We start from the raw sequence: 57671 nt of genomic DNA on the forward strand, positions 1-57671 counted from the left end.
TAGGAAAGCTCAAGCGCTTCAAACGGGTGGCTCTGCGCTGCGAGAAAACCAAACGCAACTTTTCAGCCATCGTGTCAATCGCTGCAGCATTCAACCTCATCAAATCCGTCCACACAGCCTAGGTGAGCGAATGCAATAACATCGCATGATCCGCAGTTTTTATCTGACTTACGTAAAGATCTCAAAGGTTTGAACCAACTGAGTGGAATTTTGTGTCGGACCGGCTTTCTGCCAGCTGAAATTAGCACCACGGCTTCTCCTGGCGGTTAGATATCCAGCGGTAACAAGATAGCGGGCCATCCACAGCCAGCAAAAAATCTGCGGCCGAACGTTCACAGTGTGTCGGCCTCATACCCAACACTGAAGCACTTCGAATGTCCGTTGTCCCGCTTTCGCGGTTGTGAATCTGCCGTGTCGGATGTTCAACATTGCGGACATTACGATCGCCTCAAGCGAGCCTCTGCTTTCAGATGGGCACCGTCAGCCGGGACTGGACGCCAGACGCAGACCACCGTTGCCAACCTTAAAGTGCGGGATCTTAATGGCTGCGGCTTCTATAATCGCCAGGGCCAACCCGCCATCCCAGTGATCCAGCATTGAGGTGCGTATATTTATTTCGCCAACTTTGACGGTACTTTATCGGAGCGTCAGATTCGACGTTTGCCATCGATGTCTCGTCGCGAGATGGCCGATAGGTGCCGATAGTTCACAAATTTTTGTCGACCCTGAAATTCGCCAAAAACATAATAAAAACAAAAGAATAACTTTTTGACGGCCTACGCCTCGGCGTTGAGCGCGAAAACAAAGGTTTTCCACAATAAAATTAATTTCTTGCGGTTGTAAAAATCTTAGAGTGGGTCGGCCGGGAGGCCAGCTGGCGGCCATATTTTTTTGGAGGTTTTGCGCGCCGCTGTTGTCATTTCCGATGTTAAGATCCTTCTCCACGTCGGCGCTCAACCCCTCCGCAGGTCGAGGCAGCCGTGTACGGGGCGGCGTATAAGGTTCAACAAATGTGGTTGAACGTCTCCCTAATCGGGCGTCGCTCTCTTCCATTAACGTTTAATAAATATAAAGTCATCTCTCGGTAGTATCGACGCAAATCAGCTCGGGGCAGTGAAAGTCGCAATAATATGGCATCGGCACAGCAATTGATCGGACTCGTCAAGAGTCACGCCGAAGGTGACGAAGAACGCTTCTTCGATCTCGCCATGCAGCTTGCTGCCGCCGAAGACCAGAAAGGGCATACAAGGCTTGCCGAGCAACTGCGGCAATGGGCGGAGGTCCGTCGAACGCCGCCCGAGCCTGCCGCGGCAAAGCCGACGCCGCTGGCGACACCACGCGGTGATCTCGCCGGTTTCCTTGATGCGAGCTATCCCTCTACACGGCTCAGTGATGTCATTTTGCCGTTCCATCTCGAGGACGAGCTCAGTCACATTGTCACCGAAACCCGCATGCGGGAGCGGTTGGAGGAAAAGGGGTTGCGGCCGCGCCGGCGGCTCCTGTTCGCCGGCCCGCCCGGGACCGGGAAGACCTTGAGTGCGGCGGCCTTGGCTGGTGAATTGAGGTTTCCTCTTTTTACCGTGCTGCTGCATGGGCTGATCACAAAATTCATGGGCGAGACCGCTCAGAAGCTACGCATGATTTTCGATGCGGTTCGCACGACGCGAGGCGTGTACCTGTTCGACGAGATCGACGCGCTTGCTGCAGCGCGGGGCTCTGAAAATGATATTGGAGAGGCGCGCCGCATCCTCAATTCGTTCCTGCAATTCCTCGACGAGGATACAGGTCCGTCGATCATCGTAGCTACTACCAATCTTCCGGAAATTCTGGATCGGGCAGTGCTGCGTCGCTTCGATCTGGTGTTGCCCTACGAAATGCCGAAGGGTGCAGCGATTGAAAAGGCATTGCGCCGCCGGTTGATCGGTTTCGATGCCAACAATGTCGATTGGGCGAATGTGGCGCACCATGCAGAGGGATTGTCGACCGCCGATGTTGTCGCCGCTGCGGAGGACGCCGCAAGACGAGCAGTATTGGCTAATCAGGAGAGCGTCGAGACAACATCACTCGTCGCGTCCTTGGATCGCCGCCGCTCACTGCATGGAATAGGGGGAATGGGCGGGGATGCCGAGGAATCGCAAACACTTCATTCTGCAAGGCTTAGGAAAAGCCCAGCTCTTCAAAGCCAAAGGCGGCGGATCGTCAAAAAGGCCAAGTGATGTCGCCAACCGCGCCGCCCATGCTCAGGCACTTCTCCAAGCGCTCGATCATCTCCCGAACCCAGCTGCCGAAAATCGGCCCGGCCTCTACCTTGACGTCGAGGGGCGGCCGGGAGAGGTGATGGTGACGTCCGGCCTCGATGCCAGTGGCCTGACACTCCTGAAGGTGCAGCCGGCAGCAGGTGAGCAGCAACCGGCACGCGCGACCGTGTTTGCCTCGGGAAACGGCATCGACAAACTTCGGCAGAAAGTCACCAACTTCGGCGAGAAGAACCGAACCAAGAAGGACGGAACGGGAGGTCGGCCCTACAACGCCGATCTTGTCCAGAGCATCGGAGCGATTGTCGAAGCGGGTTTGCGAGCGCTGTGGCGTAGCCCCAATCAGAAGTTTCCCGACGGCAATGATTCGCGGCCCTGGGAAATCTGGCTCGACAAGGAAGCCGCAGCCGGTTTCATTGCCGGCGCTCCCGACTACGGCGTTGCCTTCAGCGCCGATCGCCTAGAATTTCCAGAAGACATCGTCGTCATCGGCACGGCTACCAGCGATGCTCTGGCCTTGGCGGTGCGCCGGTTGGCAGGCGTTCGTGCGCTGGCGGCTCCTACCGTTACGGCGGACTATTTCGATGCGCTCGAAATCGAGGAGCAGGTTGAATGGGTGGATGACGTCGTCGGTAGGGCGACGTTCGACGGAGGCGGCGATCCCAATTACATCACCTTGCTCGACCGCGGCGTCAGCAGGGCGCATCCGCTGATCGCTCCTGCGCTGGCCGTCGGGGATCGCCATGCAGCAGAGCCAGCATGGGGGCTAGAAGATGCGGTTGGCCATGGTACTCAGCTCGCCGGCCTCGCTCTCTTCGGCGACCTCACCACGGCATTGCAGACGATGAATCCCATCCAGGTTCGGCACCGGCTGGAGTCGGCCAAGATCATTCCGGACGCCGGACACAATCCCCATCACCTTCTTGGCGCAGTAACTCGCAAAGGCATCAACGCCGCCGAGGCCACCGGGAACCGCCGGCGCACCTTTACGTTGGCAACGACCACAGAGGACGATACCCCGCACGATGGAGCGCCTACGTCATGGTCGAGCGAGGTCGACCAGCTGGCCTCCGGCGTGTCCGGCGACAAGAAGATCAAGCGCCTGGTCCTCGTGTCTGCCGGCAACACCAACCAGAACCAGTTCGACAACAACGATTACCTGTCGGTTTGCGATCTTCCCGACAACGAGGTGGAATCGCCCGCTCACGCTTGGAACGCGATCTGCGTCGGAGCCTATACCGAGAAGAATGTGCTCCCAGCCGGAGAGGTCGGTTTGCCGCTGGCGCCAGTTGGCGACCTTGCCCCATCCTCGCGGACGGCCAGTTGGTCATCGCACTGGCCGCTGAAGCCCGACGTCGTCTTCGAAGGCGGGAACTGGCTGGTGGACGGTGCTCCTCCACCGATGAAGCATCCAGCGCTTTCGCTTCTCACTACCGATCATCAGTACCCGCAGCGCGCCTTCACGACCACAGGCGAAACGAGCGGTGCCACTGCGCTGGCAGCACGGGCGGTGACAGAGATCTGGTCGGACTACCCCGACCTTTGGCCGGAAACCATTCGCGCCCTGTTCGTTTCCTCTGCTCGCTGGACTCCTCAGATGAGGAGCCACCTGCCGGCCAACCCCGCCAAAGGGGATTATGCGCCGTTGTTCAAGCGCTATGGCTATGGCGTTCCCGATCTTGATCGAGCGCGCCGAAGTGCTTCAAATGCCCTGACCCTCATCGTGCAGGATACAATCAGGCCGTACCGAAAGGCAGAAAAGCCATCGGCGCAGCATGTCCACAATGAGATGAAGGTGTTCCAGTTGCCGTGGCCGGTCGAGGAATTGAGGAAACTCGTTCAAAGCCCTGTGAAGCTGCGCGTTGCGCTCAGCACTTTTATCGACCCGAACCCGTCCGAGCCGGCGCGAGGTTCCAAATTCCGATATGCCTCGCACAAACTGCGCTTCAAGCTGAACCGGCCCAACGAGAACCAGGTCGCGTTCCTGGCCCGCATCAGCGATGTTGCCGAGCAGCTGGAAGGTCCGGCTGTCGAGGAAGACGACAACTGGACCTTTGGCCGCAATCGCCGCGATGTCGGATCACTGCACATCGATGAACTGGTCTGCCCGGCATCCGATCTGGCTCGCCGCAATCTGATCGCGGTACATCCTGTTGCAGGCTGGTGGAAGACCAAGACCGTTCCCGATCCGCAGGATCTCATTGCCCGCTTTTCGCTGATCGTCGAAATCGATGCCGGCGAGAGTAATGCTGAACTCTATGCCGAGGTCCAGGCAGCCATTGAGATCCTCAATGTCGTTGAGAACGTCGTGTGAGGCGTCGGCGGGCCGCACACGTCGCTCGCGGTGACGTCGCCGGCCATCATGTTCCCGCGCCGCGTCCTCCAGCGGTAAAGATCATGGTTATCCGCCCCATCGGACAACCCCGGTCCGTATGGAAGAAGGCCACATTTGACGGCTCGCTGAGGAAAATGGCTGGCCAAAACAAGAGATGTCGAAAGAAATGCAGATGCTGGATCATTCGAGCAAGAACAGTATGGTTGGATCACCGTCAGAGCATATCCGGGCTGAAACGCTTCGCCGTATCCAGCATTTTCTGTCGGATCCCGCATTGTCCGTCTATCCGGACCTGAAGGGCATGTGCGAGCGGGTCTCAGACAGCTATCGCGACCGCGTCATTATCGAACTCCTCCAGAATGCTCACGACGCCCATCCTAGCGCATCAAGCGATGGACGGATAAAGTTCATTCTGGACATGAGCGAGGGGCCGCACGGCACCCTGTACGTGGCCAATGATGGCGCCGGCTTCACGCGCGACAACTTCGATGCACTGTGCAGCCCCACTCGAACCACCAAGGACGTGAACGAGGCCATCGGAAACAAAGGAGTCGGCTTTCTCAGCGTCTTCCAAGTGTGCGCCCATCCGGAAATCTTCTCAAGACTGACCCCTGAATCACGCTATTTTGATGGTTTCTGCTTTCAGTTCGCGGATGATCCCACGCTCACACGGTTCCTTGAGGCCCAGCAGCTTGGCGACACCGCCGCGCTCGTCATCGCGAGCATGCCGCGCGTGTACCTCGGGTGCCCCGCCAATGCCTCGAACGTTACGGTCGAGGAGCTGGCGAAAGACGGCTATGCTACCGTCGTGCGGCTGCCTTTGAAAAGCGCTGAAGCCGCGGAATCCGTTGCCGCGCAGCTCGGCAGTCTTGCGGAGGAAAGTCCTCCAGTTCAGCTCTTTCTCACGCGCGTCACGACGTTGTCGGTCGAACGACGCGGCTGCGATCCCGTGTTCAACACGCTGACACGGACGTCACAGGTTATCCACGACGAGCATGATCTCCGCCTCATGATCGTCTCCTGCGGGAATCGAAGCTATACGGTAGTTGAACGAACCGTTCCATACGCTGCGGTCATCGACGTCATACAGCGAGATGTCATGGCCGAGAAGATGCCTGAAGCTTGGCTAAACTGGACCGGTGACGCGGTCGTCTCGGTGGCCGTTGCTGTCGACGGACCTCCATTGGACGGGCGGCTCTATAATTTTCTCCCCATGGGGGCCGATGTGGGCGGTCCCTTCCCCGGATATCTCGACGCGCCGTTCCTCGCCAGCCTCAACCGGCTGACACTCCAGAGCGGCGTCGAGCTGAATCACATGTTTCTTGCCGTCGCTCGAGACGCAGCCCTCGCCGGGGCGCGACTTGCGAAGGTGAAACTTGCGCACGAACAAGCGCGGCAGGTCGTGCTGGATCTCCTGATGTGGAATGGATCGGAACGAGACGAGATCCGCAAGAAAATATTCGCGTCTCGTGATGCGCTTTTACCTTCGGTACCTGGCACTCGGGCACCAGAAGGTTGGGCATCTTTCGCTGATGCGAAGGCATGGCCCACCGACCAGTTCATCACTCCTGCCTTGGCGGCGAGAACGTCGCCATTTCCCCTGCTGGACCCTTCCATCGACTTGGGTCGACTTAGGTTGCTCGAGCAATTCTTGGCTGGGAAACGACTGCTTAGCTGCACAAACGAGGAACGGGCGGAAGTCGTGGAGGGAGTCGCGTCTGATCTTGCGAAGCGGAAGGCGTCGATCGAGCGGTGGAACCGGTTCTACGCCTCCGTCCGGGTGCTCTTCAAGGATGCAGGTGAGGCGTTGCATGGCCGTAAATTGCTGCTTACCGCGCGGCGCGAGCTCGACCTCACGGATGCACCAGTGCTCGCCCGCGGCAAGCGGCGCCGTCTGAGCGCGGTCTTCCTGCCGCCCTTGCGCAATGTCGACAGTGCCGAGGCCTTGAAGAGCCTGCCCCGAAATGTGCAACGCCGCATCGCCTATTTGCATCCAGACCTGGAGCTTTCCCGAGACGGAACCAGCTTGGCGCGCCGGTTCTTCGTGGGCAATGGGCTCTTGCGCGAGTATGAAAGTCGCGAAATTCTTCGATTGTTGGCGAATGCAATTTCGGTGCCCGGGGAGACGCAGGATCCCGATGGTCTGCGGTGGCAGGCCCTCACCGCAATGATGCGGATCGTGATCGGGGAGGATACCGCGGACGCCATCGTGGCCGAGCTCAACGTGCATGTTCCGACGCGCCAAGGATGGTCGCGTGCAAATATTGCCTATCTCGGCGACAGTTGGGCACGAAAGGGCGGCGGCGGGCTCGAGCGGCTCTTCGAGCGGGCAGCCGGCATTTCTACCGAGCTGGATAACCATGCAGAACGGGCCCTTCGCCGCTATGCCGATTGGCCGGTCGCATCGGGAGACCGGGAGAACTGGGAAGCATTCCTGCGCAAGGCTGGCGTGTCCGACACGCTTCGGCCGATTCCAGCACTGCCAGGAAGTGCCCCACGCGCATGGCCGAACGCGCTGGCCTCGACGCTGGCTGTTCGTGCGGGACTGCCCAAAGATCAGACCGATTGCTGGAAAGCTCTGATGGGGCCGGGGAACAACTTGGCCAATCCGCAGACGATCTACACCGCGAGCGGCGCGATGCGCGCTCCAGGACAACTGGATTTTGACGCCCTGGCCCCGGTCGCTGGTCCGGACTATGCGAGGGAGATCATTCGCATGATCGAGCGGTCACCGGAAGTGCTCCGTATGACCGTGTTCAAACCAGATCATCCGCACGCACCAGATCGCAGGCAATGGCCGTCGCCGCTGGCTGCCTTTGTCCGAGGCGTGGCATGGGTCCCTCTGTCGCAGGGGAGCCTTGAGCGGCTGCAAGCGGCATGGTTGCCCGGCACCGAGACAAGAACGCCGCCGCCGTTCTTGCCAATTGTCTCACCCGACCTTCGCGATGTCTTGTCCCGGTCTGAACTCGCGGCCGCCGAGCTTCGAGGCGCCGGACTGTCGGAATATGGCAATCGTACCTCCGCATGGCGTTTTCTATCCATGGCTGGTGATCTCGTCGACCGCGCCACTCATCAGGTCGACAAGGAGCGAATCTATTCCGCTAGTCAGGACGCTTGGCAGCAGGCGGACCTCCAGCAACTTCCACCTCCACAGCTTCGATTGCTGGGGCGTGTAAACGGCGAAGTGACAGTTGCATCGCCTGATCTCCCCGACGCGCCAGCTGTTGTCGTTTCAGATGGAGATGACCGACAGCTCTTTGCCGCGACGGCACAATCGGGCGCCGGAACACTCGTTATCGAGCCGCCACCGAATCGCGCTGGCGAGGTGGGCGCCTATTTGGCGACGCGCTTTCCAGATAGGGTCCGTCGGGCCTCGGCGATCCAGGCAAGCTTCGAGTCTGGCGGCGAACCAATCCGCTTCAACTCTGGCGAACCCTTGATCGAAGACATGCTGGGAGATGTGATCCGAGAGATCGTTGTTCTCACGCAGCGTTATCGCAACAGCCTTTATCGAGGACCGATCGAACAGGTTCTCGAACGACTTTCTCAACTGCGAATCCGCTTCCTGGACGACCTTTCGATCCGGGCAGGGACGGTTGTGGACCCCGTCCCGATGTTCGCCACACGCGCCGTGCTTCACAAAGACGATTACGGGCAGACGGTGCTTTGTCATAGCGAGCTCAAAGAAAGCGGCCGGCTGCTTGTCGCGATCGCCGAGCCCCTCGGAGAGGCGCTCGGTAGTCGCCGCTTCATTGGCGAGCCTATTCTCGCCTTCGCTGCGCAGTTGGGACCAGATGCGCTCGCCTCAAACCATGAGGACTATGCTGCGATCCTGAATATGCCGGTCGAGGTGGTCGGCCGTGTCCTCGGTGCTTCTCGCGCGTCGATCGGCAATCTGCTCAGGACGCTACGGCCATTCGTCGCGCTGTTTGCCGGGCAGGACGCTGCTGCCGATTTTGTAACCGGTCGTGGACTCCACAGCGAAGACGATGTGAGAGCCTCCCTTGTGGCACTGGCGCACCTGTTACCGGTGGAGCCAGACAGCTTGGTCAAGCGATGCCGTGAGGCGGGGGAGATTGAACCCGTTGCGATCGCGCTTGGGGTGGATCTCGCCCGGCTCAACGCGGCGCTAGAAAGCCTAGGACCGCCCTACACACGGCTCGATCTCACGGATCGGCATCAAGCGACGCTGTCGGCTTTCTTGACGCGAAAAGACAGGTTCATCCGTGAAAGCGTGCGCGCGTCGTTCAGAGTGATGTTCGCTTCCGGCGCCGACCTCAGCAAGTATGTGCAAACCCGCGACGCGGCGCTTCCGACCCTTCCTGAGGACTTCGGTCGGACAGCTATCAGTCTCGACCAAGATGTGATGCAGGGCTGGCTCGATCGCTGGATGGCAGTAAACGGTGTCGTTTCGGTCGCCGACCTCCCCGAGGGCCGCGAAGCGATAGATGCTGTTCGCGACCACAATCAGCGCCAGCTCCGGTCTTGGGCTTCGCGCCTTCGCGAGGCCGTGCTGATCCGGTTAGAACAGGAGAGCCCGCTGCGCCAGCAATGGCTTTCACTCGCCGAGGTCGAAGGCAATCTTGTTAAGGCTGCCTCGTCGGGAGGGTGGATGGACTTTGACAGGCTGACAGAAGGTGCCGCTCTTGGTTGGATGTCGCGCAGCGGAATGTGGCCGAAGGATTGGCCGCTATCGCTCGATGCCATTGGCTTATCTGAGGCGGAACGCTCCAAATTCGCACGTGACGAACAGGCGGCCCGCAAGGCAGCGGCAACACGCCGCCGAACTATCGAGCACAGTGGTGGTGTCTTCACAATTGGTGCCGATACGCTCAGCATGCTCGTAAACCAAATCGCGAGCGGGGTTGCGCGGAACGCGGCACTCTTAGCGACGTCAACGCGCACGGTGCGCGGCACCCCAATCGCCATCCGGACGTCGAGAGGTGGCGGCGGGGGTGGTGTTGGCGGCGGCGGGGGTGGAGCGCCGAGGCTTTCCGACGACGAACGCGAAGTCATTGGGTTCTTCGGCGAAGCCATCGCCTTCAACTGGCTGAAGCAGCGCTTTGGCGCCAAACGCGTCGTCGACGAAAGTGCTTGGAAATCGGGCTATCGGCAGCACATCTGCGGAGAAAAGGGTAATGACGGACTGGGGTACGACTTCGAAGTGGCCAATGGTGGAACACGTTGGTTTTTCGAGGTTAAAGCAACGAAGTTGGTCGAGCCCCAAGCTAGGCAGACTATAGAACTTGGTTCGAGCGAAATCGCGCATGCCGAGTCATGCAAGGCGGACAAGCGGTTTCGATATCGCATTCTTTACGTCATGAATGCGCTGCAGCCCGAACGAGCATCGATATTTCCACTGCCTAACCCCCGCAGTCGGGCCGGTCTTGCCTTTTTTGCCGAGCAGCAAAGCACCGGCGTGCGATTGCTCTTTCCCCTGGCGCGCTAGTGACGGACAGCCCCTTCTAAGCGTCCTTTGTGATCGCGTCTCACGGGCATTGGCGAGTATAAGCTCGCAAGTTTTGGCACCTTCAGCAAAATCAGGAATATCGGAAACGAGCTGACCTAACCGGCTGCCGGTCGCAAGATACCGACCGAGATTGAACAATCTACCGGTCACCCTCTCAACCTCTGTCGTCCATGCAATGTGCTCGGTTCGAACCGGCCATCCCGGCGATCCAGGATCGAGGTGGGTATATTGATTTTGCCGGTTTTGACGGTACTTTATCGGGGCGCTAGATTCGACGTTTGTCGTCTACGTCTCAACGCGAAACGGCCGATAGTTCACAGAATTTTTCTGTCGTGAAATTCCAAAAAAATATAGCAAAATCAAGAGGCTAACTTTTTGACGGGTCTGGTCACGGCGCGGGGAGCCGAAAAGGAAATTTTCTGTAAGAAAATCAATTCCTTAGGACATGAAAAATATTAGAGTGGGAATGGTTCAGGCCCATCCGAACGCTGCTGATTGCGCACTGAGACGCGGCTTAACATACTGTAAACAAAAATAAATTCCTTCAATGCCTATCGATATCTATCGGTGGGCATAGATCGCGTTTGGTAGCCTCGCTGACGGGCCTCGCCCCCCATTGATCAACCGGATATCCGATCAGATTGGCTCGCTCTTCCTCGAAGACGTCCCAGACCGTGCGCTGTGGCTGTTCGACCTGTTTGTGGGCAGGGGCGCAACTGATGCGTTTTTCCAGCAGCCACCGCCGCGCAGAACCTTCCGAACCACTTTACGCGAAATACCCAATTCCCGGCAGCTCGCTTTGTTCGGCATGCCTTTCATCAGCGCAAGCCGGCGTATCTTTGCAATTGTTTCCACAACAAGCATCCAAATACAAAGCCTCCAAGATAAACCGGAGGTTGTTGTAACCCCTGTGCCAGAAGGGTTCCTGTTGGAAGCCGATCACCCCTCTAACGGGGTCCTTAGTCCACGCCTAAACACATCCAATTGGTCGACATCCCATGAAACGGACAAAGCTAAGCCGGGGAGCCCATTTCTTCAAACTGCGGCAATCCGTCCACACCGCCCAGCGCTTAAGAGAGATCAGAAGTATCGAAGGGCTTGGCAAGCGCTGGCCCCATGAAGCCTTTTGGTCGATAGCGCCCGATCAGTGCCTAAGTCGATCTTTGATCGGTACATCTTTACGGCTTGTCTTATGCTCTTTCCGGCTTCTGTCGGAAGCAAAAACCTGAGGACATCCGGTGCGCGATTTGTCCTGTTTGCCTTAGTGCGCGTTGAATACGGGTTTACGTTTTTCCGTGAAAGCCGCTGCAGCTTCCCGGTGGTTGGCACTCGCTGCGCAATGGATGTGATTCCGGGCTTCGAGATCGAGACACTCTGCGAGCGTGGAGCCCGCTTCCGCTTTCGCGATATTTTCCTTCATTCGCCCAAGCGCGTCTGTTGGGCCTTTTGCGAGTGTGGCGGCGAACTGCCGTGCTGCGCCCTGCAGGTCTGCGGCGGGCAGGGCCCGTGTCGCCAAGCCGATTCGAGCGGCTTCGGCACCGGTGAGAATTGGCGAGGTGAGGTAGAGTTCGCGCGCCTTCGCACCTCCGAGTAGCTGCGTCAAAAACCAGGAACCGCCGAAATCTCCCGAGAGCGCGATCTTGGCGAATGCCGTCGTGATCTTCGCGTCTTCGGCGCAAAGCCGCAGGTCGCAGGCGAGGGCCAAGGACAATCCGGCGCCGGCGCAAGATCCCTCAATGGCAGCGATGGTCGGTTTCGGCATGTCGTGGAGTTGGCGTACGGTGTCCATGCGTTCGCGAAGACCGGCCAGGCGTTCTTTCGCTGCGCTCGCCTCGGAACTGGCCATTTCGGCCACATCGCCGCCGACACAGAAATGACCCTGTGTGCCGGTGAGAAGAACGGCACGAACCGAAGGGTCGTTCGCGGCAGCCTCCGTCGCGTCCCGCAACGCCCGCGCGAGAGTTAGATTGAGTGCGTTACGCTTTTCGGGGCGGCTAAGCGTGAGGATCAACAGGCCATCCGCAAGCTCGGATTTCAAAACCTCGGGCATGCTTGCTTTCCTTTTTGCTCGACGCTTTCGGGTAGACGTGACTCAGGTTGCACTAGTCGGAACTGACAAATGTCAGGATGTCGTTTCACCGCGTATTGGTCAAGGAATTTCGGCTGTCCTGCCGGCGTCCGCGCAGGTGCTTCGATTGCCAGCCCGTTCGGTCTTGGCTAGGGTTGCGCATCAGAGTTGATGGTTGGAGTGGAGCCTTTTGTCCATAAGTCAGGAAAAGAAGAACCGAATAGGCGCGATCCGCGAAAAGCTGCTGGAAGAGGCGGAGATACACAGCGTTCAGAACCAGACGCTGGTGCAGAAACGGCGTGAACAGATTTGCGATGCTGCGCTTGATCTCTTTCTGGAGAAAGGCTTCGCCTCGACGACGATCCGCGATATCTGCGGGCGTTCCAGGGTTAACCAGGCAAGCATATACGACTACATCGCTAACAAGAACGATATCCTGCGCCGGCTTATGAACCAGGTCTGGTTCCGCCAGGACGTCCCGACACTGGCGGAACTGCTGGGTGATCCGGATCTGACGCTGGAGGATGCCTTCGCCCGCTATTTTCGCGACACATTGCAGCTTCGGCGCAAGGGCACGGTGCTGATTTACCGGTCTGTACCGCACATGCTCGATGACGACCGCCGGCTTATGCACGCGCGTGAAATCGCGTTGATCAAAGACGTGGCCGACGAATTGCGGACGCGCACGGCCCACCCCGTGGATGAGCGGAGACTGGAGGTCCTCGCCAACCTGCTGATTTTCCTTGCCGGTTTCGGGCCGTTGCGTGACTGGCTCAACAAGGACGCATCGCAAGAGACGATTGTGGACGTTGCAGCGGCCGGAGCAGCGGCAATGGTTCGGGCCGTGACCGGCTAGGCTAAAGGGGCAACGCCTGACGCCTGGCGAGGCATTTTCCCGGGTTGTGACGTGCCGTCACAAGGAGGTGCTTTACATCGAGCGGGCGATCCGGGCGCCTGCTTCAGCGACGCGTCTGGCACGAGTGCCGTCCTTTTCCGGGTCGGCGCTGGCGCTGCTGGCGGTTCCACGCGCTGCACGCGCTGCCACGCCCTGGCTGATCGCTGCTGAACGGAAGCAGGAAAAGGCAAGAAAGACCGGCCAGTCCGGGATATCGTCGCGCCCCGTCGCCGTGCGGTAGCGCGCGAGGATGTCTTTCTCCGGCGGCAAGCCGGCGGCCAGCAGGTCCTGAACGCCGGGCAGATCCAGGGGCAAGCGGTAATGCAGGCACAGATAGGCCAGGTCGGCCAACGGGTGGCCGATGGTGGAGAGTTCCCAGTCGAGTACGCCGATCACCCGCGGTTCGCGGGGGTGGACCACGACGTTGCCTAGCCGGTAATCGCCATGGACGATGGTGCTCTCGTCGGACACCTGGCTGTGCTTGAGCAGCCAGTCTCTCAGCCAATCCATCTGGCTGTAGTCGAAGTTCTTCGGCAGGTCGGATTTGGCAGCTTCGTACTGGGCCGACCATCGTGCCGTCTGCCGCGCCAGATAACCTTCCGGCCGGCCGAAACCTTCCAGTCCTGCTGTACGCCAGTCCACCTTGTGCAACGCCGCCAGCGTGTCGACGAGAGACCAGGCCAGTTCGACGCGCTCGGTTCTCGGCAACGGGTCCATCGCCACCGAACGGATGATCCGTCCCTCCATGTGCTCCATCACGAAGAATTCCGCCCCGATCACGCCAGGATCGTCGCAATAGGCGATCATCCGCGGCACCGGCACGCCGCTGTCCTCCAGCGCGCGCATGACCCGGTATTCCCGGTCAATGGCATGAGCCTTGGGGAGCAACTTGCCCGGGGGCTTCTTGCGCAGCACGTAACGCCGCCCTGACGGGAGGGTTAGAAGGAAGGTCGGGTTCGACATTCCTCCTTGATATTGCTCGACCCTCAGACCGTCCCGGGTGTCCGGAAGGCTGTCCGAAAGCCAGCGCGCCAGCGCTGCCTCGTCGAAGCGATGATTGGGCAGCGGCGGAATCGTCACTGCCGAGGAATTGGCGTTTCGGGTGCTCATCGGCGTCGCTTTCCGCTGTAGGGCGGCCTTTCGTCGTGTTTCCTGACAAATGTCAGGATTACCACTTAGCGACTTCCGCTCATCGGGTCAATTACCGTTATCGCGTCGCGGGAAGCGTCCGGCTTGGCTTGCCGGCAGGGGTTGACGGGCGGGTGGAAGTCACCTATCAGTCGATCCTGACAAATGTCAGGAAACTTTATCGGCTAACAATTTTCATCGTCGTCAGCACCGTTGATGGCGATGGCGACCGCAGCTTTGCGACGAGAAGGAATGTTCGATGAGCGACGTCTCCGTCCCGGAGGTCGAGGCCTATATCGCCGAGGCAACGCGTTCTGCCTGGGAGGTTCCCGGCGTGTTGCGCGACACGCCGCGGCGTCCGGTGGCTGGGGTCGGCATCATCGGCGCCGGCACCATGGGGGGCGGGATCGCGATGAACTTCGCGGCCGCCGGCATTCCGGTGACGCTTGTGGAAACCAGCCAGGACGCGCTCGATCGCGGATTCGGCAGAATCCGGGCCAACTATCAGCGAAGCGCCGACAAGGGCCGCTTCTCGCACGAAGAAGTTGAAGCCCGCATAGCGAGGCTCTCCGGCACTCTCGATTTTAATGCGCTCGCGGGAAACGATCTGGTCATTGAGGCCGTCTTCGAGGACATGCGTGTGAAGAAGGATATCTTCGCCCGGCTCGAGACCCTGATGCAGCCCGGCGCGATCTTAGCGACCAATACGTCCGCGCTGGATATTGACGAGATCGCCGCCGTCACGGCGCGACCCGGTGATGTGATTGGGCTGCACTTCTTCTCTCCAGCCAACGTGATGAAGCTCGTCGAGGTGGTGCGGGGCGAACGGACGTCTGATGATGTCGTGGTCACGACGATGGAGCTGGCGCGGCGGATCGGCAAGGTCGCCGTGCTGGTCGGTGTCTGTCCCGGTTTTGTAGGGAACCGGATACTGCGCCGTCGTCAGGAACAGGCGAACCGGCTGCTTGCGGCAGGCGTCATGCCTTGGACGATCGACACGGCGATCACCGGTTTCGGTTTTCGCATGGGTCCCTTTCAGATGACCGATCTGGCCGGCCTGGATATCGGCTGGTCGAGGGGCGGGAGCACGGGCAATCCGGTGCGTGACGCGCTTTGCGAGATGGGACGGCGGGGTCAGAAGACCAATGCCGGGTTCTACGACTACGACGAGGATCGCCGGCCCGCCCCCTCCGAAGTGACTGAGCGTTTGGTTCGGGAGTTTTCCGGCGGACAGGCTGCGGCGATGGGTGATGACGAGATCGTCGAAACCTGCATCTTTCCGATGATCAACGAGGCGGTGAAGGTCCTCGAGGATAACAAGGCACAGCGCGCCTCGGATATCGATGTGATTTGGCTCAACGGCTATGGCTGGCCGCGAGAAAAAGGCGGGCTTATGTATTTCGCCGATATGGTCGGGGCGCCGGCAGTGCTGGCGCGCATGGAACGGCTCGGCGCGGAAGATCCCTCCTGTACGCCGGCAAGGGCGCTGCGGACGCTGGCGGCCGGAGGGGGGCGCTTCACCGAACTCGATTTCGGCGGTCTCAAGACCGGGCGCGAACGATAGGAGCGACCGGTGTCCTACGAATTCATCACCACCGAGAAACGCGGCAAAGTGCTGGTACTCACCATGAACCGACCGGAGCTCTACAATGCCGTCCATGCGCCAATGCATGATGAGATGCATGCCGCGTGGAACGCGTTCGCTGCCGATCCCGATCTCTGGGTCGCTGTGCTCACCGGGGCGGGCGAGAAGGCCTTCTCTGCCGGCAACGATCTGAAATATACTGCCAATGGCGGCAAGGGCGCATCGCAGCCGACTGGCTTCGGCGGCATCGTCGCGCGCTTCGATCTGGACAAGCCGGTGATCGCGGCCGTGAACGGTTTCGCCGTGGGTGGCGGTTTCGAGATGGCCCTGTCGTGCGACATCATCCTTGCCGCCGACAACGCGACATTCGCCCTGCCGGAAGTGAAGGTGGGGTTCTTCCCCGCAGCCTCCGGAATCCAGAGACTGATCCGCGAGACAAGCCGCAAGAAAGCGCTGGAACTGATCCTTACCGGACGCCGTGTCGGTGCGGTGGAGGGCGCCGCAATGGGCTTCGTAAACGAGGTCGTGCCGCAGGCCGAACTGATGGCGCGAGCGATGAGGATGGCCGACGAGTTGGCCGCGGTCTCGCCCTCGGCGCTGCGCGCGACCAAGCGGGTTCTCAACTACATGGACGCGATCGCGCGCCTTGAAGAGAGCCTGCTTTTCAACCGCGAGGTGCTGGCCGAGTTGCGCCGGACGGAGGACTTCGCCGAGGGCGTGAAGGCGTTCGTCGAGAAGCGCAAACCCGTCTGGAATAACCGCTGAGCCGCGGATCGGCTTACTAACGCAAACCGAGGGGGAATGTCCGTGCGAGACATCGAGAACGAACTGAACCAACTGGCAATGTCCGAGGCGGCCCAACCGCTGCTGGAGAAGGTGAAACGGCATGTCCTGGAGCATTGCGAGCCAGCCTATATCGAATATGAGCGGCTTGGCGAAGGACGGCCCGAGCGTTTTCAGTACGCACCCGGCCAGCTCGAGATCATCGAGGACCTCAAGGCAAAGGCAAAGGCGGAAGGGCTATGGAACTTCTTTCTGCCCGACGCGGAAACCGGAGAGGGGCTTTCCAATCTTGACTACGCCTACATCGCATTCGAGCTTGGCAAGAATCCGCTCGCTTCGCAGTCGCTGAACTGCGCGGCACCCGACACAGGCAATATGGAAGTGCTAGAGAGGGTCGGCACCCCGGCGCAGAAGGAACGCTGGCTCAAGCCGCTCCTGAATGGCGAGATCCGTTCGGCCTTCGCCATGACGGAGCCGGACGTGGCTTCATCGGATGCCAGGAACATCTCAACCCGCGCGGTTCTGCAGAACGGCGAATGGGTGATCAGCGGCGAGAAGTATTTCATCTCGGGGGCGGGCGACCCGCGCTGCAAGGTGATGATCGTCATGGCCCGGACGTCGCCGGACGCGGAGACATTCCGCCAGCAAAGCCAGATCCTGGTGCCAATGGACGCGCCCGGAGTGGAAATCGTCGGCCCGATGCGGGTTTTCGGCCACGACGACGCGCCGCGCGGCCACATGCAGATCCGCTTCCATGACGTTCGCGTGCCTGAAGAGAATATTCTTTGGGGCGAGGGACGCGGCTTCGAAATCAGTCAGCTAAGGCTTGGTCCGGGGCGCATTCATCATTGCATGCGCTCGATCGGTGCAGCGGAAAAAGCGCTCGACCTGATGATTCATCGCGGCCTGACCCGCGAGGCTTTTGGCAAGAAGATCATCGATCTCGGCAAGAACATGGAAACGATATCCCGTGCGCGTATCGAAATCGACGCGATGCGCCTCATGGTGCTCAAGGCCGCGCGTGCGATGGATGTTCTGGGAAACAAGGAAGCGCGGATCTGGGTCTCCAAGATCAAGGCCATGGTGCCGGAGCGCTGCGCGAAGATCATCGACGATGCGATGCAGGTCCACGGTGCCACGGGCCTCAGTCACTGGTCGCCGCTCTCCGAAATGTACATCATGCAACGTCTGTTGCGGTTTGCCGACGGGCCGGACGAGGTTCATCACTTCGTTGTCGCCCGCGCTGAGCGTCAGGCCTTCGAAGCGTCGGCCGATCGGATGCAGGCGGCCCGGGCGGAGACCCGCGGCGGCATGCTTTTCGGGGGGCCGTGACGATGGCGGATCTTTTCGATCTTTCCGGCCGGGTGGCGTTGCTTACCGGCGCTTCGAGGGGCATGGGCAGGGTCATGGCAGAGGCGCTGGCCTTGCATGGCGCGACGGTGGTGATCTCGTCGCGCAAGCAGGAACAGTTGGACGAGGCTGCGGCCTGGATCAACGCTGCATGCGCTCGCAAGGGGTTGGCGCCCCGCGCCCATGGGGTAGCCGCGCATGCAGGGCGCAAGGCCGAGTTGGAGGCACTTGTCGAGGAAACCCGCAAACTCGCCGGCCCAGTCGACATCCTCGTCGGCAACGCCGGAGTGAATGTGTTCTTCGGGCCAATCTCGGAAATACCGGACGCGGCCTACGAGAAAACCATGCAGGTCAATGTGCAGGCCAATCTATGGCTGGCCCGCCTGGTGGCGGACGACATGAAGGCGCGTGGCGGCGGTGCGATGATGTTCACGTCCAGCGTCGGCGCGCTGCGGCCCTCGCCGACCCAAGGGGTATACGGGATGTCCAAACTGGCCCTTGTCCACCTCGTGCGCAATCTGGCGCTGGAGTTCGGGCCATTCGGCATTCGTGCCAACGCCATCCTGCCCGGCCTCGTGCGCACCGAGTTCGCCAAGGCCGTGTGGGACACGCCCGAAGGCGAGGAGCGTGCCCGGTCGAAAATCCCGTTGCGGCGGCTCGGAGAGCCGGAGGATTTCGCCGGTGTCGCGGTGTTCCTGGCTTCAGATGCCAGCAATTACGTCACGGGGCAGGAAATCACCGTCTGCGGCGGAACGTCGCTGTGGAATTGAGATCGAAAACGGAGGAGCGAAGATGAATGTCGCGGGTCGAATTTGCGTCGTGACGGGCGCCGCGGGCGGAATCGGGCAGGCATTGGCCCGACGCTTCCACGCTGCGGGGGCGCGCCACGTCGTTTGCGCCGACCTTGACGGCGAGGGTGCCGTGGCGACAGCGGAGGAGATCGGAGGCACCGGGATCGGCGTGGATGTCTCCGGCGAGAATGAGATCGAGGCGCTGGTGACCCGGATCGAACGCGACATCGGTCCGGTGGATCTGTTCTGCTCCAATGCCGGTATATCGATACGCGGGGGCGTCGATGTGTCCGACGCGGCCTGGCAGAAGATGTGGGAGGTCAATGTGATGGCGCACGTCTGGGCGGCCCGCCACATGCTCCCCCACATGATCGCGCGCGGGGGTGGCTATTTTCTCAACACCTCCTCCGCGGCAGGGCTGCTCAGCCATGTCAGCTCCGCGCCCTACGCGGTGACGAAACACGCTGCCGTCGCCTTTTCGGAGTGGCTCGCGCTCGCTCATGGCGACGAGGGCATCCGGGTCTCCGTGCTGTGCCCGCAGGCCGTGAAGACGAACATGCTCAAGGGCAAGGAAGGTGGAGTGGCCTCTGTTGACGGGCTGCTCGAGCCAGAGCATGTGGCCGAGGACTGCCTCGCGGCAATCGAGGAAGAGCGGTTTCTCGTGCTGCCCCATCCCGAGGTGAAGGAATATCTGCGCAGGAAAACCGAGGATTACGATCGCTGGATCGGCGGCATGCGCAAATTGCGGCGGCGATACACCGAAGGTCTCGCCTGACCGGCAGGTATGAAGGGCCTTCGCGCGATATCGAAGGGCCCATGATCATCGGCACAAGAGCGTATCGTGCCGGTCAGGGCCCGGCGCCGTCCACCAGGGCCGCGACCAGAAACTTGTTGCCGCTGCCGGCGGTTTCGAACGTCATCCTCACCCGCCGGCCCACGGCGAGCCTTTCGTGATCTCGTTTGCGAAAGCGGACGTAGATGCGCGGGCCTTCGTCGAGATCGACATAGCCGAGTGCGAAAAGAGCGTCGGCGGGACGGCGCATGATCGTCCAGGAATAGATCTCGCCTGCGCCGGGACTGCGTTCCTGCCGTGTGTCGATGCTTTCGCACAACGGACAGAAATCGCGAGGATACCAGTGCGCCTCGCCGCAGGACAGGCAGCGTCCTATCAGGAAGTGTCCGTCTTCTGCAGCCTTCCAGAAGTGGCGGGCCTCGGGATTGATTTCCAGAAGGAGGTTGGTCATTCGCTTCGCTCCAGAATTGCTGCGGCGGCGCCATGGCGTACGGTCAAGAGATTGCCGACGCCGGTGACGAGCGCCAGGTCGCAGTTCGGCACCTGAACGGCGGGATGCGCTTCGCCGCGCAACTGCCGGACGGCCTCCAGGACTTTTGTCATACCGCCGCGGTTTTGCGGGTGATTGCTGCAAAGTCCGCCGCCATCGGTGTTGAAGGGCAGGCGGCCGATACCGGAAATCAGGTTGCCGTCTCGCACGAAGGCGCCGCCCTTGCCCTTTTCGCAAAAACCCATGTCCTCGATCTGTATCAGTGCCGTAATTGTGAAACTGTCGTAGATTGATGCATATTTGATGTCGGAAAGCGCGATATCGGCTTCCTCGATCGCGCGCGGGCCGCAATCTGCGATGCCCGATCGGGTGAGGTCGATTCCGTGTCCACCGAACTGGCCGCCGACCGTTTCGGCAGCCCCCAGAAGGCTCACCAACGGTTTTCGGAGCTCGCGAGCAATCTCGGGTGTTGTCATCACGAAGGCGCCACCGCCATCCGTGACCACGCAACAATCCATCCTGTGCAGCGGATCGGCGACCATGGGAGAGTTCACGACATCCTCGACGGTCAGAACATTACGCAGGAATGCATTGGGATTGTGCTGCGCGTGGTGTGATGCGGCGACCTTGATCCAGGCGAGATCCTCGCTGGTGGTGCCGAATTCATGCATGTGCCGTCGCGCCGCCAGCGCGTAGAGATTGGGGGGGCTTCCCTGGTATTCCGCCTCATAGCTTCCCTCAGCGCCGCGCACGACCACCGGTGGCGGCGCGGTGCGGGGTTTGCCGGCCAGGGTGCACAGCGCGACGCGACATTTCCCCATTGCGATCGCCTCGGCGGCATGGGCGAGGTGCATCACATAGGTGGCGCCGCCCATATCGGTCGAATCGAGATGGCGCAAGCGACGCAATCCAAGATAGTCGGCCATCGCCAGTCCGCCGCCGGTGGCATCATTTCCGCAGAAATAGCCATCCACATCGGCAAACGAGAGCCCCGCATCTGCAAGCGCCCCGCGAGCCACCTCGAAATGAAGCTGCCAGACGGACTTGTCCGGTGCATGGCGCAGCGGGTGCTCGTGGATACCCACGATCGCTGCCTGTTTCCTGATTGTCATCGCTCCTCCTACGCGCCCTGTCGCGCTGTGACCGGGCTTCCCACATGGTCGGCATCATGGCTTGATGAGGTAACCGCACAGCGGGTCGGAGTAAAGCTTTGGCAGAATGAGTTATCATTATGCGACAAAAAAAAATCACTATGCGATGCGTTTTGATTTGACTCGCTCCGCTCGCCTTGCATAACGTCCGCCGTATTGAAGAGGCCTGTCGGTCCGTCGGAGAAACGGAGTCAGGGTAGATCGGGAGATCGGCGCGACAACCGCGCCGCGTCCTGGAGGAGGAGCGAGACATGGCCAAATCGGCCGAGGCAACATCGCCAGAACAGTCCGAGTCGTCGCTCGTGCGCGCATGCCGGCTTCTGCCGATCATCGCAGAGCGCAATCGGACGGGGGTGAACCTCAGCACGATTTCGCGCCTGGCCGATCTGCATCCCGCAACGACGCGACGCCTGTTGCAGGGTCTTGTCGAAGGCGGTCTGCTCAGCTTCGATCCCTATTCCAAGCTTTACCATATCGGCCTGAATGTATTTCGTATGGCCTCTACTGCGGGGTCGCCCCAGCAGTTCGAGGCGTTGCGTCAGCAATTGCGTCCGGCAGCAGATGAGATCGCGGCCCGTACCGGCGACACGGTATTCGTGTCGGTCCGCGTGGGAAGCGACTCGCTGTGCATCGATAGTGTTTCCGGGTCATTTCCGATTCGCACCAACACGCTGGATGTCGGCGCCCGCCGGCCACTTGGTGTCGGGGCGGGGGCAGCGGCATTGCTGGCCGTCTTGCCGGAGGAGGAACGAAACGCACACATCCGGCTGCACGAGGAACGTTTCGCGCGTTACGGCAACCTCACCGCGGTGGCGGTGAAATCCATGGTCCGAGGCATGGATCGGGGAGACTACGTCTTCAACAAGTCGCTGATCTTGCCTGAGGTCGGCGGTATCGCGGTCATTGCGCGCGACAACGACGGCACACCGGTCGCCGCAGTCTCGTTGGCAACCATCAATTCCCGGTTAAGAGGCCCTCGGATCGAGGAGGTTCTCTCGGTGATGCGTGAGGCAATCGGACGTTTGGGTTTTACTACGACTAGGAAAAAAGATGTATCCGATTCAACACTTTGAACGTGCGGTCCGGCGCTGGCCGGATTGTCCGGCAGCGGAGTTCGGCGATCAGGTCCTGACCTATTCCGAATTGGGCGCTCGCGTTGCCGCGCTGGCCGCAGGTCTTCAGAGCCTCGATCCGGATCCCGGTTCGCGCGTTGCGATCTGTGCGCATAACTCTCTGGAGAACCTGATTGCGATGCTTGCGATCATGGCGGCCGGAAAGGTCTGGGTGCCTCTGCAGTACACCAACCCCGAGAAAGATATCCTGAACGTCATCGAGATCACACAGGCGAGTATCGTGATCGCCCATGCCGATCTCGTGCCGAAGGTCGCGTCAGCCGGCGGGAAACTGCTCGTCTGCGATGGCCCCGATGCGGAGAACTCCACGCGGGCCCTGATGCATGCCCATGCGGGCAAGCGGCCGGCCCCGGTCAGCCTGCCGCTGAATGCGCCTCAGGCGATCAAGTTCACGGGCGGTACCACTGGACGGCCCAAGGGTGTCATGCAGTCCTATCGCGGTTGGAACACCAATATCGTCACGCAGATCGTCTCCTGGAAGATGCGGGAAGGGGATCGTTATCTCGCCGCAGCACCCATCACACACGGTGCATCGACCTATCTGATGCCGACATTTGCGATCGGGGGCACCGTCGTCCTGCTCGACCGACCGGCGCCGTCGGCGACGCTCGACTGCCTGCAGAATCGGGAGATCGCGCATACCTTTCTGGCACCCACCGTCATCTATATGATGATGGAGCTGCCGGAGGCCCGGAATGCGGATTACGCCGCGTTACGCAACCTCATCTATGGCGGAGGCCCGATGCGGCCGGACGCGATCGCCCGCGCCCAGGAGATCTTCGGCGAGCGTATCGGCTCGACCTACGGCCAGACCGAAGCGTCGCAAGTTGCCACGATGATCAGCCCATCGGAGTTGGCCCGTCCCGAACTGCGCCAGTCTGTCGGCCGTGACACCCTTCTCACCCAAGTGGAGATCATGGCGCCCGACGGCAGCCTGATGCCGCCCGGCGAGATCGGTGAGATCGTCATCCGCGGCGACCTGCTGATGGAGGGATATCTCGGTCAGCCGGATCTGACGGCGCAAACCATCGTTGATGGTTGGCTCCACACCGGCGATCTCGGCTGCAAGGACGATCTGGGCTATCTCTCGATCCGCGGTCGCACCAGCGAAATGATCATAACCGGCGGCTTTAATGTCTATCCGTCGGAGGTTGAGCCATCCCTGGGGCAGTTCCCCGGCGTGGTCGATTGCGCAGTCTTCGGCGTACCGGACGAGAAATGGGGCGAGGCGGTCCACGCGGCCGTGCAGATGCAGGAGGGCGCGGCCGCCGATCCTGGTGAGATCATTGCGTTTCTGCGGACGCGGCTCGGCCCGGTGAAAACGCCGAAGTCGGTGCGCTTCTACGACCGTATGCCGCGAAACGCCTTCGGCAAAATCCAGAGGAAACAACTGGTCGCGGACAGCCAGGCCGAACAAGCTGCGGGAGTGAACGGGTGAAACAGAGCAAGCCGACAACCGGCCTCTGTCGCTACACCGACGATCAGGTGTTCTATCGCGACAAGAATCTTGTCGAGGATCTGCTTGACGGGTCGCACGGCTTCGTTGAGGTGATGATCGCACATATCCTCAATCGCGATCTGACCGAGCACGAGATCCGGGTGTTCAACACCATCCTGATCACGATGATGGAGCACGGGCTGACGCCAAGTTCGATCGCTGCTCGCTCGGTTTATATGAGTGCGCCGGAAAACCTGCAAGGCGCGATCGCAGCCGGGTTGTTGGCAGTGGGAAGCCAGTTCGTCGGCACGATCGAGAACAATGCCCGCCTTCTGGCCCGGCTCGTGCCGCTGGAAGGCGCCGATCGGGAGCGCGAGGCGGAGGCGATTGTCGCCGAACACCGGTCTCGTCGCACCCACATCCCGGGCTATGGCCATCATCTGCACCGACCCGACGATCCTCGCTCGATCCGGCTTCTTGAGCTGGGCGAGGAAAGCCAAGGGCCGAGGCATTACCTGAATTCGCTCAAATTGTTGGGTGAGGTGATCGATCGCTCCTTTGGTCGTCACATGACCATCAACGCGACAGGGGCTTGCGCCGCATTGATGGGTGATATGGATGTGCCGCCGGAGGTGATGCGCGGCATTGCCGTGATAGCCCGTTCGGCCGGTCTGGTCGCTCATATCTCCGAGGAACTCGAGCGTCCGTCGGGTCGCTATATCTGGGAGGTGGTCAGCGATGCCATTCCATTCGAAGTCTGAGGCCGCACTGAGTGCGGCGCGCGGCAGTCTTGCCGGTCGGGTGGCACTGGTCATCGGGGCCGGGTCGATCGGCGAAGGGGTTGGCATCGGCAGGGCGATCTGCATCGCCATGGCACGCGAGGGCGCGCACGTCGTGGCCGCCGACGTGGATGGTAGAGAGGCCGCGGAAACCGCCCGCATTGTGCGCGAGGAGGGCCATGACGCCAGTTCGGCTGAGGTTGACGTGCTGCGCGATGAAAGCGTTATCGCGCTGATTTCCGAAACGCTGCAGAAATTCGGGCGGATCGACGTCCTGTACTGCAATGTCGGTCTCGGACGCTCGGGGCCGAGCAACAACACCAGTGCGGACGACTGGCGCCGTTTCGCCGACGCCAATCTCACCTCGCTGCACGTTGCCACGCAGGCGGTATTGCCGTCCATGCGTGAAGCCGGGCGGGGGGTGATCCTCGTCACGTCCTCGATCGCAAGCATGCGTTTCGTTGGTTTCCCGCATCTTGCCTATTCCGCGACCAAAGCTGCAGCGAACCACTTCTGTCGCATGCTGGCGGTGGAGACCGCGCCGGATGGCATCCGCGTCAACGCCATCATTGCCGGGTTGATCGACACGCCGCGCATCACGCTTACCCTCAAGGACGCCTATGACAGCAAGGACATGGATGCCGCGCGCGCGGCGCGCGGACGCCAGTGTCCGATGGGACGCATGGGCAGCGTATGGGAAGTCGCGGACGCCGCCGTTTTTCTCGCGTCCGATCGGGCCGCCTACATCACCGGAACGGAACTAGTAGTCGATGGCGGGCTTTCCGCTACCGCAAGGCAACCGCTATGAGCAAGGCGAGCGAAAAGCGGCGTGAGACCGGCCCCGAGCCTTTATTCGCGGAGGGCGTGGACGCATATCTTGACAGGGTGACGGGGATTTCGGCCCAGACGAAATCGGCCTCGAGTCGCGAGAGAATGCGTTTTGGCTTTCGAAGCTACAGCGCCGCGATGGACGACGCCCCGCAGGACGGGTTGCATCGAAAAAACTGGTATCTTGCCTGCCCGGGACGGGAGATCCCGTTGCGCTTGTACCGTCCCGAAGCCGGGGATGACGAGCGACTGCCCACACTCATCTTCTTTCATGGGGGAGGCTGGGTTCAGGGCGATCTGGAAACGCATGACACTCTCGCTGCCGAACTGGCCGCCCATGCCGGCATCCAGGTGATATCGGTGCACTACCGCAGGGCTCCGGAAAACCGTCACCCGGCAGCCATCGAGGATGGTTTCGAGGTATTGCGCTGGGCCATCGCCGAAGCCGCTTCCCATGCGATCGATCCCGGGCGCATTGCGGTCGGCGGGGATAGCGCGGGCGGTTTTATCGCCGCTTCCCTGTGCCACATGGCGCGCCGCCTCGGCCTTCCTGCACCCTGTTTTCAGATGCTGATCTATCCCGCGATTACGCCGGATTTCAGCACCGAGTCCTATCGCGAGAATGCGGCCATGCCGCTTTTGAAAACCGAGGACATGAAGCGCTACTGGTCGGATTATCTGCCCGAAGGCGCCGATCCTCTGGCGTTGGCCGACATGCCCGCCGCGGCTTCGGATCTCTCCGGATTGCCGCCGGCGCTCATCGTCGCCGCCCAATACGATCCTCTGCTTGACGACGCAACGGCCTATGCCGGTCGTCTTGCCGGGGCCGGGGTGCCGACGCGCCTGACGGTGGTGCCCGGAATGCTGCACGGCTTTCTACGCGCCCGCAGCGTGTCACCGCCCGCCGAAGAGGTTTTCCGCGCCGTTTGCGGCGTCATTCGGGAAGCGATGCACGCGACGATGCCGACCGTGGAGGAAATCGGCGGGCGTCGTCGGTGAACAAGGCCCGTCCCGGGCATGTGCGGCCGGGCGGGAGACGAAAGCGCACAAAACTGGGAGGAACCTATGAAACTGAACACGACCTTTGCAAAAGTCTTGGCGCTGGGCGCGACGCTCGCTCTCACGGGCGGAGGCGCCATGGCCAAGGAAATCACCTACGTCACCTATATCACCCCGACTCATCCGATCATGAAGTATGCCTACTATCCTTATGTTGAGCGCATCAAGGAACAGACCGATGGCGAAATCACGATCGAGGTCTATACCGGCGGCAGTCTGGGGGGTTCCAAGGAACTCTTGCCCAACGTTCGCGCCGGCGTGGTTGACAGCGCGACGCTGGTGCCGATCTACACCTCCGCCGATCTGCCCACGCTCTCGGCTATCGGCGGCCTGATGGCGGCGGTGAGCGATCCTCGCGCCGGGCTGGCCGCCGCCAACGAAGTGGCGATGCTGAGGTGTCCAGAATGCCTTGAACAGGCGGACAAGAACAACTTCATCAGCCTGGCCCTTGGCGGCGGCGGCCCCTATGCGCTGATGTGCACCAAGCCTGTTGTCACGCTCGAGGACCTCAAGGGCGTGAAGATCCGGGCCACGTCGAGCGTCGGCAATGTCTTTGCGCAACTGGGCGGTACGCCGGTCGCGGTCGGCGCGGGCGAGACCTACGAGGCGCTCCAGCGTGGTCAGGTGGATTGCGTTGCCGGTCCGACCTCGTGGATGGAGTCCTTCAATCTAAAGGAAATGGTCAAGTATGTGACCGACCTGAAATTCGGCGTCGCCTTTTCAACGATCATTTCCGACATGAACACCAGTGTCTGGAAGGGGCTAACCGAGCAGCAACGCCAGGTGTTCATCGACAACTCGGCGAAGCTGGTTGCCGACCAGACCTATGGCTACATGCATGATGACCAGACGGTGCTTGAAGCGGGTCTGGCCGACGGTATCGAATTGCTGAAACCCTCCGACGATCTGCTGGCGGCCCTCAAGACGTTGCAGCAAGGAGAGTTCACCCGCGTCACAGAGATGGAGATGGAGCGCGGGACGCCCGGCGTGGAAGCGGCAATCGAGGCGTATCGTGTCGCCTATGACAAGTGGCTCGGCATCGTCGAAGAGATCGGCGAGGGCAATCCGGAGGCCTACGAGAAGGCGCTCCAGGACGAGATCTTCTCGAAGCTTTGATCCGCCAGAGGAACGGGCGTTCGGCCTTGGCCGCGCGGGCAGTTGCAGATGCCTGCCCGCGCGAATCTCCGGCAAGCCATACTCCAGGGAGGCGTTATGCAAATCCTCTTCAAGCTCTTCAGTCGATTGTCAGGCTTCTCCGGATTTCTGGCCGGCGCCGTGATGTTCACGATGATGATCCAGATCTCGCTCGATGTGCTGCTGAAATACTGCTGCAGCATGCCCATTCCGGGCACCTTGGTGATGGTCTCCTCCTACTACATGGCCGCCCTTATCTTTCTGCCGCTCGGGATCGTCACGCGAGATGAGAATCATCTCGAGGTTGAGTTGTTCACGCAGGGGCTCGGGCCACGCAAGCTTGCGTTCTTCAAGGCCGTGGGATGCCTGATTGGGCTGGGCTATGTCGGGATCATGCTCGTCAAGGGCTTCGATGAGGCCGTCTACAAGACGCAGATACGCGAGATCTGGGAAACCGCGACGCGTCATATGGATGTCTGGCCTGCGCGCTGGTTCTTTCCGTTGGGATGTCTGCTGATGGAGGTTTTCCTGTTGCTGCATCTGGTGCGGCACATTGCGTTTTCCTTCTTTGGCATCAGGCTCCTGCCCGAAACTGCTGAACCGCTCATCGACCACGCGTCCGCGAATGCCGACTGACTTGCGTGTTCAGTTTCTGAGGATAAACAATGTCTGACACGTCCATCGCCCTTCTGGTTCTCGCTGGCATAGGGGTCTTGCTTGCCTGTCGGGTTCCGATCGCCTTTTCGTTGGGGTTTTCATCCTTCGTCGGCATTTGTCTTATACGCAATCCGACCGCGGCCTTGGGCATGATCGGATCCCTGCCGTTCAATTTCGCCGCGAGCTGGGAACTCTCGGCCGTGCCGATGTTTTTGCTGATGGGCGCGATCGCCTATCATACCGGAATGACGTCGAGTCTGTTCCAGGCGGCGCGCATGTGGCTGAACGGCGTTCCCGGCGGCTTGGCCGTGGCCACCAATTTCACTGCGGCCGGTTTTGCAGCCGCGTCCGGTTCTTCGGTCGCCACCAGTGCGGCTGTTGGACGCCTTGCAATCCCCGAGATGCTGCGTTTCGGCTATGCGCCGTCTCTCGCCACGGGCACGGTCGCGGCAGCCGGTACGCTAGGCGCTTTGATTCCGCCCTCCATTCCTTTCGTTCTCTACGGCTGGTTTACCGAGCAGTCGGTCGGACAGCTGCTGATCGCCGGGATTATCCCCGGCCTGCTGACGGCGGGATTGTACTCCGCCATGATCATCGCGCGCTGTACCCGTAACCCGTCGCTCGCGCCGATGGTGCGCGAGACGGTGACGTGGTCGGAGAAGGTCTCCATCCTGAAGCAGATCTGGCCGTTGCCGTTTCTCATTCTGGGGGTGATCGGGTCCATCTATTCAGGTCTGGCGACGCCGACCGAAGCCGGTGCGCTCGGCGCATTGTTCTCGCTGATCATCGGGGCGATCAGGGGCGAGCTCACTGTCAAGTCGCTGCGCGATGCGACGCGTGACACGCTGGTCACCACGTCATCGCTCTTCTTCCTCGCCATTGGCGCGGTTCTACTGACCCGTTTTCTGGCTATGGCTGGCCTGCCCGGCGCCATCGCCGACGCGGTGACCGAGATGCAGTTGAGCGAGCTCGAACTCGTCATCACCATGGCGCTGGTCTATCTGGTGCTCGGCATGTTCCTGGATCCGATTGGCGTCATGCTGCTGACCCTTCCGGTCTTCCTGCCGGCGTTTCACGCGCTGGACGTGAACCTGATCTGGATCGGCGTTATTGTGGTCAAGATGATCGAAGTTGGGCTGCTGACGCCGCCGGTGGGTTTGCTCGTCTACGTGGTCAAGGGCGTCGTCGGAAACCAGGTGCCGATCTCGGTGATCTTTCGTGGCGTGTCCTGGTTCCTGGTCTGTGAACTCGTCATCATGGTCCTGCTGATCGCTTTCCCCCAGCTTTCGCTCTGGTTGCCAGAGTTGATGCACTGAATCCGTCGCAGCTTTCCCGTTCATCGCAAGCAGTCTGGCAAGGAAGCAGGACATGACCAACAGACAGAAGCCGATCTGGGCGCGCTTTTACTCGCCTAATGTGGATCCGTTCTTTGAACCCGAGCCGATCTGCGTGAATCGTTTGATCGGCAGGGCATTCGCTCAGTACGAAGACCGCATTTTTATCGAGTACCGGGGCGAGGAGATCAGCTATGGCGAGATGCGCCGGCGCGTCGGGCAGGCCTCTGCGGCGTTGCGCGCCGCCGGTATCTTGCCGGGTGACCGGGTCGCGCTGCATCTGCCCAACTGCCCGTGGCATCCGGTGCTCTTCTTCGGCGCGCTGGCGGTAGGGGCGACGGTGACACATCTATCGCCGTTGGATGCGCCGGAAGAGATCGCGTCCAAGGTGGAGGATACTTCGCCAAAGCTGTTGTTCTCCACCGATGCCGCCGACATGCTGGCCCCGCTCTCCAGGGCTTTCCCGCACGGCAACTTGCCGCCGATCTTCATTTGCCCGGATGCCGTGCCGGGCAGGGAGTGGGACGGTAGGCCACTTGCCGGCGCGCGACCAGTGTCGCTTCTGCTGGCAGGCCATGAGCCGGCCGAGGATTTGCCGCTCGACATGCCTCTGGATCATCCGGCGCTGCTGCAGTTCACCGGAGGTACGACAGGCGCGCCCAAAGCCGCGGTGCTCACTCATGGCAACCTGTCAGCGGCGGCCCAGACTGTCGCCCATGTGAATATCGACGAGCCGGCGGCCCAGCCCGGCAAGAAAGCGCTGCAATACGCGCCGCTCTTTCACATCATGGGGCTCGTGGGCAACATGATGCGGCGTGCGCAGGAAGGCGGTTACATCAGCCTGCGCCAGCGCTTCGACGCAGCCGCCTGCATCGACGATGTGGAACGGCTGGGGATCAACACCCTGGCCGGCGTCCCGACGATGTGGATCGGCATTCTGGGCGTGCAGGGAATCTCCGGACGAGATCTTTCCAGCCTCGACTATGTCGCCGCCAGCGGCGCGCCGTTGCCGCGTGAGGTTTACAACCGAATCCTTGCGCTAACGGGCCTGCGCCTGCGCGGGGGGTGGGGAATGACCGAGTCTTCGGCGCTTGGCTGTCAGTTGCCACGCAACATCCCTGAAGAGAAGCTGGGCGCTACCGGCATCCCGAACCCTGCGATGGAGTTCCGCGTCGTCGATCCCGAAGACCCGAACAGGGTGCTGGCCATCGGCGAAACCGGCGAATTCATCCTTCGTGGCCCGTCGATCATGAAAGGCTACTGGAACCGGCCGGAGGAGACCGCCGCCGCGTTTCATGAGGACTGGCTGCTGACCGGTGATATCGGTTACATGGACGAGGACGGGTTCGTTTTCCTTGTCGACCGCAAGAAGGATGTCATCCTTTCCGGTGGCTACAACGTCTATCCACTCACCATTGAGAACGCGATCCATCGTCATCCTGATGTCAGCGAAGCCATCGTGATCGGAGTCCCGGACGCCTATCGCGGCGAAAGTGCGAAGGCCTTCATTTGTCTCAATCAAGGGGCCAGCCCGTTCACGCTGAAAGAGCTCCAGGACTTCCTTTCTGACAAGATCGGCCGGCACGAAGTGCCGCGGTTCCTGGAGTTTCGGGATTCGTTGCCGCGCACGGCCGTCGGCAAGGCCTCCAGACGGGTTCTGAAAGATGAAGAGGCTGCGCGCTTGAGTGCGGGCTCGGCCAAATAAAGGAAGTCCGATGGAGTTCGCGCCCACCGCCGAAGAGGAAGCGTTCCGGCAGGAACTTCGCGCCTTCATCGCCGCCAACTGCCAGGCGAGACCGCGCGCCATGTGCGTCAGAGCCGCTTGTTGCCCAAGGCCATGGTGGTTGACTGGCAACGAATTCTCAACGGCCAGGGCTGGGCGACTCCGCGCTGGCCACGCGAATGGGGCGGTCCGGGCTGGAGCGCCAACCAGATCTATATATTTACCGAGGAATATCAGCGCGCCTGCGCACCGGATCCGATGGCTTTCGGCGTCGTCATGGCAGCCTCGGTGATCCTCCGGTTCGGTTCCGGCGCGCAGAAGCGCCGTTTCCTGCCGCGCTTCGCCAATCTGGACGGCTGGTGGTTTCAGGGTTTCTCCGAACCGGACGCGGGGGCCGATCTTGTCTCCTTGTCCACGCGTGCAACCCGCGATGGCGACGGTTGGCCGATCAACGACCAGAAGACCTGGACCTCCTGTGCCCATTACGCCGACTGGATGTTCGCGCTGGTGCGCACATCGCGGGAGGAGCGCAAACACGCCAGTATCTCCTTCATGTTGATCGACATGAAGCAGTCGGGCGTGGTCGTGCGTCCGATTATTAGGATCGACGGGGCGCATGAGGTCAACGAGGTGTTCCTCGACGATGTCTACGTCCCGGACGAGAATGTGGTGGGGACAGTCGGCAAGGGCTGGAGTTACGCCAAGTTCCTCCTTGGCAACGAACGCTTTGGAATGGCGCGGATCGGTCTCCACCAGGCGCATCTGGCCGAGGTCAGGCGGCTAACGCAGGGGCGGCTCCGGAACGGTCGCCCCCTCTGAGAAATCCCGCGTTTCCGTGACCGTTTCTCAATGGTGAAGATCGACCTGAAAGCGTTGGAACTCACGACGCTGCGGGTGCTTTCGCGCATGCAAGCGGGAGAGAGAGGCGGCAAGCCGGATCCTGCGACTTCGGTGATCAAATAGAAGTCCTCGGCGGTCATTCAGGCGATTACCGAACTGTTCTGGGAGGTGGCTGGCGGTCTCGTGCCGGGGAATGGCGTGAGCCCGGGTCCGGATTGGGTCGATGCTGCCGCAGCAGGATATTTCAATCATCGCAAGGCCACGATCTACGGCGGTTCCAGCGAGACGCAGAAGAACATTATCGCCACCACCATTCTGGGATTGTGAGAAATGGATTTCGAGTTCTCTGACGAGCAGCGGACGCTGCGCGACAGTCTCGGGCGCTTCCTCGCCGATCTATGATTTTGCAACCCGGCGCGCGGCGATGGAACGTGAGAACGGGCTTAATCCGGCGATCTGGCAGAGATTCGCCGGATTGGCGTTGCTGGCGCTGGAATTTGACGAAGCGGTTGGTGGTTTCGGCGGCGGTGCGGCCGAGGCGATGATCGTCGCCGAGGCCGACCTTCTCTTCGTTCATACTCATGACGTGAATGGCATTCCCGGTGTCTATCTGGTGGAAGCGGGGGCGTCGGGTCTCGTTCGAACGGGATGGAGGGATTTTGCAATCGTCGATCAGGCCGTTCGGGTGGTAACGAAAACGCGATTTTTGGAAATATGTAGTAATTTCAATACCTTGAGAACATTACGGCGCTTTTGACGGTACGAATGCCGACACGCGGTGAAAGCGCAAGCAAAATCAAAGCCCTACCCACCTAGGAGACGATGGAGTGGAATGACTCAGGTCCATCCGAGGGTATCAGGTACTACGCCACAATACGCTTTATGCTGCCGAAACAATAAAGAGGCTTGCGGTGATCCACGCGGCGGTGGCGGGTACTGGTATTACCAGCCGATTCTCATTGGAGCGCCGCGCCCGTTGCGGGCGCGGCGTTCAGTCGAAACCGTGCCTTTCCGCCATCACCGTGTAGGTTTGGAGGTCGCCTTTCATACGGTCACCCCAGGTCGTCAGGGACGTCAGTGTCTCGGCCCTTGCGAGATGGGCCGTCAGCGCTTCCCTGTCCTGCCAGCGCTCGGCGACCAGGAAGCGTCCCGTTGGTCTGTCATCCAGGGTGATGCCGTAGAACAGGCAGCTCTTTTCGGGCTTCGTTCTGAGGCTGATCACCTGAACGTCGCGGACGAATGCGTCGATGTCCGGCGGATCGATGTGGATGTACCCCATGAGTATGAGCATGGCGTTTTCTCCCCTTCACATGCTGACCGCCGGCACGATCTTGCCCTGGATATGACCCTTGGCGGCCCGTTCATGCGCCTGTCGGGCATCGGAAAGCGGATAGATGCTGTCGACGACCACGCGGATTTTCCCGTCGTCGAGCAGGCGGGCCAGTTCCGTCAGTTGCGCGCCGCTGGAGCGGACCTGGGTCGCGGGCGATGCCCCGTTTAAGCGGTGCATCGCTCCGTTTCTCAAGCGATATCATGAAATCGGTCGGCTGGAAGAACGACGACAGCCTCCGCGCCGTCGCTCGCGACCTCCTTTCCGGGAGGACGACGACGCGCCTGGCAAGGCAGCCAAAAGGAGGTGCTGGCCTAAGCGAGGAAACGCACGGCATTGCGATGTCCCGACGAACGTGCGTGATGGCGGGGCGTCGTGCCCGTCACGCGCTTGAAGGCGGTTCTGAACGCGCTTTCCGATTCATAGCCGAGCGAAAGGGCAATCGCGCCGATGGGTTCGCCATGCTCCAGGCTGCGTTCGGCGAGGCGCATCCGCCAGCGGGTGAGATATTCGATCGGACTTTCACCGACCAGTTGCCGAAACCGCGCCGCAAAGCTGGCGCGCGACATGCCGGCTTCAACGGCGAGCGTTTCCACCGTCCAGCGCCGCGACGGTTCCCGATGGATCGCCTTGATGGCCGCACCTATCCGTTGGTCCGTTAGCGCGAACAGCCAGCCGGTCCCCTTGTTCTCGTTGAGATAGAGGCGGAGCGCCTGGATAAAGATCATCGCGGCGAGCTGCTGCGCGATGAGGATGCCGCCCGGTTTGAGATCGGTCAGTTCCTCTCGCATCCGCTCGAAGGCCCAGCGCAGCGTTTCAGCCTCGCCGCGCAAATGGACGATTGGCGGCAGCATGCCGAGCAAAATCTCGGCCTGCGGGCCCGCGAGCGCAAAATGGCCGCCGAGCACGGTCACGCCTGAGCCGTCATTGAGCTTCACCAGCGCGCCTTCCTCGGTGCCGAGAAAGTGGCGGCGCCAATCGTCCGGCGGCAGGCTCAGGTCACTGGCGATCTGAAACGGCTGACCGCGCGGCAGCATGAAGCAATCGCCCTTCTGCAGAAACACAGGTGCGCCCGCGCCTTCCACAGCGATCCAGCACGCGCCGGCGGTGACGGCGTAGCATTTGATGGCCTCATGGGCGTCGAAGCCGACCGACCAGTTGCCGCCGGCCTCGAAGCCGCCCACGAGATAGCTTCGCAGTCGCAGGAAAGAGATGATATCGGATAAAGGGTCCATTCTGGATGATCTCCAACAAAATCGGGATTTTGACGCATAGTTCGTCTGAAGTCGACGGCCTATGATGCTTTCAGCGTTCATGTGCACGAGGAGATCTAGTTTGACCTTTGAGATATTGGCGCTCGTGATGACGTTCGCCTGTTGCGTTCTCGGCATCCGCTTTATCGTCTTCGGCGGAGGCGTTCTCAGGGAGTGGGGGCTCGAGAGCACGGCTGGCGCGCTCATTGTGTTTCGTCGGATGGGCCTGATGTATCTGGGCCTCGCCCTGATGTTCTTCCTTGGCAGGACGGCCGCCACTTCGGAAATCCGCTCAGCGGTGTGCCTTGTCATGGGCGGAACGGCCCTCCTGCTGGCGGGGCTGGGCGTGTTCGAGTTTTTGGCGCGGCGTGCCGGCGCGGGCATCTTTCGTTCGGCCGTCGCGGAGGCGGTGCTTGGGGCCGCCTTTTTCTGGGTTTGGTGGGCGGGATGATGTCGGGTTTCACGCCGCCAACTGATTTCAAGCTTGAGAAAATTGACGAGAACCCATCATGAAGCGCATCCAGTATTTCAAGTATGGCAATCCGGAAGAGCTTTCACTGGCCGATGTGGATCAGCCGAAACCCGGACGCGGCCAGATTCTGGTCCGCGTCAAGGCCGCATCCGTCAACCCGATGGACTGGAAGATCCGGCGCGGCGAAATGAAAATGCTGTCCGGTTCGCGCTTTCCGCGCGGTCTGGGCCATGACTTTTCCGGCGTGGTCGATGCGGTCGGACCCGATGTCGAGCGATTCAAGGTGGGCGACGAGGTTTTCGGCGCCGCTTCGATCCGGCACGCCGGCGCTTTCGCGGAATATGTCGTGGCGGACGAGAAAAACATTGCGCCGAAGCCAACCAATATCACGTTCGAACAGGCGGCGACACTGACGGTTGTCGGCTCGGCAGCCTGGATCGGCCTCATCGCAAAGGCGAAACTGAGTGCGGGGCAGTCCGTTCTTGTCACCGGGTGTCTGGGAGGCGTGGGGCGTTCGGCGGTGCAGATCGCGCGGATGCAAGGCGCAATCGTCACCGGCAGTTGTCGCGCATCCGGGCGCGCGGAGGCTCAGGCGCTGGGCGTGAGCGAGGTGATCGACTACAACGCCTTCGAGATCGGGGCCTATCGACGCCGGTTCGACGTCATTTTCGATACCGCAGGCGCGCTGTCGCTGCGCCAGTGTGGCGCAATGCTCCGGAAGGGCGGTAGGTCACTGCACATCGTCCCCACGCCCGCCAAGATGATCGGCTGCCTGTTTTCACCGCGCCATCACATTGTGATCGCCAACCCAACCCCCGAAAGCTTCGCGGGCATTTCTGAAGCGGCCGCGCAAGACAGGCTCGCCCCGGTGATCGGTCGCGTCGTGCCGCTGTCTGAAGCCATCCCCGCCATCATCGCGCTCGAAAAGACGGGCAACCCCAAGGGGAAGCTGGTGATTGCGCCCATGGCGTAGGACTGGCGAGCAGCCACCATCCCGGTGGAAGCGCTCTATCTCTTTGTTTTGGTGAATTTTCGCCGACGTCAGGTGTTTCTACCTGACTGTGAAACACTCTCCTCAGGCTTATGTGAGGGACCCGCAGCGCCCTGCTGACCGGCCGCGCGGTAACGCAGCCCGTCAACCAGAAGCGCGACCAGCCGGCGCGCGGCTGCCGGATTGCCGTCGCTTGACGGCATGCAGAGGCTCGCCACCGCGCGCAGGAGATCATACGGGTTTGCGTCGGGGCGTATTTCCCCGGCAGCGACGGCGGCATCGAGCAGTCTTTGCAGCGCAGGTTCGAACCGGCTGTCGAAATAGGCCGGCAGCGCTTCGAATGCCGGGTCGCCCGAATGGAGCGCGGCGGCCAGCCCGCGCTTGGCAACGATGAAGTCGACATAGCGCTGCATCCAGCGGTCGAGCGCTTCTGCGGGCGGATAGGCTTCTGCGAGAGAGGCTGCAGCGTCCGCGCAGGCGTCGACCTCACTGCGAAACACCGCTGCAATCAGGTCGGAGCGTTGCGGAAAGTTGCGGTAGATGGTCCCGACCCCGACGCCTGCCTTTTCCGCGATCTCGCGCATCGGCGCCTCGACACCCGATGTGGTGAACACGTCCCGTGCGGTGCGCACCAATGTCTCGATATTGCGTTGCGCATCCGCGCGCACGCTCCGTTCCGACGATCTGCCAGCCATGGATTCCTGAAATTCTCCAACATACGCTTGTTAAGCGGAACAATGTTCCGTATATAGACGGAAGACTGTTCCGTTTAATACGCCGCCGGGCGTCAAAAAGCCAGCGAAGAAACAAGGAGACGTCTTCATGTCGGATGAACGCATTGCTCTCGTCACGGGAGCCACGCAAGGCATCGGCCTTCAAATTGCGAAGGACCTGGTTGCAAAAGGGCTGACGGTGATCGTCGGGGCGCGCGACCTTGAAAAGGGCGAGAAGGCGGCGCAGGACATCGGGGCGGGCGCCCACGCCATCCAGCTCGATGTCACGGATGAAGCATCGATCGCCCGGGCGGCTGCTCTCATCCGCACCCGGTTCGGCCGTCTGGACATCCTGATGAACAATGCCGGGATCTCACGGGCGAAGCCGAACCAGGACTTTGCGGAGGCCGTCAGGACCAACCTGCTGACCGACGCGCCGCTTGCCGATATCCGGACGGTGTTCGAGACCAATGTGTTCGGCGTCATCGCGGTAACACAGGCCATGCTTCCGCTTCTGCGCGAAGCGCCTGCGGGCCGCATCGTCATCACCGGAAGCTCCGGCGCATCGCTGACGCTCAACTCCGACTCCGCCAATGATCATCGGCGGATGTTCGGCAATTACTCCGTGTCAAAGGCGGCGGCGCACGCCGTGATGCTGGCCTTCGCGCTGGCGCTCGAAGGCACAAACATCAAGGTCAACGCCGCATGCCCCGGCTTTACGTCGACCGCGCTCAACAACTTCAACGGCACGCGCAGCGTGGAAGAGGGCGCGCGCGAGCCGGTGCGGCTTGCCCTGATCGGCGATGACGGCCCCACCGGAACCTTCTCCGATGAAAACGGAACCGTGCCTTGGTGAAGTCGCGCGGAAGGACGGGTTGCCCTGAGAGCGACAAGCCGTAACGAAAGCCAGTTTGAAGGATATGAAATGCGCATTTTTCTGACCGGCGCGACCGGTTTCATCGGTTCGGCGATCGTGCCCAACCTGCTCGACGACGGACACCAGGTTCTTGGACTGGCGCGGTCGGAACCGTCAGCTGATGCCTTGCGACAAGCCGGCTGCGACGTCCTGCGGGGCGATCTGCGTGATCTGGAGAGCCTGTGCCTTGGTGCGGAGCAGGCCGACGTCGTCATCCATACGGCCTTCGATCATGATTTCTCCCGCATGGCGGAAAACTGCGAGATGGACCGCGTCGCGATCGAGGCGATGGGCAGCGCCCTTGCCGGATCGAACAAGAGGTTCATCGTCACCTCGGGCCTGCCGCCCCTCATGGGCCAGGTTGCGACGGAGACCGATATCCTGCCGGCCGGCGCTCACGGCATGCCGCGCGTATCGGAGCAGGCGGCCATGGCGCTGATCGACAGCGGCGTCAGCGTGTCGGTCATCAGGATGCCGCAGGTCCACGATCGGAACCGGCAGGGATTCGCCTTCTACCTGATGGATCATGCGCGCAATCACGGTGTCTCGGCCTATGTCGGCGACGGACAAAACCGCTGGCCGGCGGTTCACCGCCTCGACGCCGCCCGGCTTTACAGCCTCGTCCTCAAGAATGGCGTGAGCGGCGAGCGTTACCATGCCGTGAGCGAAGAAGGCGTGACAGTCCGCGACGTCGCCGAAGCGATCGGCAAACGGCTGGAAGTGCCGGTGAGGTCGCTTTCGGAAGAAGACTCGGCATCCCACTTCGGCTGGCTCGACCGGATCGCGCGCATGGATGTCCCGGCATCCAGTGTCCTGACGAGGCAAAAGCTGCAATGGCAACCCCTGCAGAAGGCCGGACTCATCCAGGATATTCTGGACTCGGTCTGAACGAAGGTCTTCGTATCCCCGTAATGCTGCTGCAATCTCGGCCCGTAAGATTGCCGCATGGAACACGGAGAAGCGATGAAACTCCTGCTGATTGAAGATGAAAGGGAGTTGGCGAATGCGCTGTCGGCGGCGCTGGGCAAGCACGGCATTGTCATCGACCATGCCGTTTATCTCGCGGATGCATTCGAGCTCACGCTTCAAAACACATACGACGCCATTCTTTTGGACCGGCGCTTGCCGGATGGCGAGGGCCTGACATTCATTCCGAAGCTGAGGCGGGCCGGGGTTGATACGCCCGTCATCGTGCTGACGGCCAGAAACGAACCGATGGAGCGCGTCGAGGGACTTGACCTTGGCGCGGACGATTACCTCGGAAAGCCGTTTCTCATCGAGGAACTGATGGCGCGGGTGCGCGCCTTGCTCAGGCGGCCGCCGACCCTGGAGGAACAGACTATCCGGGTGGGGCGATTGCACATCGACCCGCTGCATCTTCATGTCATGGCTGGCACCGTGCCGCTCGATCTTCCCCGGCGTGAACTTCTGGTCCTTCAGGCGCTCGCCAGGCGGAAGGGAAAGACCGTTCTTCGCTCGACGCTCGAGGAGGCGGTCTACAATTACGAAGAGGAAATACAATCCAACGCTCTTGATGCCCATATTTCGAGGCTGCGAAAGCGGCTGGCGGACGCCGATGCCGGGGTAACGATCCACAATATCCGGGGCGTCGGCTATCTTCTGAGGGAAGAATGATGCGCGCCGGACGCCAATCCAGCCCCTCGCTCCGTTGGCGGTTGAGCTGGCAGCTCAGCCTCGTGATCACGGCCGTCATTGCCGTCGTCATCGTCGGGCTTTCCGTCTATGCCACGATGGTGCTTTCGCCGAATATCGCCATGGAGCATGCGGTCAAGTCCGCCGTGGCGGAGGCGATTGAGCGCGACCGTGAAGGCGATCTCGCGCTGAAAGATACGCCGACCCTTCGTTCATTGATCGCGCGCAACGACGGGCTCTGGTTCGTGGTCGCCACAACTGACGGCGATTCCGTCTCCCATGGAGCCGTCCCCGCAAACTATGCCGCCATCGCGCCGCTCGTGAGCCTGTTTCATTCGGCCGATATTCGCGGGGCGAGCGGCGTGCCCGAAATCGCGTCGATCGAGGACGTCGAGACGCCGATCGGCGACGTCAGGATCCTGTTTGGCGGTGCCGCCGGCAAAGGCTGGCCTGTTCTTGCGATCCTCGCGGAGGCCTATCCGATCTACCTGTCGCTGCTCGCAATCGCGCTGCCGGCCATCTTTCTTGCGGTGCCGCGCATCGTCGGGCGCGCGATCGCGCGCGTCAGCGACGTCGCTGACATGGCATCGCAGATCGAGCTCAAGCAGCGTGGGGACCGGCTTCCGGTCGCCGGTATTCCCAAGGAGGTTGCGCCTCTCGTCGTAGCGTTCAACGGCGCGCTCGACCGTATCGAGAAGGAGTTCCAGAAACGTCAGCGTTTTTTGGTCGACGCGGCGCATGAACTCAGGACGCCGATCGCGATCATGCAGACGCGCATCGAGGGCCTGTCCGAAGGCCCGGAACGCACACGATTGCTGGATGATGTCGCGCGCCTGGCGGATATGGCGGAGCAACTTCTCGATTTCGAACGCGGCGGTCAGACGATCGATCTCGCCGAAACGGTGGATCTCGTCGATATCGCGCGCATAGCGGTGGCGGATCTCGCGCCGCTCGCCATCGCGGCGGGTTACGAGATTTCGTTTCATGGCGACGCAATGTGCGTCGAGCGCAAAGGCGACGGCGCCGCCCTGCGCCGCGTGATCGGCAATCTCATCCGCAACGCCATCGAGCACGGCGGCGGCCATGGGGCCATCACGGTTTCAGCATTGGCGGACGGCGAAATCAGCGTGAGCGATGAAGGCCCCGGCATAGCGGCGGATCATCAGGACCTGGTGTTCGAGCCTTTCTATCGCGTGGTTCCGAACGGCCGGGGAGCAGGCCTTGGACTGAGCCTGGTAAAGCAGATCGTCGAAAGTCATGGCGGGCATGTCAGTATCGAAAGCAGCTCCAGCGGCACCAGGGTAACAATGCGGCTTTAGGCTTTAAGAGCGGTCCTCAGGCCGCGAAAAGAGAATATTTTGCTGACAGGGGCTTCCGTCGGCATCCATGGCGCTGCCCGTAATGTCCCCGCAATTCTTCCGTTCCATCTTTGCGCGCGAACCATCGCCGCAGTCCGCGGCGGCATTGAAACGAGAGCTGATTTCATGAGAACCGACAATCGCACATCACGGGCAAGAGGCCGGGCGACTTCGCGGCCGACCGCGTTCCTCGCCCCCACCTCGATCGCAGCGTCCGCCACCCATTCCCGGGGGCAGTGCTCATGACCTGGGATCCGAGCGCGGAATGGCCGGGTTATGCCGCACCAACATCCTTCGATGACTATGCGAAGCGCTACGAGCGCTTCTTCAGGATGCGGCGCGAAGGCGGCATCATCGAGCTGCGCATGCACACCGACGACGGCCCCTACAGACATACCCACGCCGCCCACAACGCATGGGCCCGCGTCTGGCAGGATGTCGGCAACGATCCCGAGAACCAGGTGCTGATCCTGACCGGCACGGGCGACAAATGGATGATGGGCGATCCGAAAGGGCTCAACCCGAAACCGGCGTCGGATCTGGACCCGGACCACATCTACCAGCGGATGATGGACGGGTGGAAGCATATCGAAAGCTTCATCTACAGCATCGACATGCCCACCATCGCAGCCGTCAACGGTCCCGGCGTCCACACGGAATTCGCGCTTTTGTCCGACGTCACTTTTTCAGCGCCGGACGCGGATTTCATGGATCCCCACTTCTGGTTGGGAAGCCCTCCGGGCGACGGGCAGGGCATGGCGCTGCAAGCCCTGATGGGTCCAAAGCGCGCCGCCTATTATATCTATGCGGCCAAATCCATTCCGGCGCCAATGGCCCTCGAATACGGACTCGTCAACGAGATCTTTCCGCGGGACGCGCTTCTCGACAGGGCCTGGGACCTCGCCCGCTACATGATGAAACGGCCGCGCTACACGCGCTGGGCGACCCACAACATCCTGTCGCGACATTGGAAGAAGGCGATCTCCGAAGATTTCGGCTTCCACATGGCGCATCAGATGCTGGCAAATGTGGCGAGCAAATCGGTTGTCCCGGATCCGGCGTTGCTGGCCGATCCCCGCAACCCCTTTTGACCAGACATTGGGGTTGTCCTGCCGAGCAGCCGAAGCCGCCCGCTTTGATTGCCCGGCAGGGCGCATCCTTTCCCGGAGTGAGCATGATTGACGATCACGAAGATCCCATCGCCGTGCAAAGACGCGGACAATTCCCATTAACACGCCGCGCACTGCTCGCTGCCTCGGTAGCGACAATTGCCGCCGCCCCGGTCTCGAAAGCCTTTGACGGCAGCGTGCAACCCGTGACGGGGCCGATCAACTCCGAATGCGCTTACGCCTATGCCTATGTCTACGTCCTGGGGTAGGCCGGCATGAGCATTATCGGTCCTTGCCGATCCCAACCGCGTGCTACGGCGCGGGATATCGAATCGAATGCAATTCTTCCGATCGCGGACGGCGACATGCGTCACGCCAACCAGCCTCTCGACAAAGCAGCCGCAGCCGGCATCAGAGCGCATCGACCTGGGTCGGTTGCTCATGGACGACATCCACAAACTCCATACGGCTCGCGCCTGTGGAATGCCTCTTCACGCCGGCGTCGAGCCTCCGCCTCCCGGTGGTGGCGTTCCCGCTCGTCGGATTCCAACTTCGCCCAACACCCACGTTCCAGCGCTGGAATGTGGAGGCGATCACAGGTTCTTCTTCGACGCCGTATCCGTAAAGCCATACTCTGCAGCAACTTTGGTCATGGGCTTGGACCAAGCCTGCTCGTAAAGCTCTTCCCGAGAATCTGTCTTCACCTCTCAACCTTTGTCGTCAGTGCAATGTGCTCGATATCGGCCCGCCGATTCATGACCAAGGTGGGCGTTTTTTTGCAGTTTTGACGGTGCTTTATCGACGCATCAGATTTGACCTTCTTGGTCGATGCCTCACCGCAAAGCGGGCGATAGAGGCCGAAAGTTCACAGCATTTTTTCAGCTAGGTTGGCTCCTCAAAAATCAACAAAATCAGAATACTAGAGCGTGAGTGAGGGCGGCTTCGTTTCCGCCTCTACTGCCTGTTCTTCAACGCATCGCGGATTTCGAGCAGCACGTCCAGTTCGTTCGGGCCGGGCGGCGGGGCAGCGGCGGCTGCGGCCTCTTCCTGCTTTTTCGCCTTGCGTTCGGCTGCGGCGCGGACCCGGTTGATGGTTTTCACCAGCATGAAGACGACGAAGGCGATGATCAGGAAGTTGATCACAGAGGTGATGAAGGCGCCGTAAGCGAAGATCGCGGCGCTGGAATCGCGCGCGTCGGCAAGACTTGCGCCCTCGGGCACCGTGCCGTTCATCACGAAATACATGTCGGAAAAGTCGATGCCGCCGACAATCAGCCCGATGATCGGATCGATGATATCGGCCACCAGCGAGCGGACGATGGCGGTGAACGCCGCGCCGACGATGATGCCGACGGCCATGTCCACCACATTGCCTCTGGCAATGAAATCCCTGAATTCCTTGAGCATCATCTCTCCGTCCTTATCTGTTGCGACAGGACAAGGTTAGGCGATTGCGGCGGAAGGTTCCATGCTGTGGGGGTTGAAAAGCGCGGCGGCGGGCAGCCTATTCCACAGGCTCTTCCACCTTGGCGCGTTCCCAGCCCTTGCCGGTCAGGTGTTCCTGCGGCTGGAAGCGTTTCTTGTAGTCCATCTTCTGCGAGCCTTTGACCCAGTAGCCGAGATAGACATAGGGAAGGCTCAGTCTTTGAGCGCGGGAGACATGGTCGACGATCATGTAGCTGCCGAGCGAGCGCTTCACATAGGCCGGGTTGAAGAAGGAATAAACCATCGACAACCCGTCGACGAGAATGTCGGAAAGGGCGACGGCGACGAGTTCGCCTTCTTCGCCGAGGCGGCCGGTTGAAACCCGGTATTCGAAGAGCCGGGTTTCCACATGGGTTTCCTCGACCATCACCGCGTAATCGTCGATTGTCATGTCGGCCATGCCGCCGCGCTGGTGGCGGCTGTCGAGATAGGTGCGGAACAGGTCATACTGCTCGGCGGTGGCGATTGCCGGACGCTCGGCAACCGCGAGATCGCTGTTGCGCGAGATGATGCGTCTGAGCGAACGGGGCTTTTCGAATTCCTCGGCCACGATCCTGACGGAGACGCAGGCGCGGCAGTTCTCGCAGGCCGGGCGATAGGCAATGTTCTGCGAACGCCGGAAACCGCCCTGGGTCAGAAGGTCGTTCATCTCGCCGGCGCGCGGGCCGACGAGATGGGTAAAGACCTTGCGCTCGCGCTCTGCCTCCAGATAGGGGCACTGCGCCGGAGCGGTCAGGTAAAACTGAGGCGACTGAGTAGCTTGCGTGTTCATGAGCGGCACAACATGCTTCGGTTTACGACCACTAGCATGGCGCAATCGGTCAAAAGGTCAACCGTGCTTTGTACCGATAATGTTCCCGTTTCACACGGCCTCTTCGCGCACGATCACCGCGCCGACGAGGAAATCATGCAGCAGGCGCTTGCGGTCGGTAAAAAGGCCGACCAGCAGGACGAGCGGCGTCAGCACCGAGTTGAACAGCCAGAAGAGCGCCAGATGCACGGCCGCCGTCAGAAAATCCATCCGCAATCCGTCTGTGCGCACGATTCTGAGGCCCATAGAACGCATGCCGAGAGAAGCCTGCGAGATGCCGCCCATGGTGAAGCCGAAATAGAATACGGCGACGATGAAATAGAGCACCGGATAGAGAAAAAAGGCGAGGCCGAGCGTGGCGATGCCGACGAAAAACAGCAGCACCGCCGCCGGCACCCACAGGATCGCGATGATCAGATAGTCGACCAGAAAGGCAAGAACCCTGCGCGACAGAACGCCGGAGTAGGCCGGGCTGCCGGCATTCGGCGCGTAGGAGGATATGTCGCGTTCAATGCTCATCGTTCTGGCTCGCTCGTTTCAATCTCGCCACGGCATCCCGCCGCCGGTCAGGGCACTGCGCCCCTCGACAAGTCAATGTGGGTTGCCGGCGCCCGATTGCAACGGTCGGAGCATCAAAGCTGTCACGATTTGGCCAGCTTTTCGGCGACTTCCATCGCGAAATAGGTGAGGATACCGTCGCAGCCGGCGCGCTTGAACGACAGAAGCGTCTCCATCATCACCCGCTCGCCGTCGATGGCGCCGCGCTCGGCGGCCATGCGGATCATCGCGTATTCGCCGGAGACCTGGTAGGCGAAGACCGGAAGGCCGAAGGCCTCCTTCATCCGCCAGCAGATATCGAGATAGGGCAGGCCCGGCTTCACCATCAGCATGTCGGCGCCTTCCTCGACGTCCAGCGCCGCATCGCGCAGCGCTTCCGTGCCGTTGGCGGTGTCGACGTAGTAGCTCGCCTTGTCGCCCTTCAACAGGCCCTTGGTGGCGATCGCCTCGCGGTAGGGGCCGTAGAAGCCGGAGGAGAACTTGGTCGCATAGGACATGATGCCGACATTCTGGAAGCCGGCGGCATCCAGCCGCTCGCGGATCGCGCCGATGCGCCCGTCCATCATTTCCGAAGGCGCGATGATGTCGGCGCCCGCTTCGGCCTGCAGTACGGCCGCCGCGCAGATGTGATCGACCGTGGCATCGTTGACGATCTCATCACCGATCAGGATGCCGTCATGGCCGTGGCTGGTGAAGGGATCAAGCGCGACATCGGTGATGACGCCGACGCCGGGCGCCGCCTTTTTCACGGCGCGCGTCGCCCGGTTGATCAGATTGTCCGGGTTGAGGATCTCCGAGCCGTTCATGTCGCGCTTTTCCAGCGCGATGTTGGGGAAGGTGGCAATCGCGGGAATGCCGAGCGCCTCGGCCCTGCGGGCGGCCTCGGCCAGCCGGTCGACGCTCATCCGCGACACGCCGGGCATCGCCGGGATCGGCTCCTCGATGTTTTCGCCGGGAATGACGAAGACCGGCCAGATCAGGTCATCCACCGTCAGCCTGTTCTCGCGCACCAGCCTGCGCGTCCAGTCGGCCTTGCGGTTGCGGCGCATGCGGCGGTGGCCGGTGATCCGGTCGACGAGGTGGGTCTTGTCGTTGGCGTCGTTCATCCTGGTCCTCCGGCATTTCAACGTCTTTGATGTTCGTCAGGCTTTTAGAGCATCGGGTGAAAAAGTGGAATCCGGTTTTTCGATAACCCGATGCTTAAAGCAAAGAGCTGGATCACCGGGCGTTTCAAATTCGCCGCCCGGTGATCTAGCACGCCGCACCCTTCTGCAAAACAATCCAATTTGTCACATCGGCATAGCCGATCCGGGTTTGTCAGCGGGCGTTTGGCGCGTATAAGGCAATCATGACTTCAGAGCCGAGTATTGCGCCCAGACCCAGTTTTTCGCAGACCGCTTTTCTGGTTTTCAAGCGGTGCGTAGCTGCCTTCCTGTTTTTCATGGCGCTTTCGAGCTGGGCGGCGCTGATCGGGTTGACGGAAGGCGGGGCAGGGCGCTTCGATCTTGTGCATGCCGATGTGCGTTTCGTCGAGGCCGTGCTCTGCGTTCTTTATCCCGTGGCCGCCGCAGGGCTGTGGTTCGGGACCGGCTGGGGATTCGTGCTCTGGGTGCTCGGCGCCGTCGTCCAGATCGGCGCCCACAGCGCCTATCCGCATATCTTCGGCAATGCGCCGGGGCTGTCGGCGCTTCACATTCTGTTGATCGGCCTCTACGTCTCCTTCTGGGTTTACCTTGCCTTCATTCGCCGGCGCTAGGATGTGCCGAGAAGACCTGCTGCCCGGCTTTGAAAATCGACAATAATTGGCCATATTGCTGTGCAAGGGCATCGACAAAGAGACGGGCGCGACCTGACCGCCCGAGGGATCGAACGAGATTTGGATTTGATGACAAAAGACCTAGACCGGAAAGCGCCTTCCAAGAAAACTGTGTCGCGCCGTCGTTTCATCGCCGGCGCCGCCGGTGTGCTGGCGATGCCGCATCTGGCCTCCGCGCAATCGGCCGTCGATGCTCTGATCAACACGCCCGGGCGCGGCAACTGGGACGACCAGTTCGACGCCTTTACCTCGCGCGCGCCGGCCAGCGTCAGTTCCAACCAGCCGATCCTCGGACCCAACGCCCCGGCCAACCTGATGCAGGCGATTGCCCAGTATCAGCAGATCGTCACCAGCGGTGGCTGGCCGGAGGTGCACCCCAATGTGCCGTTGCAGTTTGGCGTCTATGATCCCTCGGTGCAGCAACTGCGTCAGCGGCTGATCGTTTCCGGCGACCTTCCGCGCTCGGCGGGGATTTCGGACTCCTACGATTCCTATGTGCAGGGCGCGGTACGCCGTTTCCAGGCCCGCCACGGCCTGTCGGAAACCGGTTATATCGACGAGTACACGCTGAAGGCGCTCAATGTCGGCGCCCGCGTGCGCCTCGCCCAGTTGGAGACCAATCTCTCGCGCGTCGAGGATCTCGGCTCGGACCTCGGCGAGCGATATGTTCTGGTCAATATTCCGGCCGCCTATTGCGAAGCGGTGGAGCAGAACACCGTGGCGTTGCGCAATGTCGCCATTGTCGGCCGGCCGTCGCGCCCGACGCCGATCCTGAATTCGAAGATCTTCGAAATCATCTTCAATCCGCCCTGGACCGTGCCGCGCTCGATCATCCAGAAGGATATCATGCCGCTGATGCGCAAGGATCCCAACTATCTGGTCGACAACAAGATCAGGCTCTACGACAACAAGGGCAACGAGGTCGATCCGATGACGGTTGACTGGAACGCGGAGAAGGCCCCGAACCTGACCTTCCGTCAGGATCCGGGCCCCAACAGCGCCATGGCGTCCACCAAGATCAACTTCCACAACAAGCATGCCGTCTACATGCATGACACGCCGAGCCAGTCGCTGTTCAACGATATCGTGCGCTTCGAATCGTCCGGCTGCGTGCGCATCGAAAACGTCCGCGACCTCGATGTCTGGCTTCTGAAGAACACGCCCGGCTGGGATCGCCAGCATATCGAGGAGACGATCCACAGCGGCATCTCGACGCCGGTGAACCTTGCCGATCCGGTGCCGAACCACTTCGTCTACATCACCGCTTGGTCGGCAAAGGACGGCGTCGTGCAGTTCCGCGACGATATCTACAATCTCGACGGCGCGCCGGAACTGGCGCTGCAGACAACCAGCGGCATCGAATAACCCGACGCCTTCGTATTCATGATCAAAAATGCCGTCGGCGGGCCATGTTCGCCGGCGGTTTTCGTCTATTGCACGATGATCGATCGGAGGATAGAACGCTTCCGCCCGCCTGCCACAAGTGAGGAACACGCGATGACAAGCCAGACTGTGTTTACCGAGAACTTCTTCAACCGCACGCTCGCCGACACCGATCCGGAAATCTTCGATGCGATCGGCAAGGAGCTCGGTCGCCAGCGCCACGAAATCGAGCTGATCGCCTCGGAAAACATCGTTTCGCGCGCCGTTCTCGAGGCGCAGGGTTCGATCATGACCAACAAATATGCCGAGGGCTACCCGGGCAAGCGCTATTACGGTGGCTGTCAGTTCGTCGACATCGCCGAGGAGCTCGCGATCGAGCGCGCCAAGAAGCTGTTCGGCGTCGAATTCGCCAATGTGCAGCCGAATTCCGGCTCGCAGATGAACCAGGCCGTGTTCCTCGCGCTCTTGCAGCCGGGCGATACCTTCATGGGCCTCGACCTCAATTCCGGCGGCCACCTGACCCATGGTTCGCCCGTCAACATGTCGGGCAAGTGGTTCGACGTCGTCTCCTACGGCGTTTCCCGCGAGGACAACCTCATCGACATGGATGAGGTCGCCAAGAAGGCCGAGGAACATCGCCCGAAGCTGATTATTGCCGGCGGCACGGCCTATTCGCGCATCTGGGACTGGAAGCGCTTCCGCGAGATCGCCGATTCCGTCGGCGCCTATCTGATGGTTGACATGGCCCATATCGCAGGGCTTGTCGCCGGCGGCGTGCATCCCTCGCCGTGCCCGCATGCCCATGTTGTCACGACGACGACGCACAAGTCGCTCCGCGGTCCGCGCGGCGGCATGGTGCTGACCAATGATCCGGATATCGCCAAGAAGATCAATTCGGCCGTATTCCCCGGCCTTCAGGGCGGGCCGCTGATGCATGTGATCGCCGCCAAGGCCGTGGCTTTCGGCGAGGCGCTGCAGCCGGAGTTCAAGGCCTATGCCGAACAGGTGGTCAAGAATTCGCGCGCGCTCGCCGCCTCGCTGATGGAAGGCGGGCTTGACGTGGTTTCCGGCGGCACCGACAACCACTCCATGCTGGTCGACCTTCGGCCGAAGAACGCCACCGGCAAGCGCGCGGAAGCCGCCCTTGGCCGCGCCTACATCACCTGCAACAAGAACGGCATTCCCTTCGATCCGGAAAAGCCCTTCGTGACGTCGGGCGTGCGTCTTGGCGCCCCGGCGGGTACGACGCGCGGCTTTACCGAGGCCGAATTCACCGAGATCGGCAAGCTCATCGTCGAGGTTCTGGACGGCCTCAAGGAAGCCAATTCCGACGAGGGCAATGCGGCGGTTGAAAAGGCCGTGCGCGAAAAGGTCGTCGCGCTCACCGAGCGCTTCCCGATGTATGGCTATATGGGCTGATGCGCTGCCCGTTCTGCAATTCGCCTGATACCCAGGTCAAGGATTCGCGCCCGGCGGAGGACAACACGTCCATCCGCCGCAGGCGCGTCTGTCCCGATTGCGGCGGGCGGTTCACCACCTTCGAGCGCGTGCAGCTGCGCGAGCTCGTCGTCGTCAAGAAGAACGGCCGAAAGGTGCCGTTCGACCGCGACAAGCTGGTGCGCTCCTTCGAGATTGCGCTGCGAAAACGACCGGTCGAACGCGAGCGCATCGAACGCGCCGTGTCAGGCATCGTGCGGCGGCTGGAAAGCGCGGGCGAACCCGAAATCCAGTCCGAGGAGATCGGGCTCCTCGTTCTTGAGGCGCTGAAGAACCTCGATGACGTCGCCTTTGTGCGTTTTGCCTCGGTCTATCGAGATTTTTCGACAACGGAAGATTTCGAGGAAATCATCGCCGAATTTTCCGCCAAGCTCGCCCGCGACAACGAGACCAGCGAGATCTGAAGCGGGCAATTCTGCCCTGCAGAAGAGCGCTTCTAGAGCAAAATACTTGCAAGTGACCGGCAGGCATGGTTTAGCCGCTCGTGATGACGCGCGGGCAATCATGCACCGCCTCTATAGACTGACCGCATCCCTTCGGAATGCGAGGAGACCCATGACGACCGAAAAGACCGCAAACCAGCGTGGCGCCGCCCGCCTTGCCGCCGTTCAGGCGCTCTACCAGATGGATCTCGCCGGCACGGCGCTGGCCGATGTGCTCGCCGAATACGAGGTCTATCGTCTGGGCAAGGAAATCGACGGCGACGTCTACCTGAAGGCTGATCCGGCCTGGTTCCGCGCGATCGTCAGCGGCGTCGTGAAGGAACAGAAGTCGCTCGATCCGAAGATCTCGGACGCGATTTCGGAAGGCTGGACGCTGTCACGGCTTGATTCGACGCTGCGCGCCATCCTGCGCGCCGGCGTTTTCGAAATCGTGAAGAAGCCCGATGTGCCGACGGCCGTCATCGTCACCGAGTATGTCGAGATCGCCACCGCCTTTTTCGAGGGCGATGAGGGCAAGCTCGTCAACGCCGTGCTTGACCGGATCGCCCGGCGAGAGCGGGCTGAAAAAAAGGCCTGAGCGCGCTACCGACACTCAGGCCCTTTCGCAGGCTATGTGGGTTCGGTCATTCGAAGCTGATTCCGGTTACGCGGCCTTTCCAGAATGGCTCGACCCGTCCATCGCCGGCTCGGGCGATGAGGAATGTGTGGGGGATCATCATGCCAGCGACAAGGCGGTAGTCGCCGCGTTCCGAATGTTCGCCCGACCCATGATAAGGCGTCGTCAGATCGCCGTCCTCGGTCGCGTCGAAACTTGCGAGGCTGCCATCGTCCCGGAAGGTGGCAATCATGCTTGCCTCAAGTCCGAACCCGCTCACGGTCGCCAGCGCGCTGTGCTCGTCGATGGGTTCCCAGCGCACCGGTCCGCCGGGTAGCAGCGCCACGGGAAAGAGCGGACTTTCCAACAGCCAGCGCCGAAGGGAGATCCGGTTGAGTTCCGGAGTGGCCTTTTCGTCGACGACTGTCAGAGTCGAGGCGAGCTTTGCCCGCATTTCCATCTCGCCGCCGGCAAAGTAATCGTAGACGCGCGCGTCTATACCCGGAGCGATCGGCGTCGTTGCGGTGAAAAGCAGGGCCGGGCTCGACAGCGAAATCGTCTGCTCTGCCTGTGTCGGCCCAAATCCCTCTGTCAGCGGGCGACGGAACATGCCTTCCTCGGCCACGGAAACGACCGTGAGGGACGGATCGACCTCCTTGATGGCAAAATCGAAATAGCGCTTCACCGGCGCCGGCAAGGCTTGAATTTGTGCCGCAGATGGCCGGGGAAATTGGTCTTCGGCCGCAATGGCGCGCACGCTGCGCACATGGCCGGCGATCTCGCGTAAGGTGACGACATATGAAATGCCGATCCAGACGATCAGCGCGACAATGATGACGGCAAGGCCTGCCGCGGCGTATTTCAGAATCCTTATGATCATGGGCTTTCTCCTGGTGCATCGTCCCGCAAGCGGCAAGTACCGTTCGCAAGGCGCGATGGGGCAACTCGGTAGGGTGGATTGTTCTATGAGCGCGTGAATGGACGCACGGCATTTCAGGCGTTGGCGTCCGGTTTCGTTTGTGGGCCGGTCGCGATCAGGAAACGCATCAATGCATCGACGGCGGCGATGGCCGCGTCTCGAGGGTCTTCGCCTTCAGGCACCGGCGCGCGGTCGAGAAGGGTGAGCATCGCCGCTCCGTGGACTGTCGACCAAAGCAGGAAGGCGAATTTTCCGGCCTCGGCCTGCGGCAGGTACCCCGCCGCCTGACAGGCTTCGACCGCGCCGATCAGCACGGTGAGGCAGCGGGCGCCGATATCCGTCTCGAATGGATTGCCGGACACGCCCGTTTCCTTTGGCGGATCGAACATCAGGCGGTAGAGATTCGGGTTTTCGAAGGCAAATTGCAGATAGGCCAGCCCGCCTTCCCACAACCGGTCTACGGGATCGGAAGCATGGCGCGCTGCGGTCGTCAGTTTCTGTTCGAGCATCATCTTGAAGCCTTCGTCATGCACGGCTCTCAAGAGCGCGCTCTTGCTGGAAAAATGGGTGTAGAGCGCCGGTGCGCTGCAGCCGATTTGTTTGGCGATCCTGCCAAGCGAAATGTCATCGACCGGGCAGGTCGACAGAAGGTCGACGGTCGCGGCGAGGGCTGCCTTTTCGATTTCAATTTGAAGTTCCTTGCGTGGGCGGGCCATGTCTCTGTTCTTCCGATAATAAATTTAATGACATTAAATTAATGGAGTTAAATTTATTATGCAACTCCTTTTTCGCCTTTCATCACTCTTGGGGTTCGGGCCGGGGTGGTAAACGCCGCTAAACCGGACAGAGGACCGGTTCGGGATTTCGGCTTAAATCGTTTCATTTTTGCCCTTCGCCTTTGCGATAGCGCAAAGCCCGCCTCCATGACGGTCTTCTAAAGTCGAGCGGAAGCCCTTGACGCCTCGTCCGCTCCACAGCACTCTCCTGTTTACCCGCAGGGCGTGGAGGGGAATGAGGCGTTCTGCGGATTGAACGGTGCGGCTTTTGCTGCTTTCGCGAAGGCTTTTCGCGCGGGCAGGCAGGAGCGGCCGGTGAACAATTTCGGCAAGTGCGGGTGGCCAAGGCCCTGTCCCGTTCGTGCCGTTGAGGGAAGGAAAGCGAGAAATGATGATATTGCTTGCCGTGATTGTCTGCGGCCTGCTGTCGATCGTGTATGCCCTTTGGGCGACGCGCTCGGTAATGGTTGCCGATCAGGGAACCCCGCGTATGAAGGAAATCGCGGGCTTCATCCGGGAAGGGGCGCAGGCCTATCTGACGCGCCAGTATACAACGATTGCGATCGTCGGCGTCGTCGTCTTCGTTCTGGCCTGGCTGCTGCTCTCACTGAGTGCGGCGATCGGCTTTGTGATCGGTGCGGTGCTTTCCGGGGCTGCCGGCTTCATCGGCATGCATGTCTCTGTGCGCGCCAATGTCCGCACCGCGCAGGCCGCATCCTACAGTCTGCCGGCCGGTCTCGACATCGCGTTCAAGTCGGGGGCAATCACGGGCATGCTGGTCGCCGGTCTCGCGCTGCTCGGTGTATCGGTTTACTACTATGTCCTGACCGTTGTGCTGGGCCATGCCCCGGCAGACCGCGAAGTGATCGACGCGCTGGTCGCGCTCGGCTTCGGCGCCTCGCTGATCTCGGTCTTCGCCCGTCTCGGCGGCGGCATCTTCACCAAGGGCGCTGATGTCGGCGGCGACCTTGTCGGCAAGGTGGAAGCGGGAATCCCGGAAGACGATCCGCGCAACCCGGCGACGATCGCCGACAATGTCGGCGACAATGTCGGCGACTGCGCCGGCATGGCGGCCGACCTCTTCGAGACCTATGCCGTCTCGGTCGTGGCCACCATGGTGCTCGGCGCCATCTTCTTCGGCGGAAGCGCCATTCTCGGCGATGTCATGTTGCTGCCGCTCGCCATCTGCGCGGTCTGCATCCTGACCTCGATCGTCGGCACCTTCTTCGTCAAGCTCGGCGCCAACGGCTCGATCATGGGCGCTCTTTATCGCGGCCTGATCGTCACCGGTCTTCTGTCGATCGTCGGCCTCGGGATCGCCACCTGGCTCACCGTCGGTTTCGGTTCGCTCGGCGAGGTTGCCGGACGCAACATCACCGGCTGGGCCCTGTTCATCTGCGGCATTGTCGGCCTGATCGTCACCGCGTTGATCGTCGTCATCACCGAGTATTATACCGGTACCGGCAAGCGTCCGGTGGTCTCGATTGCCCAGGCATCGGTCTCGGGCCACGGCACCAATGTCATCCAGGGTCTGGCCGTCTCGCTTGAAGCGACGGCGCTGCCGGCGATCGTGATCTGCGGCGGCATTATCTCCACTTACCAGCTTGCCGGCCTGTTCGGCACGGGCATCGCGGTCACCGCCATGCTCGGCATTGCCGGCATGATCGTGGCGCTCGACGCTTTCGGCCCGGTCACCGACAATGCCGGCGGCATTGCCGAAATGGCCGGCCTCGATCCGGATGTGCGCAAATCGACCGACGCGCTCGATGCCGTCGGCAACACCACCAAGGCCGTCACGAAGGGCTATGCCATCGGTTCGGCCGGTCTCGGCGCGCTGGTTCTGTTCGCCGCCTATTCGAACGACCTCGCCTATTTTGCAGCGAACGGAGATACCTATCCCTTCTACGCGAACATGGGCGATATCTCGTTCTCGCTGTCGAACCCTTATGTGGTGGCCGGCCTGATCTTCGGCGGACTGATTCCCTATCTCTTCGGCGGCATCGCGATGACGGCCGTTGGCCGCGCGGCCAGTGCCGTGGTTGCCGAAGTGCGCCGGCAGTTCAAGGAAAAGCCCGGCATCATGGGCGGAACGGAAAAACCGGATTACGGTCGTGCCGTCGACATGCTGACCAAGGCCGCGATCCGCGAGATGATCATCCCCTCGCTGCTGCCGGTGCTGGCGCCGCTCGTCGTGTTCTTCGGCGTCTGGGCCCTCTCCGGTTCCAAGGCTTCCGCCTTCGCGGCGCTGGGCGCCTCGCTTCTCGGCGTGATCGTCAACGGCCTCTTCGTCGCCATCTCGATGACCTCGGGTGGTGGTGCCTGGGACAACGCCAAGAAGAGCTTCGAGGATGGTTTCGTCGATGCCGACGGGACGACCCACGAAAAGGGCTCGGACGCCCACAAGGCCTCCGTCACCGGTGATACGGTTGGCGATCCCTACAAGGATACGGCCGGCCCTGCCGTAAACCCGGCGATCAAGATCACCAATATCGTCGCGCTTCTGCTTCTGGCGGTTCTCGCCTGAGCAAACGCCTTTACCCGGCGGAGCCGCTCCGCCGGGGCAAAAATAAAGACCCCGCCTGTTTTGCAGGCGGGGTCTTCATCGTTTGTACGTTCAAGCCGGGTCCTACTGGATGGCGCCGTTGGTGCCGAAGAAGTCGCGGGCGGCGCTGCTGCCGGTGCCCTGCAGGATCTGCTGGATGAAGGTGATGTCCTTGCCGCCGGTTGGCGTGGTCTCGGAGACCATGTCCACGACCTTTCCGTCTTCAAGCGTATAGCGGGCGATCTTGTCGACGCGGCCATTGCCGTTGAAGTAGATCGCCAGAATTTCCTGATCGACGAGACGCGGCTTCTGGAATTCGAAACGGCGCTCCTTGCGCTGCGAAATGTAGAAGAGGACCTCGTTGTCGAAGGTCGCTGTTGTTGACGGCTGGCCCAGCGTCAGGACGACCTGTTCGCGACTTGAGCCTTCCTTGACGAGCTGAAGCCGCTCTTCGTCGACGACATAGCCCTGGTAGAAGACGTCCTTGGTGCCGATCACGTCAGAGGTCGAGCAACCTGCGGTAAAGAGCGCGACGGCAAAGAGCGCGCCCGCGGCAGCCGGACGAACCGGTCGGAAATCAAAATAGTCTCGGCGCATCTTCAAGCGTCCACTCCCTGGCAAAACTTCTTATCAAGCCGGCGGGGCTTTCCGGCCGGCCGCCCTGTTTCATGGTGCAAGCCACACCTTCGATGAAGGTTGGCTCTGGCCGCGATTCCCGGTTGCGGGCAGCGAGCGCGCAAACTACCATTGACCATGGTTCTGTTTGAGCGCACAGACCGCCTGTTGCCGGATGAACCCGAAGCCTCGCGTTTTCCAACTCAAATGGATAAACCAGCTTGTGCCGGGATGCAATTGTGCGGGCGGTTCGTGACCAGTCGTCACAGCCAAGTGAAGAGAGTAGGATGATCCTGAGGATTTTCGGCAAGAGCCGCTCCAATCGCCTGATCGTGCAGCGCCAATATGGCGTGATCACGGCAACGGCGCGACAACCCTGTTTCTATACGGATTACGGCGTTCCCGATACGGTGATGGGCCGTTTCGAGATGCTCTCCGTGGTGATGATCCTGTTCTTGCGGCGCACCTCGAAATCATCTGAGAGCGGAAAGCAGATGGCCCAGGAGGTCGTCGACGCCTTTTTTATGGATATCGACTATTCGATTCGCGAGCTGGGGGTCGGCGACAATTCGGTGCCCAAGCGGATGAAGAAGCTCGCCGGCATGTTTTACGGGCGCCTCGAACGCTATGTGCGCTGCCTGCAGGATCGCGACCTTGAGCAGCTTGCCATCGCGCTCGCCCAGAATATCCACTCTGTCGAGGCCGACCCCGCCGATATGGCGGAGCTTGCGCGCTGGATGCTGGCGAATGCCGATCATCTCGACAGGATCGATGAAATTGTCGTGGAAACGGGGATGGTCAGCTTCCTCGTGCCCGAAAGCATGGAGACGGGACGTGTCTGAGAAGAATGCGAACGAGAAGCCCCTGCCGTTCTCGCGCCCCTTTGCGGTGGCGCGGGCGGCTGCGGTGCCGTTCGAAATGCGCCTTGAGGCGAAGGGTGACGAGCTTGAGCGTCTGGCCGGTTTCCTTGACGTCGACGCCGTGACCGCGCTTGCGGCCGATCTGAGGATAACGCCCTTCCGGCGCGAGGGCGTGCGGGTGCGGGGCGACGTGAAGGCCCATATCGTGCAGTCCTGCGTGGTGACGCTGGAGCCGATCGAGACGGATCTGTCTGCACCGGTGGACGCGACCTATCTACCCGAGCAGTCCCGGCAGTTCAGGCGCAAGGTCAATGAGGAGGGCGAGCTTCTGGTCGACCCGGAAGGACCTGATGATCCGGAGCCTTTTTCCGGCAGCGAGATCGACATCGCCGCTGTCGTCATCGAGGCGATCGGGCTTGCTATCGATCCCTATCCGCGCAAGCCCGATGCGGAACTGCCGCCGGACGTCAGCGATGAGGGCGATGAGGGGGAGGCGACGGCAGAAAAGGAATCGCCTTTCGCCGCGCTGAAGGACTGGAAGGGCGGAGGAGAAGAGTAGGCGACGGAGAGGAGAGCCCTTCCGGGCCGGCCTTTGGCGCTGTCGGGCGGGGCTTTCCGGCAAAACGCATGTTAATTGCTGTTTTTGCCTCGCGGCAGTTGTCTCCCGCAGCAAAAACGGTATTTTGGCCCGGCTTCTCCGGATGCGTGCAAACAGGGATCTCGAACGTTTGATTAGAATTTCCATTGATGCCATGGGGGGAGATGTCGGACCGGAAGTCGCCATCGCAGGCGCCGCTGAGGCTCTGACGCGTCACCCCGACATCAGCTATATTATCTACGGTCGGCAGTCCGTCATCGAACCGCTTCTTGCCTCCTATCCCAAACTCAAGGATCAGGCGCGCGTGGTCGATTGCGAGGTCGCCGTCGGCATGGACGAAAAGCCGAGCCAGGCCTTGCGGCGCGGACGCAATGTTTCCAGCATGTGGCGGGCGATCGAAGCGGTGAAGGAAGACCACTCCGACGCCGCCGTTTCGGCCGGCAACACCGGCGCGCTGATGGCCATGGCCATGTTCTGCCTGAAGACCATGCCCGATATCGACCGCCCGGCGATCGCCGGCATCTGGCCGACCTTGAAGGGCGAAAGCATCGTTCTCGACATCGGCGCCACGATCGGCGCGGACGCCAAGCAACTCCTTGATTTCGCCTTGATGGGCGGAGCGATGGCGCGCGCGCTGTTCGAGCTGAAGAAGCCGACCGTCGGTCTTCTCAATGTCGGCGTCGAGGAAGTGAAGGGCGTCGAACAGGTCAAGGAAGCTGGAAAGCTTCTCCGCGAGGCCGATATCGACAATCTCGATTATGCCGGCTTCGTCGAGGGCGACGATCTCGGCCGGGGCACGGTGGATGTCTTCGTTGTCGAGGGCTTTACCGGCAATATCGCGCTGAAGACGGCGGAGGGCACAGCCCGCCAGATCGCCGAATATCTGCGTTCGGCCATGTCGCGCACGCTGATGTCGCGCATCGGCTATCTCTTTGCCCGCGGCGCCTTCCGCATGCTGC

At 61.2% G+C, this 57671-nt stretch carries 50 protein-coding genes and 2 pseudogenes (1 of these 52 running past the window's edge); 37 read left to right on the forward strand and 15 right to left on the reverse strand.

Features of this window, described 5'->3' with window-relative positions:
- Positions 1-1130: 1130 nt before the first annotated feature.
- From FF124_RS09190 to FF124_RS09200, 3 genes are all read left to right on the forward strand, one after another.
- Positions 1131-2216, forward strand: a complete 1086-nt coding sequence (locus FF124_RS09190) for an AAA family ATPase (RefSeq protein ID WP_138748211.1) — start codon at positions 1131-1133, stop codon at positions 2214-2216.
- A complete protein-coding gene (locus FF124_RS09195; protein WP_246072341.1) occupies positions 2122-4569 on the forward strand; it encodes a S8 family peptidase in 2448 nt (815 codons plus the stop codon). Before FF124_RS09190 ends, FF124_RS09195 begins: the two co-directional genes overlap by 95 nt.
- A gap of 193 nt (positions 4570-4762) precedes the next feature.
- The gene (locus tag FF124_RS09200; RefSeq protein WP_187326884.1) at positions 4763-10039 is read left to right on the forward strand and encodes a sacsin N-terminal ATP-binding-like domain-containing protein; all 5277 of its coding nucleotides are present in this window, start codon (positions 4763-4765) and stop codon (positions 10037-10039) included.
- A gap of 1282 nt (positions 10040-11321) precedes the next feature.
- Here the strand turns inward: FF124_RS09200 and FF124_RS09210 are convergent.
- Positions 11322-12110 carry an enoyl-CoA hydratase gene (locus FF124_RS09210; protein ID WP_138748214.1) on the reverse strand — a complete coding sequence of 263 codons (789 nt, stop codon included), beginning with the start codon at positions 12108-12110 and terminating at the stop codon, positions 11322-11324.
- Positions 12111-12303: 193 nt separating this feature from the next.
- Between FF124_RS09210 and FF124_RS09215 the strand changes: the two genes are divergently transcribed.
- On the forward strand, positions 12304-12984 hold the full coding sequence (locus FF124_RS09215; protein WP_138748215.1) for a TetR/AcrR family transcriptional regulator: 681 nt from the start codon (positions 12304-12306) through the stop codon (positions 12982-12984).
- A gap of 72 nt (positions 12985-13056) precedes the next feature.
- On the opposite strand, the gene FF124_RS09220 is transcribed toward FF124_RS09215, so the two are convergent.
- The gene (locus FF124_RS09220) at positions 13057-14133 is read right to left on the reverse strand and encodes a phosphotransferase family protein (RefSeq protein ID WP_138748216.1); all 1077 of its coding nucleotides are present in this window, start codon (positions 14131-14133) and stop codon (positions 13057-13059) included.
- Positions 14134-14485: 352 nt separating this feature from the next.
- On the opposite strand from FF124_RS09220, the gene FF124_RS09225 reads away from it, so the two are divergent.
- The 5 genes from FF124_RS09225 (at position 14486) to FF124_RS09245 (ending at position 19435) form a co-directional block, all read left to right on the forward strand.
- Positions 14486-15715: a 3-hydroxyacyl-CoA dehydrogenase gene (locus tag FF124_RS09225; protein WP_246072343.1), complete on the forward strand. Its 1230-nt coding sequence runs from the start codon at positions 14486-14488 to the stop codon at positions 15713-15715.
- Positions 15716-15724: 9 nt separating this feature from the next.
- Positions 15725-16501, forward strand: coding sequence for an enoyl-CoA hydratase-related protein (locus FF124_RS09230; protein ID WP_138748218.1), 777 nt, complete (start codon positions 15725-15727; stop codon positions 16499-16501).
- Positions 16502-16579: 78 nt separating this feature from the next.
- Positions 16580-17851: an acyl-CoA dehydrogenase family protein gene (locus tag FF124_RS09235; protein ID WP_246072363.1), complete on the forward strand. Its 1272-nt coding sequence runs from the start codon at positions 16580-16582 to the stop codon at positions 17849-17851.
- A 2-nt stretch (positions 17852-17853) separates the two neighbouring features.
- Entirely contained in the window at positions 17854-18639 is a 786-nt protein-coding gene (locus tag FF124_RS09240) for an SDR family NAD(P)-dependent oxidoreductase (RefSeq protein ID WP_138748220.1), read from the forward strand.
- A 22-nt stretch (positions 18640-18661) separates the two neighbouring features.
- Positions 18662-19435: an SDR family oxidoreductase gene (locus tag FF124_RS09245; protein ID WP_138748221.1), complete on the forward strand. Its 774-nt coding sequence runs from the start codon at positions 18662-18664 to the stop codon at positions 19433-19435.
- Positions 19436-19508: 73 nt separating this feature from the next.
- On the opposite strand, the gene FF124_RS09250 is transcribed toward FF124_RS09245, so the two are convergent.
- On the reverse strand, positions 19509-19904 hold the full coding sequence (locus tag FF124_RS09250; protein ID WP_138748222.1) for a Zn-ribbon domain-containing OB-fold protein: 396 nt from the start codon (positions 19902-19904) through the stop codon (positions 19509-19511).
- Positions 19901-21055 (reverse strand): thiolase domain-containing protein, encoded by a 1155-nt coding sequence (locus FF124_RS09255; protein ID WP_138748223.1) that lies wholly within the window; start codon positions 21053-21055, stop codon positions 19901-19903. The genes FF124_RS09250 and FF124_RS09255 overlap by 4 nt, the downstream gene beginning before the upstream one ends.
- Positions 21056-21345: 290 nt before the next feature.
- Between FF124_RS09255 and FF124_RS09260 the strand changes: the two genes are divergently transcribed.
- The 11 genes and pseudogenes from FF124_RS09260 to FF124_RS09310 all read left to right on the forward strand — a co-directional run bounded on the left by FF124_RS09260 (position 21346) and on the right by FF124_RS09310 (position 32776).
- Positions 21346-22167, forward strand: a complete 822-nt coding sequence (locus tag FF124_RS09260; RefSeq protein WP_138748224.1) for an IclR family transcriptional regulator — start codon at positions 21346-21348, stop codon at positions 22165-22167.
- Positions 22145-23665: a class I adenylate-forming enzyme family protein gene (locus FF124_RS09265; protein WP_138748225.1), complete on the forward strand. Its 1521-nt coding sequence runs from the start codon at positions 22145-22147 to the stop codon at positions 23663-23665. Before FF124_RS09260 ends, FF124_RS09265 begins: the two co-directional genes overlap by 23 nt.
- Positions 23662-24426 (forward strand): citryl-CoA lyase, encoded by a 765-nt coding sequence (locus FF124_RS09270; RefSeq protein ID WP_138748226.1) that lies wholly within the window; start codon positions 23662-23664, stop codon positions 24424-24426. The genes FF124_RS09265 and FF124_RS09270 overlap by 4 nt, the downstream gene beginning before the upstream one ends.
- Positions 24404-25252 carry an SDR family NAD(P)-dependent oxidoreductase gene (locus tag FF124_RS09275; RefSeq protein WP_138748227.1) on the forward strand — a complete coding sequence of 283 codons (849 nt, stop codon included), beginning with the start codon at positions 24404-24406 and terminating at the stop codon, positions 25250-25252. Before FF124_RS09270 ends, FF124_RS09275 begins: the two co-directional genes overlap by 23 nt.
- A gap of 56 nt (positions 25253-25308) precedes the next feature.
- On the forward strand, positions 25309-26271 hold the full coding sequence (locus FF124_RS09280) for an alpha/beta hydrolase (RefSeq protein WP_210237457.1): 963 nt from the start codon (positions 25309-25311) through the stop codon (positions 26269-26271).
- Between the two features lie 66 nt (positions 26272-26337).
- Positions 26338-27447, forward strand: coding sequence for a C4-dicarboxylate TRAP transporter substrate-binding protein (locus FF124_RS09285; RefSeq protein WP_187326886.1), 1110 nt, complete (start codon positions 26338-26340; stop codon positions 27445-27447).
- A gap of 96 nt (positions 27448-27543) precedes the next feature.
- Positions 27544-28101: a TRAP transporter small permease gene (locus FF124_RS09290; protein WP_187326887.1), complete on the forward strand. Its 558-nt coding sequence runs from the start codon at positions 27544-27546 to the stop codon at positions 28099-28101.
- A 29-nt stretch (positions 28102-28130) separates the two neighbouring features.
- Positions 28131-29438, forward strand: a complete 1308-nt coding sequence (locus tag FF124_RS09295; RefSeq protein WP_138748231.1) for a TRAP transporter large permease — start codon at positions 28131-28133, stop codon at positions 29436-29438.
- A 52-nt stretch (positions 29439-29490) separates the two neighbouring features.
- Positions 29491-31161, forward strand: a complete 1671-nt coding sequence (locus tag FF124_RS09300; RefSeq protein WP_138748232.1) for a class I adenylate-forming enzyme family protein — start codon at positions 29491-29493, stop codon at positions 31159-31161.
- Positions 31162-31171: 10 nt separating this feature from the next.
- Positions 31172-32346, forward strand: a pseudogene (locus FF124_RS09305) (acyl-CoA dehydrogenase family protein).
- A 97-nt stretch (positions 32347-32443) separates the two neighbouring features.
- Positions 32444-32776: a hypothetical protein gene (locus tag FF124_RS09310; RefSeq protein WP_138748233.1), complete on the forward strand. Its 333-nt coding sequence runs from the start codon at positions 32444-32446 to the stop codon at positions 32774-32776.
- A gap of 234 nt (positions 32777-33010) precedes the next feature.
- On the opposite strand, the gene FF124_RS09315 is transcribed toward FF124_RS09310, so the two are convergent.
- The 3 genes and pseudogenes from FF124_RS09315 to FF124_RS09325 form a co-directional block, all read right to left on the reverse strand.
- Positions 33011-33310 carry a putative quinol monooxygenase gene (locus tag FF124_RS09315; RefSeq protein ID WP_138748234.1) on the reverse strand — a complete coding sequence of 100 codons (300 nt, stop codon included), beginning with the start codon at positions 33308-33310 and terminating at the stop codon, positions 33011-33013.
- A gap of 15 nt (positions 33311-33325) precedes the next feature.
- Positions 33326-33502, reverse strand: a pseudogene (locus tag FF124_RS09320) (zinc-binding dehydrogenase); the annotation flags it as partial.
- Between the two features lie 161 nt (positions 33503-33663).
- Positions 33664-34584, reverse strand: coding sequence for an AraC family transcriptional regulator (locus FF124_RS09325; RefSeq protein WP_138748235.1), 921 nt, complete (start codon positions 34582-34584; stop codon positions 33664-33666).
- 100 nt (positions 34585-34684) lie between these two features.
- On the opposite strand from FF124_RS09325, the gene FF124_RS09330 reads away from it, so the two are divergent.
- On the forward strand, positions 34685-35053 hold the full coding sequence (locus FF124_RS09330) for a hypothetical protein (RefSeq protein WP_138748236.1): 369 nt from the start codon (positions 34685-34687) through the stop codon (positions 35051-35053).
- A gap of 58 nt (positions 35054-35111) precedes the next feature.
- Positions 35112-36047, forward strand: a complete 936-nt coding sequence (locus FF124_RS09335; RefSeq protein WP_138748237.1) for an NADP-dependent oxidoreductase — start codon at positions 35112-35114, stop codon at positions 36045-36047.
- 68 nt (positions 36048-36115) lie between these two features.
- Here FF124_RS09335 and FF124_RS09340 read toward each other — a convergent pair whose 3' ends face one another.
- A complete protein-coding gene (locus tag FF124_RS09340; RefSeq protein ID WP_138748238.1) occupies positions 36116-36760 on the reverse strand; it encodes a TetR/AcrR family transcriptional regulator in 645 nt (214 codons plus the stop codon).
- 127 nt (positions 36761-36887) lie between these two features.
- Between FF124_RS09340 and FF124_RS09345 the strand changes: the two genes are divergently transcribed.
- The 6 genes from FF124_RS09345 to FF124_RS09370 all read left to right on the forward strand — a co-directional run bounded on the left by FF124_RS09345 (position 36888) and on the right by FF124_RS09370 (position 42083).
- The gene (locus FF124_RS09345) at positions 36888-37634 is read left to right on the forward strand and encodes an SDR family NAD(P)-dependent oxidoreductase (protein WP_138748239.1); all 747 of its coding nucleotides are present in this window, start codon (positions 36888-36890) and stop codon (positions 37632-37634) included.
- A gap of 69 nt (positions 37635-37703) precedes the next feature.
- Positions 37704-38582, forward strand: coding sequence for an SDR family oxidoreductase (locus FF124_RS09350; protein ID WP_138748240.1), 879 nt, complete (start codon positions 37704-37706; stop codon positions 38580-38582).
- A gap of 75 nt (positions 38583-38657) precedes the next feature.
- Positions 38658-39329 carry a response regulator transcription factor gene (locus FF124_RS09355; RefSeq protein WP_138748545.1) on the forward strand — a complete coding sequence of 224 codons (672 nt, stop codon included), beginning with the start codon at positions 38658-38660 and terminating at the stop codon, positions 39327-39329.
- Complete coding sequence (locus FF124_RS09360; protein WP_138748241.1) at positions 39329-40666, forward strand: sensor histidine kinase; 1338 nt, start codon at positions 39329-39331, stop codon at positions 40664-40666. Before FF124_RS09355 ends, FF124_RS09360 begins: the two co-directional genes overlap by 1 nt.
- A 281-nt stretch (positions 40667-40947) precedes the next feature.
- Positions 40948-41796 carry an enoyl-CoA hydratase/isomerase family protein gene (locus FF124_RS09365; protein WP_138748242.1) on the forward strand — a complete coding sequence of 283 codons (849 nt, stop codon included), beginning with the start codon at positions 40948-40950 and terminating at the stop codon, positions 41794-41796.
- Positions 41797-41879: 83 nt separating this feature from the next.
- On the forward strand, positions 41880-42083 hold the full coding sequence (locus FF124_RS09370) for a hypothetical protein (protein WP_138748243.1): 204 nt from the start codon (positions 41880-41882) through the stop codon (positions 42081-42083).
- A 685-nt stretch (positions 42084-42768) separates the two neighbouring features.
- Here the strand turns inward: FF124_RS09370 and mscL are convergent.
- From mscL to hemB, 4 genes are all read right to left on the reverse strand, one after another.
- Complete coding sequence (gene mscL / locus FF124_RS09375; protein ID WP_138748546.1) at positions 42769-43221, reverse strand: large conductance mechanosensitive channel protein MscL; 453 nt, start codon at positions 43219-43221, stop codon at positions 42769-42771.
- 97 nt (positions 43222-43318) lie between these two features.
- Entirely contained in the window at positions 43319-44071 is a 753-nt protein-coding gene (locus tag FF124_RS09380) for an arginyltransferase (protein ID WP_138748547.1), read from the reverse strand.
- A 90-nt stretch (positions 44072-44161) separates the two neighbouring features.
- Positions 44162-44629, reverse strand: coding sequence for an RDD family protein (locus FF124_RS09385; RefSeq protein ID WP_138748244.1), 468 nt, complete (start codon positions 44627-44629; stop codon positions 44162-44164).
- Between the two features lie 122 nt (positions 44630-44751).
- Positions 44752-45774 carry a porphobilinogen synthase gene (gene hemB, locus FF124_RS09390; protein WP_138748245.1) on the reverse strand — a complete coding sequence of 341 codons (1023 nt, stop codon included), beginning with the start codon at positions 45772-45774 and terminating at the stop codon, positions 44752-44754.
- A gap of 242 nt (positions 45775-46016) precedes the next feature.
- On the opposite strand from hemB, the gene FF124_RS09395 reads away from it, so the two are divergent.
- From FF124_RS09395 to nusB, 5 genes are all read left to right on the forward strand, one after another.
- Complete coding sequence (locus FF124_RS09395) at positions 46017-46424, forward strand: DUF6163 family protein (RefSeq protein WP_138748246.1); 408 nt, start codon at positions 46017-46019, stop codon at positions 46422-46424.
- Positions 46425-46553: 129 nt separating this feature from the next.
- A complete protein-coding gene (locus FF124_RS09400) occupies positions 46554-47849 on the forward strand; it encodes a L,D-transpeptidase family protein (RefSeq protein WP_138748247.1) in 1296 nt (431 codons plus the stop codon).
- Between the two features lie 132 nt (positions 47850-47981).
- Positions 47982-49286 carry a serine hydroxymethyltransferase gene (gene glyA, locus FF124_RS09405; protein ID WP_138748248.1) on the forward strand — a complete coding sequence of 435 codons (1305 nt, stop codon included), beginning with the start codon at positions 47982-47984 and terminating at the stop codon, positions 49284-49286.
- Complete coding sequence (nrdR, locus tag FF124_RS09410; RefSeq protein WP_138748249.1) at positions 49286-49768, forward strand: transcriptional regulator NrdR; 483 nt, start codon at positions 49286-49288, stop codon at positions 49766-49768. The genes glyA and nrdR overlap by 1 nt, the downstream gene beginning before the upstream one ends.
- A gap of 151 nt (positions 49769-49919) precedes the next feature.
- The gene (gene nusB / locus FF124_RS09415; protein ID WP_138748250.1) at positions 49920-50384 is read left to right on the forward strand and encodes a transcription antitermination factor NusB; all 465 of its coding nucleotides are present in this window, start codon (positions 49920-49922) and stop codon (positions 50382-50384) included.
- A gap of 46 nt (positions 50385-50430) precedes the next feature.
- Here the strand turns inward: nusB and FF124_RS09420 are convergent, their stop codons facing one another.
- Together FF124_RS09420 and FF124_RS09425 are read right to left on the reverse strand one after the other, a co-directional pair.
- Positions 50431-51282, reverse strand: coding sequence for a DUF6920 family protein (locus FF124_RS09420; protein WP_138748251.1), 852 nt, complete (start codon positions 51280-51282; stop codon positions 50431-50433).
- 113 nt (positions 51283-51395) lie between these two features.
- Positions 51396-52037, reverse strand: coding sequence for a TetR/AcrR family transcriptional regulator (locus FF124_RS09425; RefSeq protein WP_138748252.1), 642 nt, complete (start codon positions 52035-52037; stop codon positions 51396-51398).
- 448 nt (positions 52038-52485) lie between these two features.
- On the opposite strand from FF124_RS09425, the gene FF124_RS09430 reads away from it, so the two are divergent.
- The gene (locus FF124_RS09430) at positions 52486-54621 is read left to right on the forward strand and encodes a sodium-translocating pyrophosphatase (RefSeq protein ID WP_138748253.1); all 2136 of its coding nucleotides are present in this window, start codon (positions 52486-52488) and stop codon (positions 54619-54621) included.
- Positions 54622-54723: 102 nt separating this feature from the next.
- Here FF124_RS09430 and FF124_RS09435 read toward each other — a convergent pair whose 3' ends face one another.
- Positions 54724-55236: an outer membrane protein assembly factor BamE gene (locus tag FF124_RS09435; protein ID WP_138748548.1), complete on the reverse strand. Its 513-nt coding sequence runs from the start codon at positions 55234-55236 to the stop codon at positions 54724-54726.
- Between the two features lie 305 nt (positions 55237-55541).
- On the opposite strand from FF124_RS09435, the gene FF124_RS09440 reads away from it, so the two are divergent.
- The 3 genes from FF124_RS09440 to plsX form a co-directional block, all read left to right on the forward strand.
- Positions 55542-56096, forward strand: coding sequence for a ubiquinol-cytochrome C chaperone family protein (locus tag FF124_RS09440; protein ID WP_138748254.1), 555 nt, complete (start codon positions 55542-55544; stop codon positions 56094-56096).
- Entirely contained in the window at positions 56089-56673 is a 585-nt protein-coding gene (locus tag FF124_RS09445) for a YceD family protein (protein WP_187326888.1), read from the forward strand. Before FF124_RS09440 ends, FF124_RS09445 begins: the two co-directional genes overlap by 8 nt.
- Positions 56674-56842: 169 nt before the next feature.
- On the forward strand, positions 56843-57671 hold the 5' portion of the coding sequence (gene plsX / locus FF124_RS09450) for a phosphate acyltransferase PlsX (protein ID WP_138748256.1). It continues 218 nt past the right edge of the window; the window shows 829 of its 1047 coding nt (coding positions 1-829); it begins with the start codon at positions 56843-56845; its stop codon lies beyond the right edge, outside the window.

It is taken from the genome of Martelella lutilitoris, assembly GCF_005924265.1.
Classification (GTDB): domain Bacteria; phylum Pseudomonadota; class Alphaproteobacteria; order Rhizobiales; family Rhizobiaceae; genus Martelella; species Martelella lutilitoris.

Coding starts and splice junctions, on each gene's coding strand:
- FF124_RS09190 (WP_138748211.1), top strand. CDS start 1,131: ATGGCATCGGCACAGCAATTGATCGGACTCGTCAAGAGTCACGCCGAA.
- FF124_RS09195 (WP_246072341.1), top strand. CDS start 2,122: ATGCCGAGGAATCGCAAACACTTCATTCTGCAAGGCTTAGGAAAAGCC.
- FF124_RS09200 (WP_187326884.1), top strand. CDS start 4,763: ATGCTGGATCATTCGAGCAAGAACAGTATGGTTGGATCACCGTCAGAG.
- FF124_RS09210 (WP_138748214.1), bottom strand. CDS start 12,110: ATGCCCGAGGTTTTGAAATCCGAGCTTGCGGATGGCCTGTTGATCCTC.
- FF124_RS09220 (WP_138748216.1), bottom strand. CDS start 14,133: ATGAGCACCCGAAACGCCAATTCCTCGGCAGTGACGATTCCGCCGCTG.
- FF124_RS09235 (WP_246072363.1), top strand. CDS start 16,580: ATGTCCGAGGCGGCCCAACCGCTGCTGGAGAAGGTGAAACGGCATGTC.
- FF124_RS09240 (WP_138748220.1), top strand. CDS start 17,854: ATGGCGGATCTTTTCGATCTTTCCGGCCGGGTGGCGTTGCTTACCGGC.
- FF124_RS09245 (WP_138748221.1), top strand. CDS start 18,662: ATGAATGTCGCGGGTCGAATTTGCGTCGTGACGGGCGCCGCGGGCGGA.
- FF124_RS09250 (WP_138748222.1), bottom strand. CDS start 19,904: ATGACCAACCTCCTTCTGGAAATCAATCCCGAGGCCCGCCACTTCTGG.
- FF124_RS09255 (WP_138748223.1), bottom strand. CDS start 21,055: ATGACAATCAGGAAACAGGCAGCGATCGTGGGTATCCACGAGCACCCG.
- FF124_RS09260 (WP_138748224.1), top strand. CDS start 21,346: ATGGCCAAATCGGCCGAGGCAACATCGCCAGAACAGTCCGAGTCGTCG.
- FF124_RS09265 (WP_138748225.1), top strand. CDS start 22,145: ATGTATCCGATTCAACACTTTGAACGTGCGGTCCGGCGCTGGCCGGAT.
- FF124_RS09275 (WP_138748227.1), top strand. CDS start 24,404: ATGCCATTCCATTCGAAGTCTGAGGCCGCACTGAGTGCGGCGCGCGGC.
- FF124_RS09285 (WP_187326886.1), top strand. CDS start 26,338: ATGAAACTGAACACGACCTTTGCAAAAGTCTTGGCGCTGGGCGCGACG.
- FF124_RS09290 (WP_187326887.1), top strand. CDS start 27,544: ATGCAAATCCTCTTCAAGCTCTTCAGTCGATTGTCAGGCTTCTCCGGA.
- FF124_RS09295 (WP_138748231.1), top strand. CDS start 28,131: ATGTCTGACACGTCCATCGCCCTTCTGGTTCTCGCTGGCATAGGGGTC.
- FF124_RS09300 (WP_138748232.1), top strand. CDS start 29,491: ATGACCAACAGACAGAAGCCGATCTGGGCGCGCTTTTACTCGCCTAAT.
- FF124_RS09310 (WP_138748233.1), top strand. CDS start 32,444: ATGGAACGTGAGAACGGGCTTAATCCGGCGATCTGGCAGAGATTCGCC.
- FF124_RS09315 (WP_138748234.1), bottom strand. CDS start 33,310: ATGCTCATACTCATGGGGTACATCCACATCGATCCGCCGGACATCGAC.
- FF124_RS09325 (WP_138748235.1), bottom strand. CDS start 34,584: ATGGACCCTTTATCCGATATCATCTCTTTCCTGCGACTGCGAAGCTAT.
- FF124_RS09335 (WP_138748237.1), top strand. CDS start 35,112: ATGAAGCGCATCCAGTATTTCAAGTATGGCAATCCGGAAGAGCTTTCA.
- FF124_RS09340 (WP_138748238.1), bottom strand. CDS start 36,760: ATGGCTGGCAGATCGTCGGAACGGAGCGTGCGCGCGGATGCGCAACGC.
- FF124_RS09345 (WP_138748239.1), top strand. CDS start 36,888: ATGTCGGATGAACGCATTGCTCTCGTCACGGGAGCCACGCAAGGCATC.
- FF124_RS09350 (WP_138748240.1), top strand. CDS start 37,704: ATGCGCATTTTTCTGACCGGCGCGACCGGTTTCATCGGTTCGGCGATC.
- FF124_RS09355 (WP_138748545.1), top strand. CDS start 38,658: ATGAAACTCCTGCTGATTGAAGATGAAAGGGAGTTGGCGAATGCGCTG.
- FF124_RS09360 (WP_138748241.1), top strand. CDS start 39,329: ATGCGCGCCGGACGCCAATCCAGCCCCTCGCTCCGTTGGCGGTTGAGC.
- FF124_RS09365 (WP_138748242.1), top strand. CDS start 40,948: ATGACCTGGGATCCGAGCGCGGAATGGCCGGGTTATGCCGCACCAACA.
- FF124_RS09370 (WP_138748243.1), top strand. CDS start 41,880: ATGATTGACGATCACGAAGATCCCATCGCCGTGCAAAGACGCGGACAA.
- mscL (WP_138748546.1), bottom strand. CDS start 43,221: ATGCTCAAGGAATTCAGGGATTTCATTGCCAGAGGCAATGTGGTGGAC.
- FF124_RS09380 (WP_138748547.1), bottom strand. CDS start 44,071: ATGAACACGCAAGCTACTCAGTCGCCTCAGTTTTACCTGACCGCTCCG.
- FF124_RS09385 (WP_138748244.1), bottom strand. CDS start 44,629: ATGAGCATTGAACGCGACATATCCTCCTACGCGCCGAATGCCGGCAGC.
- hemB (WP_138748245.1), bottom strand. CDS start 45,774: ATGAACGACGCCAACGACAAGACCCACCTCGTCGACCGGATCACCGGC.
- FF124_RS09395 (WP_138748246.1), top strand. CDS start 46,017: ATGACTTCAGAGCCGAGTATTGCGCCCAGACCCAGTTTTTCGCAGACC.
- FF124_RS09400 (WP_138748247.1), top strand. CDS start 46,554: ATGACAAAAGACCTAGACCGGAAAGCGCCTTCCAAGAAAACTGTGTCG.
- glyA (WP_138748248.1), top strand. CDS start 47,982: ATGACAAGCCAGACTGTGTTTACCGAGAACTTCTTCAACCGCACGCTC.
- nrdR (WP_138748249.1), top strand. CDS start 49,286: ATGCGCTGCCCGTTCTGCAATTCGCCTGATACCCAGGTCAAGGATTCG.
- nusB (WP_138748250.1), top strand. CDS start 49,920: ATGACGACCGAAAAGACCGCAAACCAGCGTGGCGCCGCCCGCCTTGCC.
- FF124_RS09420 (WP_138748251.1), bottom strand. CDS start 51,282: ATGATCATAAGGATTCTGAAATACGCCGCGGCAGGCCTTGCCGTCATC.
- FF124_RS09425 (WP_138748252.1), bottom strand. CDS start 52,037: ATGGCCCGCCCACGCAAGGAACTTCAAATTGAAATCGAAAAGGCAGCC.
- FF124_RS09430 (WP_138748253.1), top strand. CDS start 52,486: ATGATGATATTGCTTGCCGTGATTGTCTGCGGCCTGCTGTCGATCGTG.
- FF124_RS09435 (WP_138748548.1), bottom strand. CDS start 55,236: ATGCGCCGAGACTATTTTGATTTCCGACCGGTTCGTCCGGCTGCCGCG.
- FF124_RS09440 (WP_138748254.1), top strand. CDS start 55,542: ATGATCCTGAGGATTTTCGGCAAGAGCCGCTCCAATCGCCTGATCGTG.